The 57,671-nt window shown below is 45.2% G+C and carries 39 protein-coding genes (1 of these 39 running past the window's edge); 27 read left to right on the top strand and 12 right to left on the bottom strand.

Features of this window, described 5'->3' with window-relative positions; all coding sequences use genetic code 11:
• Positions 1-404, bottom strand: the 5' end (the start) of a protein-coding gene (locus tag QUA36_RS09315; protein ID WP_333159348.1) for an exopolyphosphatase. The gene continues 532 nt to the left of window position 1, outside the view; only the first 404 of its 936 coding nucleotides appear in the window; its start codon is at positions 402-404; the stop codon falls past the left edge of the window.
• 66 nt (positions 405-470) lie between these two features.
• Here QUA36_RS09315 and bioF point away from each other — a divergent pair, with 66 nt between their 5' ends.
• From bioF to QUA36_RS09280, 7 genes are all read left to right on the top strand, one after another.
• On the top strand, positions 471-1,643 hold the full coding sequence (bioF, locus tag QUA36_RS09310) for an 8-amino-7-oxononanoate synthase (protein WP_333457003.1): 1,173 nt from the start codon (positions 471-473) through the stop codon (positions 1,641-1,643).
• Between the two features lie 270 nt (positions 1,644-1,913).
• A complete protein-coding gene (pirA, locus tag QUA36_RS09305; protein WP_172185012.1) occupies positions 1,914-2,063 on the top strand; it encodes an arginine synthesis PII-interacting regulator PirA in 150 nt (49 codons plus the stop codon).
• Between the two features lie 398 nt (positions 2,064-2,461).
• Entirely contained in the window at positions 2,462-2,731 is a 270-nt protein-coding gene (locus QUA36_RS31315) for a hypothetical protein (RefSeq protein WP_445251284.1), read from the top strand.
• 429 nt (positions 2,732-3,160) lie between these two features.
• Positions 3,161-6,085 carry an ATP-binding protein gene (locus QUA36_RS09295; RefSeq protein ID WP_333457001.1) on the top strand — a complete coding sequence of 975 codons (2,925 nt, stop codon included), beginning with the start codon at positions 3,161-3,163 and terminating at the stop codon, positions 6,083-6,085.
• Positions 6,086-6,097: 12 nt separating this feature from the next.
• The gene (locus tag QUA36_RS09290) at positions 6,098-6,469 is read left to right on the top strand and encodes a response regulator (RefSeq protein WP_333456999.1); all 372 of its coding nucleotides are present in this window, start codon (positions 6,098-6,100) and stop codon (positions 6,467-6,469) included.
• Positions 6,470-6,610: 141 nt separating this feature from the next.
• A complete protein-coding gene (locus QUA36_RS09285) occupies positions 6,611-7,948 on the top strand; it encodes an ATP-binding protein (protein ID WP_333456997.1) in 1,338 nt (445 codons plus the stop codon).
• Positions 7,949-8,105: 157 nt separating this feature from the next.
• Positions 8,106-9,497 carry an ATP-binding protein gene (locus tag QUA36_RS09280; RefSeq protein ID WP_333456996.1) on the top strand — a complete coding sequence of 464 codons (1,392 nt, stop codon included), beginning with the start codon at positions 8,106-8,108 and terminating at the stop codon, positions 9,495-9,497.
• A 255-nt stretch (positions 9,498-9,752) separates the two neighbouring features.
• On the opposite strand, the gene QUA36_RS09275 is transcribed toward QUA36_RS09280, so the two are convergent.
• The gene (locus QUA36_RS09275; RefSeq protein ID WP_333106075.1) at positions 9,753-11,120 is read right to left on the bottom strand and encodes a TldD/PmbA family protein; all 1,368 of its coding nucleotides are present in this window, start codon (positions 11,118-11,120) and stop codon (positions 9,753-9,755) included.
• A 353-nt stretch (positions 11,121-11,473) separates the two neighbouring features.
• Here QUA36_RS09275 and QUA36_RS09270 point away from each other — a divergent pair, with 353 nt between their 5' ends.
• The 4 genes from QUA36_RS09270 (at position 11,474) to QUA36_RS09255 (ending at position 21,363) form a co-directional block, all read left to right on the top strand.
• Positions 11,474-15,751: a PAS domain S-box protein gene (locus QUA36_RS09270; RefSeq protein ID WP_333456994.1), complete on the top strand. Its 4,278-nt coding sequence runs from the start codon at positions 11,474-11,476 to the stop codon at positions 15,749-15,751.
• A gap of 415 nt (positions 15,752-16,166) precedes the next feature.
• A complete protein-coding gene (locus QUA36_RS09265) occupies positions 16,167-17,006 on the top strand; it encodes a DUF1361 domain-containing protein (protein ID WP_333456992.1) in 840 nt (279 codons plus the stop codon).
• Between the two features lie 300 nt (positions 17,007-17,306).
• Positions 17,307-19,271: an ABC transporter ATP-binding protein/permease gene (locus QUA36_RS09260; RefSeq protein WP_333456990.1), complete on the top strand. Its 1,965-nt coding sequence runs from the start codon at positions 17,307-17,309 to the stop codon at positions 19,269-19,271.
• Between the two features lie 448 nt (positions 19,272-19,719).
• Positions 19,720-21,363 (top strand): NB-ARC domain-containing protein, encoded by a 1,644-nt coding sequence (locus tag QUA36_RS09255; protein WP_333454660.1) that lies wholly within the window; start codon positions 19,720-19,722, stop codon positions 21,361-21,363.
• A gap of 67 nt (positions 21,364-21,430) precedes the next feature.
• Here QUA36_RS09255 and QUA36_RS09250 read toward each other — a convergent pair whose 3' ends face one another.
• On the bottom strand, positions 21,431-23,161 hold the full coding sequence (locus QUA36_RS09250) for an NAD(P)H-quinone oxidoreductase subunit 4 (protein ID WP_333159328.1): 1,731 nt from the start codon (positions 23,159-23,161) through the stop codon (positions 21,431-21,433).
• Between the two features lie 247 nt (positions 23,162-23,408).
• Positions 23,409-24,338 carry an ADP-ribosylglycohydrolase family protein gene (locus tag QUA36_RS09245; RefSeq protein ID WP_333456988.1) on the bottom strand — a complete coding sequence of 310 codons (930 nt, stop codon included), beginning with the start codon at positions 24,336-24,338 and terminating at the stop codon, positions 23,409-23,411.
• A gap of 426 nt (positions 24,339-24,764) precedes the next feature.
• Here QUA36_RS09245 and minC point away from each other — a divergent pair, with 426 nt between their 5' ends.
• From minC to QUA36_RS09205, 8 genes are all read left to right on the top strand, one after another.
• Positions 24,765-25,568, top strand: coding sequence for a septum site-determining protein MinC (gene minC / locus QUA36_RS09240; RefSeq protein WP_333456986.1), 804 nt, complete (start codon positions 24,765-24,767; stop codon positions 25,566-25,568).
• 164 nt (positions 25,569-25,732) lie between these two features.
• On the top strand, positions 25,733-26,539 hold the full coding sequence (minD, locus tag QUA36_RS09235; RefSeq protein ID WP_333178052.1) for a septum site-determining protein MinD: 807 nt from the start codon (positions 25,733-25,735) through the stop codon (positions 26,537-26,539).
• Positions 26,540-26,755: 216 nt separating this feature from the next.
• Entirely contained in the window at positions 26,756-27,127 is a 372-nt protein-coding gene (gene minE, locus QUA36_RS09230) for a cell division topological specificity factor MinE (protein WP_333215120.1), read from the top strand.
• 117 nt (positions 27,128-27,244) lie between these two features.
• Positions 27,245-27,454: a hypothetical protein gene (locus QUA36_RS09225; RefSeq protein WP_333215122.1), complete on the top strand. Its 210-nt coding sequence runs from the start codon at positions 27,245-27,247 to the stop codon at positions 27,452-27,454.
• Between the two features lie 290 nt (positions 27,455-27,744).
• A complete protein-coding gene (locus tag QUA36_RS09220) occupies positions 27,745-28,320 on the top strand; it encodes a TerD family protein (protein WP_333456984.1) in 576 nt (191 codons plus the stop codon).
• 12 nt (positions 28,321-28,332) lie between these two features.
• Positions 28,333-28,935 carry a TerD family protein gene (locus QUA36_RS09215; protein ID WP_333373269.1) on the top strand — a complete coding sequence of 201 codons (603 nt, stop codon included), beginning with the start codon at positions 28,333-28,335 and terminating at the stop codon, positions 28,933-28,935.
• Positions 28,936-29,058: 123 nt separating this feature from the next.
• Positions 29,059-30,417 (top strand): VWA domain-containing protein, encoded by a 1,359-nt coding sequence (locus tag QUA36_RS09210; protein WP_333456982.1) that lies wholly within the window; start codon positions 29,059-29,061, stop codon positions 30,415-30,417.
• Between the two features lie 116 nt (positions 30,418-30,533).
• Complete coding sequence (locus QUA36_RS09205) at positions 30,534-31,256, top strand: zinc-dependent metalloprotease family protein (protein ID WP_333456980.1); 723 nt, start codon at positions 30,534-30,536, stop codon at positions 31,254-31,256.
• A 6-nt stretch (positions 31,257-31,262) separates the two neighbouring features.
• Here the strand turns inward: QUA36_RS09205 and QUA36_RS09200 are convergent, their stop codons facing one another.
• Together QUA36_RS09200 and QUA36_RS09195 are read right to left on the bottom strand one after the other, a co-directional pair.
• Positions 31,263-31,718, bottom strand: a complete 456-nt coding sequence (locus tag QUA36_RS09200) for a TerB family tellurite resistance protein (protein ID WP_333372061.1) — start codon at positions 31,716-31,718, stop codon at positions 31,263-31,265.
• Between the two features lie 218 nt (positions 31,719-31,936).
• The gene (locus tag QUA36_RS09195; protein WP_333456978.1) at positions 31,937-33,106 is read right to left on the bottom strand and encodes a DUF58 domain-containing protein; all 1,170 of its coding nucleotides are present in this window, start codon (positions 33,104-33,106) and stop codon (positions 31,937-31,939) included.
• Positions 33,107-33,388: 282 nt separating this feature from the next.
• On the opposite strand from QUA36_RS09195, the gene QUA36_RS09190 reads away from it, so the two are divergent.
• The 3 genes from QUA36_RS09190 (at position 33,389) to QUA36_RS09180 (ending at position 38,637) form a co-directional block, all read left to right on the top strand.
• On the top strand, positions 33,389-34,669 hold the full coding sequence (locus tag QUA36_RS09190; protein ID WP_333456976.1) for a PilT/PilU family type 4a pilus ATPase: 1,281 nt from the start codon (positions 33,389-33,391) through the stop codon (positions 34,667-34,669).
• A 568-nt stretch (positions 34,670-35,237) separates the two neighbouring features.
• Entirely contained in the window at positions 35,238-36,869 is a 1,632-nt protein-coding gene (locus tag QUA36_RS09185; RefSeq protein WP_333166370.1) for a polysaccharide biosynthesis protein, read from the top strand.
• 562 nt (positions 36,870-37,431) lie between these two features.
• Positions 37,432-38,637, top strand: coding sequence for a glycosyltransferase family 2 protein (locus QUA36_RS09180; protein ID WP_333456974.1), 1,206 nt, complete (start codon positions 37,432-37,434; stop codon positions 38,635-38,637).
• A 128-nt stretch (positions 38,638-38,765) separates the two neighbouring features.
• On the opposite strand, the gene QUA36_RS09175 is transcribed toward QUA36_RS09180, so the two are convergent.
• Positions 38,766-44,678: an AAA family ATPase gene (locus tag QUA36_RS09175; protein ID WP_333456972.1), complete on the bottom strand. Its 5,913-nt coding sequence runs from the start codon at positions 44,676-44,678 to the stop codon at positions 38,766-38,768.
• 494 nt (positions 44,679-45,172) lie between these two features.
• On the opposite strand from QUA36_RS09175, the gene QUA36_RS09170 reads away from it, so the two are divergent.
• Together QUA36_RS09170 and QUA36_RS09165 are read left to right on the top strand one after the other, a co-directional pair.
• Positions 45,173-45,628: a hypothetical protein gene (locus QUA36_RS09170; RefSeq protein WP_333456971.1), complete on the top strand. Its 456-nt coding sequence runs from the start codon at positions 45,173-45,175 to the stop codon at positions 45,626-45,628.
• Between the two features lie 59 nt (positions 45,629-45,687).
• Positions 45,688-45,957: a hypothetical protein gene (locus QUA36_RS09165; protein ID WP_333456969.1), complete on the top strand. Its 270-nt coding sequence runs from the start codon at positions 45,688-45,690 to the stop codon at positions 45,955-45,957.
• A gap of 573 nt (positions 45,958-46,530) precedes the next feature.
• On the opposite strand, the gene QUA36_RS09160 is transcribed toward QUA36_RS09165, so the two are convergent.
• From QUA36_RS09160 to QUA36_RS09140, 5 genes are all read right to left on the bottom strand, one after another.
• The gene (locus QUA36_RS09160; protein ID WP_333456967.1) at positions 46,531-47,085 is read right to left on the bottom strand and encodes an NYN domain-containing protein; all 555 of its coding nucleotides are present in this window, start codon (positions 47,083-47,085) and stop codon (positions 46,531-46,533) included.
• Between the two features lie 180 nt (positions 47,086-47,265).
• Positions 47,266-48,126 carry a glutamate racemase gene (gene murI / locus QUA36_RS09155; RefSeq protein WP_333456965.1) on the bottom strand — a complete coding sequence of 287 codons (861 nt, stop codon included), beginning with the start codon at positions 48,124-48,126 and terminating at the stop codon, positions 47,266-47,268.
• Between the two features lie 184 nt (positions 48,127-48,310).
• Positions 48,311-50,101, bottom strand: coding sequence for an N-acetylmuramoyl-L-alanine amidase (locus tag QUA36_RS09150; RefSeq protein WP_333456963.1), 1,791 nt, complete (start codon positions 50,099-50,101; stop codon positions 48,311-48,313).
• Positions 50,102-50,721: 620 nt separating this feature from the next.
• Positions 50,722-51,051, bottom strand: a complete 330-nt coding sequence (locus QUA36_RS09145) for a hypothetical protein (protein WP_333456961.1) — start codon at positions 51,049-51,051, stop codon at positions 50,722-50,724.
• 627 nt (positions 51,052-51,678) lie between these two features.
• The gene (locus QUA36_RS09140) at positions 51,679-52,701 is read right to left on the bottom strand and encodes an alpha/beta fold hydrolase (RefSeq protein ID WP_333166344.1); all 1,023 of its coding nucleotides are present in this window, start codon (positions 52,699-52,701) and stop codon (positions 51,679-51,681) included.
• A gap of 417 nt (positions 52,702-53,118) precedes the next feature.
• Between QUA36_RS09140 and infC the strand changes: the two genes are divergently transcribed.
• From infC to QUA36_RS09125, 3 genes are all read left to right on the top strand, one after another.
• Positions 53,119-53,655 (top strand): translation initiation factor IF-3, encoded by a 537-nt coding sequence (gene infC, locus QUA36_RS09135; RefSeq protein ID WP_006635262.1) that lies wholly within the window; start codon positions 53,119-53,121, stop codon positions 53,653-53,655.
• A gap of 107 nt (positions 53,656-53,762) precedes the next feature.
• The gene (locus QUA36_RS09130) at positions 53,763-56,807 is read left to right on the top strand and encodes a HEAT repeat domain-containing protein (RefSeq protein WP_333456960.1); all 3,045 of its coding nucleotides are present in this window, start codon (positions 53,763-53,765) and stop codon (positions 56,805-56,807) included.
• A 164-nt stretch (positions 56,808-56,971) separates the two neighbouring features.
• Complete coding sequence (locus QUA36_RS09125; protein WP_190660410.1) at positions 56,972-57,448, top strand: Crp/Fnr family transcriptional regulator; 477 nt, start codon at positions 56,972-56,974, stop codon at positions 57,446-57,448.
• Positions 57,449-57,671 lie beyond the last annotated feature (223 nt).

Here is a 57,671-nt window from a genome sequence, read left to right as displayed (position 1 = left end):
TGCGGATGCAGAACCTCTTCTTGGGAAAATTGAGCGGAATCTGATTTGTCAACTGCCGCCATCATCGACTCAGAAATATCAGGAAACTTTGATTGGCCTCCATAATATTTGTACAGTACCCTAGCAGCAGAAGCTGCATAGGGGTCGATGATGTGGTTAATTTTGATTTTCTCGTGTCTAAGAGTTTCGCTGAAATGGTGATCGAAAGCTAAATGAACTCCCTCAACATAGGGTAAATTGGTGCTAATATCGTTATTTGTTATTTCGATTTTCCCATCCTGCATATCTTTAGGATGCACGAATTTAATCTCGTCGATCATATCGAGTTCTTTGAGCAAAACGGCACAGACTAGACCGTCAAAATCGCTGCGGGTGACTAATCTGTATTTTTTAGTGAGTGGCATATGCTTCTGTGATAGGGAGGAACTGATCACCAGCTAATATAACGTATTACCCGATCGCTTTCCAATATGAACGCAGACCCTTACGCTTGGATAGAGAAGGCCCTGGACACAGTTCGCCGTGCCGATTGGTATCGATCGCCACAATCGATCGAAAGTTCCCCTGGGCCGATGGTAAAATTAGCAGGCCGTCGGCTGATTAACTTTGCCAGCAACGATTATCTGGGACTTGCTGCCGATGACAGGTTAATTCAAGCTGCTATGGCTGCAACTAAGGAATTTGGTACGGGTGCGACGGGTTCGAGGTTGGTCAGCGGACACCGCGATTTGCACCGACAGCTAGAACAAGCTATTGCTAATTTAAAACAAACTGAAGATGCTTTAGTATTCAGTTCGGGATATTTGGCGAATCTAGGGGCGATCGCATCCGTTGTCGGCAAGCGCGATTTGATATTATCTGACAAGTACAACCATTCGAGCCTGAAAAACGGAGCCACACTCAGCGGTGCAACTGCCCTAGAGTACAGTCACTGCAATCTTGAGGATTTAACGGTCAAGTTAGAGCAAAATCGCGCGAGATACCGCAAGTGTTTAATTATTACCGATAGCGTCTTTAGCATGGATGGGGACTTGTGTCCGCTGCCACAGTTGTTGGCTGTGGCCGAAACCTTTAACTGCATGGTATTAGTAGATGAAGCTCACGCTACAGGAGTTTTCGGTGCTAGCGGTGCCGGTTGTGCAGAACATTTCGGGTGTACGGGAACACCGCTGATTCAAGTGGGGACACTCAGCAAAGCTTTGGGAAGTTTAGGTGGTTACGTTGCGGGCTCTGCTGCTTTAATTGATTTTCTGCGTAATCGAGCTGCGAGTTGGATTTATACTACAGCATTGACACCTGCTGATGCGGCGGCTGCTTTGGAAGCTGTGAGGATTGTACAGCAAGAACCAGAACGCCGAGTTCGGTTGCGAGAAAATATCGAAACTTTCAAATATTGCGCGATTACCAATCACCAATTACCAATTAGCAATTCCCTCTCCCCCATTTTCAGTCTTCCGTTAAAAGATGCAGCCTCCGCTTTAATAGTCGGCAGCAAACTCAAGGAGATGGGTATTTTTGCTCCGGCGATTCGGCCTCCGACTGTAAGCGTGAGTCGAATTCGGATTTCGCTGATGGCAACTCACGAGCTCGCACACCTTCAGCAGTTGGTAGAGGCGCTGAAGCAAGTTTTGAGTTTGGAGTAAATGTTGGGTACGTACCGCGCACCGCTTGACTAAATGTAAATGTTGGGCATCGGGCATCGGGCATCGGGCATCGGGCATCAGCCTAATGACTACTGACTAATGACTTCTGATTGTCAAGATATCGCTATTGACTTATGACCAATCTTATACAGGAGTTTTGTCGATCGGTCAACAACTGTAAATTTTTTGTAAATTTAGATACTTTTTGGAATTTAGCGCTATATTAGAGAAGTAGCAGGTACACCAAATTTAATATAAGGAACGTCCACCATGAACACAAATCGTCAAAACGTAAAAAAAGTAGCAGAAACCCACCGCGCTAACATTCACAAGCAACTGATGCACCGCATAGAAGTAGCCAGATCCAGTGGTAATCAAGATTTGGTTCGGGTGCTTGAAGAGGAAATGAGACAGCTTTAAAGAAGCTGCAACTAGAATTTGCCGTAGTTTGGTTTAGAGGGTTGTGCGAGAAATGCAGAATTCCGGCAACCGCTACCTGTGAAGTTTTGACTCCTCTCTTAGTTGGTAGGAAAAACCCCGGTTTATTCAAGAAACCGGGGTTTTTTATTGAGAAGGAAGAAGAAAGAAGGAAGACTCATGCACGCAAAAACTCTATCTGTAGGGTGCGTATCGGGGCACAGAAACTCTACCAATAGCGGATTGAACCATTTTTTGCGTAAGTTATGAAGTCAGAACGAAGAGGGAAGAAGGAAGAACAGGACTTACGCTGCATTCGTTGTATTTTTAACACTATCTATAGTAGTAAATTGCGCCGAGGCGCACCCTACTAATAACTATAGGACTTACGAAACTGGCACATGGTGAGGCGTGTTCACGCCCTCACCCATCACCTAAAGCAGTCCTGGGTACTGACAAATGGACAGTCGCGACTAACAACCAAACTCAATCCAGCACGAATAACGTACACTCATGTGTGTGCTATTCCTTGGAAAATTGAGCAATTTCCTAGGGAAATCAAGCAACTAACGGGAGAGAATATTGCCAGTGCCGTCAAGCTAGAATTCCCAGAAATCATATTGCTTGCCATGAAGTTGCGTGGGGTAGGCGCTCAAAAGTTTAGCCGATAAAACTCGTCAAACAATATATCAAATTAAACACGGCTGCTATCAAATTATTTAAGTGAGCAACTAAAACTTGCCAAGGTTCCGATATTTATTGTCTAATATTTTGGTGCTGGTACACAAAGGTGTGACTGTTGCTTAAATCCTGCCCAATTTCTCTGTAATGCCTGAAGTCCCTAAATACCGAACGGGTTAGGCGAAGCCATCAACGGCATGGCTAAAAGAACGCCAAATTAGCAAAAGTCACAAGTTAGAAATAAAAGGTAATAAGATAATATTGAAGATGGATTGAGATAGCTCGTCATGGTTCACTGGGAAAGGCAGCTTGGCCAAAATTTAAGACTAGGAACAATTATTAACAGAAAAAAGTTTAGATATATAACGCTGAACATGGGGTAGCGACTGCAATATCCAAAAAATATATAGGTAAAATTGATGGCGACAGACATCCGACACCAGCAGGAAAACGGCTACCACTCAGAACCAACTCAGCCTTACCCAAGAGACAATCTCAATAGGCGATCGCCCATGCGCCTCCAGAGAAGCCTGAGTTCTATTGAAACCTGGGGCTTTGGCCTGAGCGGTCATATCGCATGGGTAACAATTGCACCACCAATGTACGCCGCTCTGGGCCCAAATGCAATTTTCGTCTGGCTGCCCGCGGTGCTGTTGGGGGTAATGCTGAACCTGCAAGTGAAACGCTTAGGGGAACATTGGCCAGAGATGTCAGGGGGAACACCCAACTATATCACCAGGCTACTGAGGAACTATCCCTCTCTGGGTCGCTATGCGGCGTTCGCTTACTTCCTGAGTTGGGTAGTATATCCATCAGTGAATGCGATCGTCATCACAGACCTCATCCAAGCTAACCTGGAACCCTTGGGCATTCCGTGTCCCAGAACAATTCTCATAGTTGGATTCACGCTGATCGCTTATATTGTGGCATTTAGCGGCACTCGCGCCCTAGGAATACTGCACGCATTTTTCGTGTTCCCAGCAATTGGATTTCTACTGGTGTTTGGCATTCAAGGGATGGGATGGTTAGCTTTATCTCCAGAGAGTCCCGGACTTTTCCCCAGCAGTTGGCCAAGCTTAACCTTTGTGGACTGGGCTAAGTGGTCCTGCTTCGCCATCTACGCTACTTGCGCCTGCGAAACCGCTTCTTCTTTTGTCGCCGACAGCCGTCGTCCGAGTGAAACTTTGCGGTTTCTAAACTTAGCTGCAGCGCTAATTGTGCCCATATTTCTAGCCAACTCTTGGGTACTAATGCGCTTAGCCACCGCTGAAGGACTGGGGGAAGACTCGTTTAAGAATTTATCAGCAGCAGCCGTCCCATTTTGGGGCCCGTCAGCTTCCTTAATCGTGACACTGTTGCTGGCTTCAAGCTGTTTTCTAGCTTGCGCCACTGCGGTTTCTAACTCTCCCCGAATTTTGTACCAACTCGCTCTAGATGGATATGTTGCACCCGTTTTTGCGATCGTTTCCCGACGAGGAGTTCTGCAACCAGGCTTGATATTTTGCGTTTTAATTAATTTGATCGGTTTACTTTGGATAGATATAACTCGGCTATTGGTGATTGGTTGTGTTGCCTTCATCGTAATGTTGATGTCACTCTATCTTGGACTCTGGTTGCGGCGAGGATCTCCAGAAGTGCGATGGCCTTGGTGGGCATTAGGCTTCTTGATTTTTGATGGTGTGGTGTTGCTGGTTGGAGGCTTAGCTTGGAGTCGGGAAGATGTGGTGATTGGGTTGCTGTTTCCTGTGGTTATTTTCGTAGTGGATGCGGCTATCCGTCGCATTCCCTTTGCACCGTTTCATCCAGAATGGTGGATTCAGCGTTATCGGCAAGATCGCAAGAGCTTGATACCAGATTTTGTGGCGTTTCAGGTTGTAGTCGCCATTTTACTGATTTGTAGCGCCGTTACGATCGGCTGGTTGTTTGGTATTCCCTTAGAGGCTAACTCAAGTCTTGCCTCTAATCTTTTGGTAGTGCTAGTCTTGAGTATCACCTTTGTTGGGGTAGCCGTTGCCTGTTGGACGAGCATATCCCAGGTTGTCTTAATGGACGAGGCACGAGAGGGAGCAGAACAGCTTTTTACCATAGCCCTAGATGCTATTGTAGTGCTGGATGAAAAAGGTGTAATTCGTCAGACTAATCCTGCTGCTGAAAGCATCTTCGGAATAGATATTACCAGGCTAATTGGGTCTTACCTGAACAAATTACTACCCGGATTAGCGGCTCAGCCAGAGCATTGGCTCAGTCGCAGCGAACAAACCCTCAACTTACCAGATGGAAACTCGCGCATCCTCGAAGTTGCCATCTCAAACCGATTCTCTCAACAAGCTTCTCTTTCCAATCAGGATCTCCAAGAATATGTGGCGATCGTGCGCGATATCACCGATCGCAAGCAAGCCCAAGAAGCACTGCAAAAAGCTAATGAGGAACTAGAAATCAAAGTCGAGGAGCGTACATCTGAACTCACCCATACGGTGCAGCAATTGCAGAATGAGATTGAAGAGCGCCAGCGGATAGAAGCAAATCTCAGAGCGATGCAAAATCAGATTGTTGTCCAAGAAAAACTAGCTTCTCTGGGCAGTTTAACAGCCGGGATTGCCCACGAAATCAGAAACCCCTTAAACTTTGTCAACAATTTCTCCGAACTTTCTGCTGAATTAACAGAAGAACTGTTTGAAAAAATTGAAAATCAAGCAGAACGTTTAGATCCTGAAACCAGTGAGGATATTGCCGAGCTATTAACCGACCTCACAGCTAATCTTAAAAAAATTAATCAACACGGTCAAAGAGCAGACAAAATCGTTGGCAATATGCTTTTGCATTCGAGGGGACAAAGCGGTCAGTGGGAAGCTACAGATATAAATAGTTTATTGGCCGAATATATCAATTTAGCCTATCACGGGATGCGAGCCAAGGAACCTGCTTTTAACATTACCATAGAAACCGACTATGACAATGACATTGGCGAAGTAGAGGTCGTGCCACAAGACATCGGCAGGGTTTTTCTTAACATTATTAGCAATGCTTGTTATGCAGCCTATAAAAAGAAACAAGAAATCGGAGAATTATTTTCACCGCTGCTTGACGTGAGAACTCGAAATATTGGTTCGGCGATTGAAATCCGCATTCGCGATAATGGCTCAGGTATAAAACCAGAGGTACTCGATAAAATTTTCAATCCCTTTTTTACTACAAAGCCACCAGCGGAAGGTACTGGTCTAGGTCTTTCTATTAGTCAAGATGTTATCGTCCAGCAACATCGAGGAGAACTAAAAGTCGAAACAGAAGTAGGAAATTACACAGAGTTTATAATCATATTGCCCAAAAAAAGTAGCCGAAATTAAGGAGTCAACAAAATGAAAGTAATGGTTGTAGACGACGAGGAAGATATTCAGTCACTGTTCAAGCAAAAATTTAGGAAAGAAATCAAAGCAGGGCAAATTCAATTTCATTTTTGCCTATCTGCAGAGGCAGCTTTGAACTACTTAGAAAACCAGGACAAGGCATCTATTGTCTTGATTTTATCCGATATTAATATGCCCGGAATGAATGGGCTAGAACTGCTCAGGATTCTTAAAGAAAAGTTTCCTGACCTAAAAGTTTTTATGATTACCGCTTATGGAGATGAGAGAAATTACCAAACCGCGATAGCTTATGGAGCGGATGACTATATTACTAAGCCTGTTAATTTTGATACACTCAAAAACAAAATAATCAATTTGAAATAAACTCACAAGGAAACCTATTGGGTAATTGCTAATTGCTAATTAAAAGCAGTTCCTCACTTGAGTGAAAATTTCTAGATTGCATTTTCCTTCTGCCCTTCTAGATCGGTAGATTCTTATATTTTTTCGTTCATAAAAATTAATATGTCAGCAAAAATACTATTTGTGGATGATGAAACAGATTTAGAATCTCTGCTTTCCCAGAAATTTAGAAAAAAAATCCGCGCGGAAGAATGGCAACTTTTTTTTGCCCATAATGGCGTACAAGCACTGGAAAAATTGAAAGAATGCCCCGATATAGATATAGTAGTGACCGATCTTAATATGCCGGAAATGGATGGCATGACTTTACTCTCTAAACTTAATCAGATAAACCTCCCTTTCAAAACAATAGTTATATCCGCCTATGGCGACATGAAAAATATAAGAAATGCGATGAACTTCGGTGCTTTTGACTTTCTAATCAAGCCGATAGATTTTCATGATCTAGAAATTACCCTCAACAAAACGCTGCGCGAGGTGCAACAGTTAAAAGAAAACCAGCATTTGCGGCAATCAGAAGCTTTGGCTAGAGAACAAGCTCAGCATTTACATTATAGTCTGCAAGACCTAAAAAAGACCCAAGCTCAACTAATTCAGACCGCAAAAATGTCTTCTTTGGGTCAAGTGGTGGCGGGGATTGCCCATGAAATCAATAACCCCGTCAACTTTATCTATGGCAATATCAGCCACGTCAGTGATTATATCCAAGACCTACTCCACCTGCTCCAGCTCTATCAGCAGCAGTACACTCCTCCCACTTCGGAGATTCAAACTGAAATCGAAGCCATAGATTTGGAATTTCTGATAGCAGATTTACCCCACATTATGGCTTCGATGAAAGGGGGTGTTGACCGCATTCAGAAGATTGTTTTGTCTTTGCGTAACTTCTCAAGGTTGGATGAAGCTCACATAAAGCCTGTTGACATTCACCAGGGGATAAAAAGCAGCCTGATGATTTTGCAGAATCGACTTCACACAAGGGCAGCGCGTCCAGACATTCAAGTGATAGAGGAGTACAGCGCTCTGCCTTTAGTCGAATGCTATGCTGCCGAACTAAACCAGGTGTTTATCAACATCCTTTCTAATGCGATTGATGCTTTGAAGGAATACAACAAACAACGGTCACTAGAGGACATCCGCGGTTGCCCGCTCGCCATTACTATTCGCACTTTTCTGCTAGAGGAAAACTCCCGTGTCGTCATTCAAATTCTGGACAATGGGCCGGGAATGACCGCCGACGTGAAAGACCGTATTTTTGAACCCTTTTTTACTACTAAACCTGTAGGTGAGGGTACTGGTTTGGGTCTCTATATCAGCTACCAAATTGTACTGGAGAAGCATGGGGGCGCATTGAAGTGTTTTTCAGAGGTGGGGCAGGGAGCGGAGTTCTGGATTGAAATTCCAATCAGACAAACTAGGGGGGCACTCGACCTTAGCTAATCAATCGACTTCTACCAAACTCAGAGCCTATTTCAGCCATCCGGTTTGCCATTGTAGAAATCAGCCTTTTCATTACTCCTGAAATAATTTATAATATAAATAAAAGTATATCAAAATTGCTCATCGGATAAATTAATCACTCCCAGGAGTTCAAAAAATGTCGCCTACCACCGAAAGGGCTGGCAATATGCCCGCTAAAATATTATTTGTGGATGACGAGCCAGATTTAGAATGTTTAATTTCCCAGAAATTTAGAACCAAGATCCGCACAGGAGAATACCAAGTTTTTTTTGCACATAATGGCGTAGAAGCGCTTTCAAAGTTGCTAGAACAGCCGGATATAGATATTGTACTGACAGACATTAATATGCCAGTCATGGATGGTATGGCTTTGCTCGCGAAACTTAACGAGCTAGTTACTCTGGTTCAAACAGTAGTTATATCTGCCTATGGCGACTTGGGAAATATCAGAAAGGCGATGAACGGTGGGGCCTTTGATTTTTTGACAAAGCCTATAGATTTTCAGGATTTAGAAATTACAATTAACAAAACATTGTCCCATGTGCAACAACTAAAGGAAAACGAGCGCTCCCGCCAAGAAAGGGAGGAGAAATTGCGGCAATCGGAAGCGCGAGAGCGAGAAAAAGCCATCCAACTAGAACTGGCACTGCAAAATTTACAGCGCACCCAATCTCAGCTTATTCAGACTGAGAAAATGTCTAGCTTAGGACAACTAATTTCCGGTATTGCCCACGAAATTAATAATCCCGTTAACTTCATCTATGGCAACTTAAATTATGTCAATGATTACACTCATCAGCTATTGAGTTTAATCACGCTTTACCAGGATCACGATGCCCATAAATACCCTGAGATCGACGCTTTAATTGAGAAAATCGAGCTGGAATTTATCAAAGAGGATATGCCTAAAATGCTGTCTTCGATGAAATTGGGGGCAGAACGTATCCGTCAGATTGTGCTGACGTTGCGGAACTTCTCGCGCCTAGACGAAGCTGAGATGAAACCCGTTAATATTCACGAGGGAATCGACAGCTCTCTAGTAATTTTGCATAGTCAGCTCAAGGCTAAGCCGAATTCTTCGGCTATTCAAGTTATTCAAGAATACGGAGATTTGCCACAAATAGAATGTTATGCCTGTCAGTTGAATCAGGTATTTATGAACTTCCTGAGCAATGCCATTTATGCCTTGAATCACTATGACAAAAAAAGCAGCCCGGAGCAAGTTAAAAACGAGCCTAGGACGATTACAATTGGTACTTCTATGCTCAATAGCGAGTGGGTAAGAATCAGTTTTAAAGATAATGGGCCGGGGATGACTGGCGATGTAATAAATCGACTGTTTAATCCTTTCTTCACAACTAAACCAGTGGGTGATGGCACTGGCTTGGGATTATCGATCAGCTATCAGATTGTGGTGGAGAAGCACGGCGGAAATTTGAAGTGTTTTTCGCAGCCAGATGAAGGTGCAGAATTTGTGATTGAGATTCCGATTAGGCAACGCGCTCGGTTACAGATGAAAGCGAGTTAAGGGAAATTAAACAAAAAATTAGGGTAAAGCCTTGTAGAATCTATATCGCGATCGCACTTCCCCAATTTCTCTGTAATTTCTGAAGTCTCCAAACACCGAACGACCTCAGTGAAGCCCTCAATAATAGATTTTCAGTGGTTTGTCAACTTGTCAGTATCCCGCACTGGTTAAGGTGAGGCGTGAGGGCGCGAGGACGCCTTCACCATGTGCCAGTTGCGTAAGTTTTGAACTAATTTAATGACTAATGACTAATGATTATCTTCCTCCGACGACGACATTTTTAATCCGCAGATGGGGGCCGCCGACACTTACGGGCAAACCGCTTTGGCCGCCTTTACCGCAACCGCCGTAAGCATAAACCGAGTCGTTTCCTATCGACTCAATATCCTTTAAAGTCTGAAATACATTGCCGCTTAAAGTGACATCGCTCACGGGTTCGGCTAATTTGCCGTCGCGAATCATAAACCCTTGAGCCGCCGCAAAGGTAAACATTTCGCCGTTGGTTTGTCCTCCCAACATCCGCACTGCATACACTCCTTCGTCAATGTCAGCAACCATTTCGTCAAAAGAATGTTCTCCAGACTCGATCGCAGTATTAGTCATCCGCACCAAAGGCATAAAAGTAGCACTAAGAGCCCGGGCATTTCCCGTCGGACTTTCGCCCATTTTGCCCGCTGTTTCGCGATTGTGCATCCGAGCCGCTAAAACTCCATTTTTAATTAAATGCTTGCACTGAGCCGGCACGCCTTCGTCGTCATATTTCAAAGTTCCCGGCAATCCCGGCACAGTTGCATCGTCAATTACATTCAATTGTTCGATCGCCACAGGCTTACCCAAAGTCAGTAATTCCTGCATTTTCGGGTTTTCGTAAATGCCGTCTGCTTCCGACAAATGCCCGAAAGCTTCGTGAATAAAAACCCCCGACAAATAAGGGTCTAAAATCACCGGATACTGACCGCCTTTTACCGATTTTGCCTCTAGTTGGCCCACTGCTCGAACGGCAGCACTCTTAACACGATCTTCAATATTTGTCAAGACATCGTAATCCGATCGCGAGTGAATCGACTCAAACCCTTGGCGGACGACACCGCCCTCCCCACGGGCGATCGCTCCGAAACGCCCGGTCACGTCCAAGCGCTCTTGAGCGATGCAAGTACCTTGAGAATTCACAAAATAAGTAATCCCAAATCTGTCGCTGTAACCTGCCATTGTCGTCTGAATTCGCGGGTCATAATCTAACAGCAACTGGTTGTAAGATTCGAGCAATTTCCGCTTTTCGGCTAGAGTAATAGAGCGCGGATCGCGACCCAATTCCACCGCTACATAATCTTGAATAGGGGTGACATCTGCTAGTAGAGTTTTTTCGCTGCCAACCAAACGAGACTGCACTACAGCTTCTTCAATGCGGTCTTTTAATTCATCTAAACCGTTAAAAGTTACAAAACTCCAGCCACCTTTGTGACAGGCGCGGATGCCACCGGCGAGACTAAAACTGCGGTTGACAGCATCTAACTGAGGGCCGCGAAAACTAATCGCAGTTGACTCGCTTTGTTCGAGGCGAACTTCTAGATAATCTACGCGATCGCGGTAAGGTGCGATCGCTTCCATCAACTGTTCTTGCATCAAATTGCCCCTATGAATGATTAGCCGTAGCGCTGAAAAAAATTATTGCTAACCTTATTTTAGCTAATAACTCCCGTCTTTCGGGTGCGCGTTCCCGCACCGAGTAGGGTGCTGGCGCGGCGCACCCTACTCGGTAAATCCCGAGTCAGTCGATTTGAGATTTAAAACTTGATCCACAGAACTGATCATTAGAAGCTTGCCGATCGCCCGCGTTCGGCGGGTATCCTAGAACCCACAAAACTCGCGCCCGCTTGCGAAAAGCCCGGTATTCCGAAAATTTTGGATTTGCCTAGAGAAATCAAACTAAACTAAATCTATCTAAAGACGTAAAAAAATACCTTAACCCCCTGCAGATGGAATACTTTAAGGTTAAAAAATTCCAAATTTCACCGTATTTAGCAGCTATTTCGGCATCAATAGCAATTTTGGTCGGAGTTGCCATTTTAGATCGATCGGAACAGCGACGGTTTTTGCAGTACAACCGCGCTAGCACCCTCGATCGGCTCAGCACAGTCCGTTCTAAGCTGGAAGGATCTTTGAATTCCCGCCTGTTTTTGATGCGGGGTTTGGGGGCTTACCTTTCCAACAACCCAAACATCACCGAAGCCGAGTTTGCAGCGACGGCGAGAATTTTGGTGGCACAGCAACCGGGCATCCGCGCCATAACTTTAGTTAAAGGCACGACGGTCGCTTACATTTACCCACGGGAGGGCAATGAAGCGGTGATCGGGGTTGACTTGACGGCGCTACCCGAACAGCGGCAAATGGTCAAAGAGGTCATCCGAACCAGAAAAACTTTGCTTGCCGGGCCAGTGAAATTATTGGAGGGGGACGAAACTTTGATCAGCCGATCGCCCATTTTTCTCACACCCTCCGGCGCCGAGCCTGAAACAGGAGTTTACTGGGGCTTGACAGGTTTGATCATCGACAAAAATTCCCTGATTGAGGAAGCAGGACTCAACGACTCCTCAGCGAAGCTGCAATACGCTCTGCGGGGCAAAGACGGGACTGGAGCCTCCGGTCCAGTGTTTTTCGGTGACGAGTCAATTTTTCAACACCATCCCGTGCTGCTGGAAGTGACTTTGCCCAACGGTTCCTGGCAGTTGGCAGCAATTCCGGCGGGAGGATGGCCTGCGAATTCGCCGTTTCGGGGCTGGCTGCTTTTTGGAGGTGGCTTGCTGGCACTTTTGAGCGGGGCGGCGGTTTTTAACTGGGTGTACGGCCGTGCGAAACTGCGATCGAGCGAAGTTAAGTACCGGCAATTAGTTGAGAATGCTAACAGCATGATTGTGCAGTTAGACAGTGAAGGCAAGATTACTTTTTTTAACGAGTTTGCTGAAACTTTTTTCGGGTATTCAGAAGCAGAAATCATCGGCAAAAGTGCGATCGGCACAATTATACCGAAAACAGAGTTATTTGAAAGTGACCTCGCGACAAAGATTCGAGACTGTTTGGCACAGTCGCAAAAATACTTCCAAAACGAAAATGAAAACATCCGCAGCAATGGAGAAAGGGTGTGGATAGCGTGGACAAATAAACCTTTACTAGATGCGAAGGGAAATGTGGCAGGACTGCTTTGTATCGGGACCGATATTAGCGATCGCAAACAAGCTGAAATCGCCCTGCAAGCTTCTGAATCGGAACTTCGAGCTTTGTTCGCTGCCATGAACGACGTAATTTTGGTGATTGATATTGAGGGACGCTACCTGAAAATTGCCCCGACAAATCCCGGACTTTTATACAAACCGTCGGCAGAACTTGTCGGCAAAAAAGTCAGCGAATTATTCGAGCCAGAAATTGCAGATTTTTGTCATGAGCAAATTCGCACCGCCCTTGCTACAAATCAAACCTGTACTTTTGAATATAACCTCGAACTTGCCAGCGTACAAACGTGGTTTGCCGCGACCATTTCGCCAATGAAAGAAAACGCGGTTCTGTGGGTGGCCCGCGACATTACGGAGCGCAAGCAAGCTGAAAATTGGTTAACCGGTCAGAAACAAATTTTAGAAATGATTGCTAAGGGCGCAACTCTTGGGGATACTTTAAATACTTTAGTTAAAATTATCGAACAGCAATCTAGAGATGTCATCGGTTCGATATTGCTTCTAGCTCCAGATGGCGAACATTTACTGCACGGAGCCGCGCCCAGTTTGCCCGACAGTTACAATGCTGCTATTGATGGCATAGCCATCGGCCCGGATGTCGGTTCCTGCGGCACTGCTGCCTTTAGTCGCCAACAGGTGATCGTTACAGATATTGCCAGCGATCCTTTGTGGAAAAATTTTCGAGATTTAGCCTTGAGTTTTGGACTGAGAGCTTGCTTGTCTACTCCTATTTTCTCATCTCAGAGTCAAGTTTTGGGAACTTTTGGAATGTATTATTCCCAACCGCGTCACCCCCATTTTTTTGAGCTGGAATTGATAGAGGCGATCATAAACTTAGCAGGAATTGCGATCGAACGCAACCAGGCAGAAGAAAGCCTCAAACAGCTCAATCAAGAACTAGAAAGTAGAGTCAAACAGAGAACTGCTCAATTGATGCAAACTGAAGAACGCTGGCAGTTAGCGCTCAAAGGCAACAATGACGGCATTTGGGACTGGAACTTGCAAACAGGGAAATTTTTTGTGTCCGAGCGCTTTAAGGAAATCACTGGTTACGAAGATAGTGACATTAGCGATTACAATAACAAATGGAATACGAGTTTACATCCAGATGATTTAGCGATTTATCAGCAACTTCTTCAAGAACACTTGGAGAGAAAAACGCCGCATTACATCACCGAATACCGCTTGTGGTGCTACAACAGCGCCTACAAATGGATATTGAGTCGGGGACAAGCTTTGTGGGACGCATCTGGAAAAGCCGTCCGCATGGTTGGTTCAATTACTGACATTACGGAGCGCAAACAAGCAGAGGAAGCACTGCGGGAAAGCGAGGCAAGATTCCAAAAGCTGTCGGGTAATGTGCCGGGAGTAATTTATCAATTTGTATTGCGTACAGATAGCTCTTTCAGTTTCCCTTACATTAGTCCGGCTTGCCGAGAAATGTTTGAGCGAGAAGCAGAAGCTGTTCTGCAAAATGCGGCTTTAATAACAGATTTAATTCATTCCGATGACCGCCAAAATCATGACGAATCCGTTGCTATTTCAGCCCAAACTTTGCAACCTTGGCACTGGGAAGGACGGTTCGTGCTACCTTCCGGCAAAATTCGATGGTTTCAGATAATTTCGCGTCCTGAAGCTAAAGAAAACGGCGATATTATTTGGGACGGAATCGCGGTTGATGTTACCGATCGCAAACAAGCTGAGTTAGCGTTGCAAGAAAGCCAGCAGTTCATTAAAAAAGTAGCTGATGCTACTCCCGGTATTTTGTATCTCTACGACTTGGAAGAACAGCGAAATATCTACACTAATACTTCAATTTTCGCGCTTTTGGGCTATACCAGCGAGGAAATTACAGCGATGGATTCGTCACTCATGCCTGAGTTAATACACCCCGAAGATTTGCCTAAAATTGTGAGACATCACGCGAGCTTTGCAGAAATTGAAGATGGTGAAACTAGGGAAATTGAGTACCGGGTACGGGGAGCCTACGGTCAATTGTTGTGGCTGCAAAGTCGGGATACTATTTTTAGTAGGAATGCTGACGGTCAGGCTCAGGTAATAATAGGAGTTTCCCAGGATATTACGACTCGCAAGCAAGCAGAGGAAGCACTGCGGCAAAGCGAGGGACGAGAAAGAGAAAAAGCTCGAGATTTAGAGTCAGCGCTGCTGGAATTGCAAGCTACTCAAACTCAGCTCATTCAAACAGAAAAAATGTCTTCTTTGGGGCAATTAGTTGCAGGCATCGCTCACGAAATTAATAATCCGGTTAACTTCATTCACGCTAACATTGATTATCTCAACCAGTATACAACACAGTTGCTCGATCTGGTTACTCTTTACGAACATGAGTATCCCGAACCTAATTCAAAAATTGTCGATCGCATTCAAGAGATTGATTTAGATTTCATGGCTGAGGATTTAATAAAACTTGTGGGTTCAATGCAGGTAGGAACCGAGCGCATAAGGCAAATTGTGTTGTCGCTCAGAAATTTCTCGCGGCTGGATGAATCCGCGATGAAGCCGGTCGATATTCACGCGGGGATTGAAAGCACTTTGTTAATTTTGCAGCACCGCTTGAAGAGTCGGGACAACCACCCGGAAATTGAAGTAATTAAGGACTTTGGAAAACTGCCACTTGTGGAGTGCTATGCTAGCCAACTGAATCAGGTGTTTATGAATATTATTGCTAATGCAATTGATGCTATTGAAGAACGATATCACCAGTTATCGGTTCCACAATCAGAGACAAAGAGTGGACGGATTGCTATTTCCACGGGTGTAACCCCCCAAAACACTGTTAGGGTAGAAATTTCGGACAATGGTACGGGCATTTCCGAGGGGATAGTCGATCGAATTTTTAACCCGTTTTTTACTACGAAAGCTGTGGGGAAAGGTACGGGCTTGGGAATGTCTATCGCGCACTCGATTGTGGTGGAAAAGCACAAGGGCAAGATTGACTGTATTTCGTCCATAGGATGCGGAACAACTTTTAAGATTGAGATTCCGATCGACAAAGTGTATAAATAGTAGGGGCGTCAGTCGATTTTAGATTTTAGATTTTAGATGTTAGATTTTAGATTTTAGATGTTAGATTTTAGATGTTAGATGTTAGATTTTAGATTTTAGATTTTAGATGTTAGATGTTAGATGTTAGATTTTAGATTTTAGATGTTAGATGTTAGATTTTAGATTTTAGATTTTAGATTTTAGATTGACTCCGCAGTGGTAGGGTGCGTCAGTCGATTTTAGATTTTAGATTTTAGATTTTAGATTTTAGATTTTAGATTGACTCTACAGTGGTAGGGTGCATCAGCATATCCTGATTTTCAGGCGCTGCGCCCGGAGTCATAACCTGACTCACCCTACAAGTTAACGACTAAAATAGACTGAAGCTGCTAACGAAGCGGTGCTGCATCAAACCTTTAATTGTATAAAAATTGACATGATGGGATTAATCCTGGAAGCCCTGCAAGCAATGGGACACAATGTCCGCTGGATGTCTTGGAATTTGTTTTTGGGTTTAGTACCGCTAGGCCTGAGTTTTTGGCTGTTCCGCAAACCTCGATCGCGCTGGCTGCTGTGGGGTACGGCGTTTCTCCTGGGCGCTACTTTTTTGCCCAGTACGCGCTCTGTTTTAGGCTATCTGAGGCATATTGTGCAAGATGTCGGCAAAACTTACATTTTGGGGGCGATCGTGATTACGCTGGCATTGATGGCTGTAGACATCTGGGTACTGCGGCAGCGCGGAGTTCGCTCTCTCCGGTGGTGGGGCGGCTTTTTCTGGTTTATCGGATTTTTGCCCAATGCGCCCTATGTTTTAACTGATATCATTCACCTGATCGAGCAGATTAAAGAGGGGAACTCGGTGTGGACTGTGACTCTAGCTTTGATCCCGCAGTATCTGGCGTTTATGCTGATCGGGTTTGGGGCTTACGTACTGTCGGTAATGAATCTGGGTTACTATTTGAAGCAACAGGGTTGGAGTAAATTTATCCTGGGAACAGAGATAACTATACACGCACTTTCGGCGATCGGAATTTATTTAGGGCGATTTATCCGCTTCAACACTTGGGACATTCTTACTAACCCCGATGCGCTAGTTAACAGCGTAATGAACGATTTGATAGGCAAGCGTCCGGTTTTAGTAATGGCTGTCACTTTTGTAGTAATTGCTGTTTTGTATTGGCTAATGAAACAAGTAATTTTAGGGATTAGCCAGCGATTTTATAGCAGTAAATTGCAGTCGGACTTGGCCGGCGATAGCGCAACTTCTTCCAGTTAGAGCGATTTGAGATTTGACATTTTCTCCACAGCTAACGTCTTAACTTTTTTGCTCTCCCGGCCTAATTGCTCTGCAAATGTAGCAAGGGGCCTGACGATGAGAATGTTTTTAATTGCTGAAACTCTTGCTTTTATTGTCTTGGGCGTAAGTGCGTTCAGATGCGACTGCCGAAAGACTAATGCTATATCAGTCTTTCGGTCATACCAATTTTTTACCTAAACTCTTGAATAAATTACTGCCGCAATGTGTAATAAAACTTGATATGTTAGAAAAGTCGAAGTTGTTCTGTAAAAAGCAAAGATGAATCGATTTGACCGTCAGTTGTGGCAGAGATTTATTGCGATCGCTCAGCCTTACTTTTATCCTTTAGAGCCTGGGGGTGGCAGAATATTTTTAGGATTAGTAGCGCTGTTGTTGATATTTCTCTTCGCTGCGATGTTTGTGTTCGTCAGCGCTGTATGTTTGGGTACTCAAGTCTTATTTCCCGAATTTGTCAATAGTATTGCTGCCGGCTTAGTTACTTTGTTGAAAGGAATTATTAATTCGCCCGCAATTGCGATCGTGGCTTTCATGCTAATTATTCCTTTCAGTGCTTTTGTCTGGTTCAAAGACAGATTGACTGCACACAGGCAGCCCTGGGCTTTATTGACTTTGCTGCTGTTTTTGTCGCTGTCAGTCAGCGGTCTGAATGTAATAATTAGTTACGTCGGTAACTTTTTTAGCACAGCACTAGCTCAGAAAGACCAGCTCAATTACTGGAAGTATCTGTTTGTGTATGCAGGGGTTTTTGCAGTCGGCACTCCCATTGTGGTAATTTACCGCTATATCCGAGATAAATTGAGTCTCTACTGGCGAGATTGGATGACAAATAAGTTCCTGGATAAGTATTTTCAGAATCGGGCTTATTACGACATAAATTCACAAAAGGAAATAGACAATCCAGACCAGCGAATTTCTGAAGATGTCAAATCATTTACCCAGACAAGTTTGACTTTCTTGCTGATTATACTGGGTTCAATAGTTAATGTTATATCTTTCACAGGGATCCTGTGGTCTATCTCCAAACCACTTTCGCTCTTCCTGATTATCTACGCTATTTTGGGGACTGTCGCCACTCTAATTTTTGGTCAAAAATTAGTACCTCTTAATTTTAACCAGCTCAAAAAAGAAGCTAACTTCCGCTACGGACTGGTTCACATTCGCGACAACGCTGAATCTATTGCTTTTTATAGAGGGGAGGAGCAGGAATCTACGCAAATAAAGCAGCGGTTCGTTGAAGTATTCCGCAATTTTAATTTGCTAATTGGCTGGCAGCGAAATGTGGATTATTTTACCACGGGATACGGATATGCTGTTGTGATTATTCCGGCTTTGTTTCTAGCTCCTGCTTACTTTGCCGGCAAAATCCAGTTTGGAGATATTACTCAAGCAGGTTTTGCTTTTAGTCAGGTTTTAAGCGCTTTTTCAGTGATTGTAAATCAGATTGAGCCGCTGAGTTCTTTTGCAGCTAGTATCAATCGTTTGACTGTATTTACAGATACTTTGGAAGCCGAAAGGGCGGTATCTCGTGCAGGAGGAACTGCGATAGATGTAGTAGTTGATTCTCAGTTGACACTGGAACACGTTACTTTAGATACTCCGAAACATCAAAAGACTTTGATTAGGGATTTGTCGGTAGCAGTGCAGCCGGGTGAAGGACTGTTAATTGTCGGTCAAAGCGGTGCTGGGAAGAGTTCTTTGCTGCGGGCAATTGCGGGTTTGTGGGAATCGGGAACGGGGCGTTTGGCGCGGCCGGAATTGGGGGAAATGCTGTTTTTGCCACAGCGTCCTTATATGATTTTGGGTAGTTTGCGATCGCAACTTCTCTATCCCAACAGCAGCAGCGAGGTTGATGAGGAAAAATTGCGCTGCGTTTTGGCATCAGTAAATTTAGCAGATTTGCCGGACAGATTGGGCGGTTTTGATGCGGATTTAGATTGGGGTGAGATTTTGTCGCTGGGAGAACAGCAACGTTTAGCTTTTGCTAGATTGTTATTGACGGAACCGAGATACGCTATTTTGGATGAGGCGACAAGTGCTTTGGATTTAAAGAACGAGCAACATTTATACGAGCAGTTGCAAGCCACTAAAACTACGTTTGTAAGTGTCGGCCACAGAATGAGTTTGTTGCAATATCACCAGCAGGTTTTGGAACTTGTGGGCGATGGAAGTTGGCGGCTGCTTTCGTCCCAAGAATACCGCGCTAGTGCGACAATTTTTGGCTGATACAGCGCTGCTTTCAAAAATTGTGAATTTACCCGATTGTTGGTTGACGGTGGGTTGTGGTGCGGTGGGAGATTTATGGTTTGGTGCTATAAATTAAGCGCCGTGTCTCCACCCATCCTACAATAGGTTATACGGGTAGGGAGACAGCAACAATTTATGGCGATAAACTCCCCGTTCCTCATACCATCTTAGATTAAATAATTAAAGAATTGAATAATTGAATAATTGAATAATTGGGAATGACTGATTGTGTATGGGTTTGGATCACGGGCCTAGAGTTGCATTTTTTTTAACGGGTATCACAATCGATAATTGGGTATAAATATCTAAAACTGCCCAAACAGCAAAAAGCAAGCTGAACGTTTGCAGATTCGATTCAATTGCTCTCCCGCGAGAACTCACACAATATAATAGGAGATAGATTTTTAGTATAGGCGAGATTCCTACCTTGACTACTCCGATTCCTCAAAACTTTGTGCAAACGATCGCCAAACAGCGCGGTGTCACAGATGCAGAGTTAGAAACTGTGTTTATGGCTCTAGACGGTCAATCTACAGCGACGATCGCCACAAAGCTTGGCATTAGCGACATCGCCGTTCGCAAAAGACTCGGCGAAGTTTACAAAAAGTTTCAGATCGGGGGGAACGGCCCTGGAAAGCTTTCGGAATTGAGGCATCAATTGCTGTTTTCATACCACACCGATCAGGGAACGAGCGATTTTAGTGGAGGTAAAGGCTCTCTATTGAAGGTGGCGATTGGACACCGACAGGAAGATTGGGGCCAAGCACCGGATGTTTCGGTTTTTTACGGACGGACTGAAGAATTAACTACTTTAAAGCAGTGGATTGTATCAGATAATTGTCGGCTGGTAGCGCTGCTGGGTTTGGCTGGTAGTGGCAAAACAACTCTGTCGGTGCAGTTGGCAAAACAGGTACAGAATGAGTTTGATGTTGTGATTTGGCGATCGCTGCGATCGACACCCGCACCATCCGACTTCCTAGGAAGCTTAATTCAACTTTTTTCTAACCAACAAAAACCCGATGTGCCGTTAGCGGAGCCATCGAAGAGGATCGACCTCAACAGCAAAATTTCGCGCTTGGTCGAGTATCTGCGGAAACACCGCTGTCTGGTAATTTTAGATGATTTTGAAGCGGTTCTCAGACCCGAAGAATTAGCGGGGCACTACCGGGAAGACTACGAAGGATATCGAGATTTAATCGTGCGACTGTGTGAGGTCAATCACAATAGCTGTTTACTGCTAGTTAGTTCGGAAGAGCCTACGGAACTGGCTTTGCTGGCGGGAGAAAAAGTGCGGTCTTTAAAACCTGCTATTTCCTCGGAAATAGCGCGGGAAATTTTCCAAGAAAAAGGTTTGTCGCCTCAAGATCGAGAGTTGGAAATCTTGTTATCCCGGTACGGAGGCAATCTGTTAGCATTAAAGATTGTAGCGACAACAATTAACGAGTTTTTTGAGGGGAATGTTTTAAAGCTTTTGGAAGCTACGGCTTTATTTATTGAAGAACATATCAGCAATTTGCTCGCGCAGCAGTTCGATCGAATGTCGAGTTCAGAACAAGAGATTGCCTACTGGATTGCTATTGCTCAAATCCCGATTTCCCTGGCGACTTTGCGAGAGCAGATGTTGGTCAATTCATCGCTTTCGGATTTGCTGAAAAATCTCGATTCTCTGGGTCGTCGCTCGCTGATTGACAAAGTCAGTGAGGGCGGGGAAACTGTTTTTATGCTTCAGCCTTTGATCGTGCAATATGTGAGCGACAGATTAGTCGATCAGATTCGAGTGGAGGTTTTGGAGACGATTAAGACCCAAGGAATAGAAAGAATGCGGCTGTTGAAAACTCACAAATTGAGCATCAACATTGCTAAACGGAAAGGGGACAAAGGCGAGCCTATTAGCTCTATTTTAGCATTAGTAAAAAATCGGCTGCAAGTTTTGTTTGCGAAAACTACAGGCTTTGAAGAACCGCTAAATATCCTGACCAAAGTTGCCTCTCATCTGGAGGAGAAATCGATTCTTGAGGTGGGATATGCTAAAGAGAATCTGGCGCAGATTATTTCAGAACTTCAGTGCTAACAAAAAAGCGATCGCCCTTTGACAAAAGCGATCGCCCAATTTTCAACAAAAACAAAATTCGATAAAACTATTTGAGAATGCCAAAAACAGATGCAGATTCAGACCGTGTAATTTTGTCCAAAGCAGGCGATTTTTGAGCTTGGGCAATTTTGGGAACCAAAAGTTGGTTCGCATAAATCCGAGGATTTTGTTGAGCAATTTGGATGTAAGATTGGCGGACTTCTGCGTTGACTGCGACAGTCTTGGCATCGTAAACTTGCATCGCCATGTTGGGATAAAAACCAATGCCGACAATCGGTATCAAAAAGCAAAATGCGATCGCCACTTCCCGAGGTTTAGCATCAATAAACGGTGCATCACCAGGCAAAACGCAACTATTACCAAAACAAACCGCTTCATCCAGATTGTTTCTCTGATTTTGCAGATTTAGATCCTCAAGGTCGCAAGCCGCTAGTGTCCCACAGTTGTAAAATAACTGTCGCAGCATCGAGAGCAAATAAATCGGCGTCAAAATCAGTCCCACTGCCGCCAGGAACACTGTCACCGCGCGGAAAGAACCGCTGTACATATCGCTAGTTGCGACGCCCACAAACACGGACAATTCGCTAGCAAAACCGCTCATTCCGGGGAGTGCCAAAGATGCCATCGCACCTACGGTAAACAAGGCAAACACTTTCGGCATGACTTTTCCAATCTCGCCCATCTCGTCCATGATCATTGTATGGGTGCGATCGTAAGTAACGCCAGCCAGGAAAAACAATACTGAGGCGATTAAACCGTGGGAAATCATTTGCAACAGCGCCCCGTTGATTCCCAAATCCGTGAAGGAAGCAATACCCAACAACACGAATCCCATATGAGAAATCGACGAATTCGCTAAGCGGCGCTTCATGTTCGATTGGCCGAAGGAATTCAGCGCGCCGTAGATAATGTTGACCACGCCGAGCACCGCCATAATCGGTGCAAAGTAAACGTGTGCTTGGGGAAGAAGTTCCAAATTCAGCCGAATCAGTCCGTATCCGCCCATTTTCAGCAATACGCCGGCCAGAATCATCGACACGGGAGAAGATGCTTCGCCGTGGGCATCCGGTAGCCAAGTGTGGAAGGGGAAAATCGCCAGTTTCACACCGAAGGCAATCAGCAATCCCGCATAAAGCAGTAATTCTAAACCCAGTGGGTAGTCCTTCAAGCCTAGTTCTACCATGTCGAAGGTGGGGGTGCCTCCGCCGTAGAATGCCATTGCTAAGGCCGCTATCAAAATAAAGATGGAAGCGCCTGCGGTGTAAATCAAGAATTTGGTAGCTGCGTAGCGGCGGTTTTGTCCGCCCCAAATCGAGATTAGGAGGTACACCGGAATTAGTTCGAGTTCCCAGACAATGAACAGCAGCATGATGTCTTGGGCGACGAACACTCCTATTTGTGCGGAGTACATCACCAGCATCAGGAAGTAGAAGAGTCGCGGCTTGCGATCAACTTCCCAGGCTGCAAAGATTGATAGCGTCGTCACCAATCCCGCCAACAGTACCAACGGAACTGACAGTCCATCAACGGAAACAGACCAGTTGAGGCCTAAAGAAGGTATCCAGGAATATTGCTCGACGATTTGGAAAGTAGAGATGCTTGGATCGTAATGAGTCCAAAACACCCAGCACATTAATACAAAATCTGCAATGCCTACGCCTAGAGCATACCAGCGCACAGTTTTGCCGTCTGTATCGGGCAGAAAAGGGATGGCGAGGGAAGCTACGAGGGGTAGGATGACAATTGCGGTCAGCCAAGGAAATTGATCCGCTATCATGATAGTGAGAAAAAATACTTAGTTGGAAGTTACCAAGATTATAATACTAAATTTAATAAAAACTTAAGATTTGTAAATATTTTTTTTATTATTATAAATACGAGGTAAATCATATAAGCACAGTTTGCTGCAAAAGTCAAGAATTCTTCCAGTTATTAGTCAGGAGTCATTAGTCGCACTTTAGTGGTTGACAATTACCGATGACCGATTACCCTTTTGTCCTGCAGTGGAAAACTTGGGTAAATATTCAGATCGATCGAGATAAAGTCAAGAGTTGTTCGCCAAAAGATGCAATTAAAGTGCGATCGGCTAATTGCGAACTCCATTTTTCCGGTATACCAGATTCTCCGTAAAAAGCCCCCGCCAACTGTCCGTAAACCGCACCAGTTGTATCCGCGTCGTCGCCCAAATTCACAGCCAACAAACAGCCTTCGGCAAAAGAAGAACTGTTGTAAAACGCCCAAAGTGCCGCCTCCAAAGACTTGACAACATAACCCGTACCTTTAATTTCAGGAGGTTGTCGCCGTTTAAAAGAACCCGCCGCAATCTCATCAATCTCTGCTACCAGTGGATTTGCTGCCCAATATCCAGAAATCGGACAATATCTTTCCGAAAGCAACACATCTTTAGCAACTCCATTCACCGCCCCCGCAATTAAAGCACCGAAATAACGGCAAGCATCCACACAAGTAGCAGCACCGTGAGTAGTTCTCGAACTTTGTCCAGATTTTTCTATGACTTCCAAAGGATTTGTAGCATAAAACAAAGGCACGGGAGCCAAGCGCATAATCGAACCATTTCCAGCAGCCCAAACATCCGTAGAACCGCAATAAGGTTTTCTTGTATCTTCAAAATTCCAAAGAGCTTGCTGCACCGTATTTCCAATATCAAAACATTCACCAGTGCTGCTCAAATGTCCGTCTGTACTCCACCGCACATAAGTTTCTAACTGATGGACAGGATCGAAACCTTGTTTCTCAATCAAACTTTCAGCCAAACAAAGCGCCATCGAAGTATCGTCCGTCCACTCGCCCGGTTGCAGTCGAAACGGGCCGCCGCCCACCATATCGTTAATAGGCGCAAACGTTCCTGGGCGACAGAACTCTAAAGTTGTTCCAAGAGCATCGCCAACTGCCAAACCGAGAAGACTGCCGCGATAATGTTCTATTTGCTGCATAACGTAATTGAAAATTAATAATTAGTAAGCGCTAGTGAATTCAAAACCATTTCTCTCTGCATCTTACCTGCCTGTATAACAATCGATGCCAAAATTGTCAAATTCTCTCATTCTCTCTTCTCTTAATTCTCTTTCTCTGTGTTCTCTGCGCCCTCTGCGGTTCATTAAAAAAAAATCTCGTCCACAAGCGATACCAAATTTGTGAACTTCTCTCATAATCTCTTCCGATCTCTTAATTCTCTTTCTCTGTGCCCTCTGCGCCCTCTGGGGTTCATCAAAACAAAATCTTGTTCACAAACGAAAGAGAATTGCCCTAGCTGCCGTTAAAAATAAAAAAACAAGACTTTTCCCTCCAAATGCTGAGGCAAAAGACGACTCAGGCTAATATTGATGTTAACCTGTCCCTACCCGAGATCAAACTGTCCCATGACACCCGATGCCTCCCCCGGAGCCGCTGCTGCCGCCCCTCAATCAACACCCGAAGTCAGCTTAGAGTTGCAAGTCCGACTCAAGACAGAAGACGGACAGCTACTGTTGCTACTCCCCCCCGAAACCAACAGCGAACCCGGAACAGCCTCCGCCTCGACTTGGACTGAACTTTGGCAGCAGCTAAAAGTCAGGCTGAATGCAGGAGAACGCTTTTGGCAGCCAAACGCAGAAGTACAATTGATGGGGAACGATCGACTTTTAGATATCCGCCAACTGCAAGAAATCGCTGATGCCCTCTCCGAAGTGGAACTGCAACTCAAACGAGTCCACACCAGTCGCCGTCAAACCGCCGTTGCCGCAGCTACAGCAGGCTATTGTGTAGAACAGCAGCCTCCGGTTTCTTCCCTCAATAAAGCCACTGGCGAAAAACCGCAATCGCTGGCGGAACCTTTATATTTGCAGATGACAGTGCGATCGGGCGTAGAAATTCGCCATCCGGGCACCGTCGTACTTTTGGGAGACGTAAATCCCGGCGGATCAGTCATCGCCGGAGGCGATATCCTAGTTTGGGGCCGTTTGCGGGGAGTCGTGCACGCCGGTGCCGGTGGCAATACCAAAAGCGTGATTATGACCTTGCAGATGGAACCAATGGTGATTAGGATTGCTAAGTATGTTGCCAGAGGCCCAGAAACCTCACCCGCTCAGTTTTTCCCGGAAGTCGCCTATGTGACGCCTCAAGGGATTCGGATCGGTAGAGCCTCTGATTTTGACAAATCGCAGTTAGTCGGGGGTAATGGTTAGTTGACAGTTGACAGTTGACAGTTGACAGTTGGCAGTTGACAGTTGTTAGTTGGCATTTGTTAGTTGTTACCAATTACCAATTACCAATTACCAATTACCAATTACCAATTACCAATTACCAATTACCAATTACCAATTACCAATAACTAATCTAAAAATCGCTTATGGCTCGCATTATTGTTGTTACATCAGGGAAAGGCGGGGTAGGAAAAACCACCTCCACAGCCAATCTCGGCATGGCTTTAGCTAAGCGGGGACGCAACGTTGCCGTAATTGATGCCGATTTCGGTCTCAGAAATTTGGACTTGCTGCTGGGCTTAGAAAATCGGATTGTTTACACGGCATTAGAAGTTCTCGCTGGAGAGTGCCGGTTAGAGCAAGCTTTGGTGAAAGACAAGCGGCAGCCGCGCTTGGTGCTGTTGCCGGCTGCCCAAACTCGCATGAAAGATGCCATCAGCGCCGAGCAAATGAAGCAGCTTGTGGGGATGTTGGGAGCAAAATACGACTATATTTTGATCGACTCTCCTGCTGGAATTGAACAAGGTTTTCAAAATGCGATCGCCCCGGCTCAAGAAGGGATCATTGTCACCACTCCCGAAATCGCTGCTGTCCGCGATGCCGATCGAGTCATCGGCCTGCTGGAAGCCAACAACGTCAAGAAAATCAACCTGATCGTCAACCGGATCAGACCCGCAATGGTGCTGGCAAATGATATGATGTCGGTGCAAGACGTGCGGGAAATCCTCGCCATTTCGCTGTTAGGCGTCGTTCCCGACGACGAGCGCGTCATCGTTTCCACCAACCGAGGAGAACCATTAGTATTGTCGGAAACGGCCTCTTTAGCTGGAACTGCCTTCGACAATATTGCCCGCCGCTTAGAAGGCGAAAAAGTTGATTTTCTAGATCTCAATCCCCGTCCCGAAAACTTCTTTACTCGCCTCCGCAAGTTCTTAAATACTAAAATTATGTGATGTGCTGATTGGCTATCAATCTTTAACAGCAGCGACCGCATCACAAAAACTAGCCCAAAATTTCCCCCAGTTACACCAGTTCCCAAAAAGAGTAAAACTGTAGCCCAGCCCCAAACCTGACGGGAATCAGTGATTCCCCAATCGAAAATCGAAAATCGAAAATCGAAAATGGTATGACCTTTTCTATGCCTAACCCTTGACAAACCCGCCCGACCCATGATACATACACTTCTCGAACGACTTTTCCCGCGCACCCCTGACAACAGCCGCGACGAGGTAAAACGGCGCCTCAAACTGGTTCTAGCCCACGATCGCTCAGAACTCAGCCCAGAAATGGTTGAGTCGATGCGCCGAGAAATTCTAGAGGTGGTATCTCGCTACGTGGAAATCGATACCACCGGGTCTGAGTTCTCGCTGGAGAGCGACCAGCGGGCGACAGCACTAATTGCAAATCTCCCGATCCGGCGAGTCAGGATCGAGCATCCACCGGAGAATTTGCCCCAGAATTTGCCCCAGAATCGGCCCGAAAATCGACCCGAATATGTACCGGAGTATGTAGTTGAAATTCTCCCCGACACTACAGAGTGATAGGGATTGAGATTTTATTGTCAGGCAAAGAGTTCGATTCGAGCCGATCGGCATTTAAATTAAACTATAGCAACCGCTTTCGTCGGTTAGAAAATAGACTACAATTAGTGGCCAGTTTTGCAGAGCGATCGCGCAGACTTTGGGGCACAAACTGTAAATTTATACCTCCTTCATCAGGTCATCCGAGCGATCGAGTTAAATGGCATGAAGAAAATCGAAGTTGCTCAAGCTTTGGGAATCCGTCGCAACACCATCGACGCCACAAGTCGATGGTATTGCAACGCAGGAGACTTCCCAGCGGAGCGCCTTGTGGAAACGGCCTGCTAATGGTCACGGGCATCACAAAACAGAGCCAAGTTCCGAGACTTCAAAATAAATACACAAGCACAATAATCCAAGCTGAGATTACACAACTGTGGGAGGCAGGGCATGATTGCTTGGTACTCATACAAAAAAAATAATTAAGAGTTGTAACCCCTATTGACATCGGCACAGTTAGCTAATATTCTTATTGTTTAAGATTTAAAATTCTCCAACTATTTCCAGCAAAAACTTAAACAAAGTTTTCAAGTGCGGCTCCCTCCATAACCACTTCTAATAAAGAGGAAGATTGAATCATGGCAGTATCTCTCACCAAAGGACAACGGGTATCACTTGAGAAAGTTTCACCCGGTCTCTCAGAAGTATTCATAGGACTGAGATGGGACGTTAAAGCTACAGACACGGGTTCTGACTTTGACCTAGACTCATCATTGTTCCTCTTAGGTGCTAATGAAAAATTAATTTCTGACAATCACTTCATTTTTTATAACAATCTCACAAGTCCAGATCCAGACAAATCCGTGCAGCACATGGGAGATAATCTCACGGGGGCCGGCGAGGGGGATGATGAAGTTATCAAAATCAACCTCAAAAAAGTGCCTAATGATGTCCAAAAAATTCTTGTAACTGTAACCATCCATGAAGCACAGCAACGCCGTCAAAATTTTGGTCAGGTGCAAAATGCCTTCGTGCGGATCGTTAATGCCCAAACACAACAGGAAGCTGTTCGCTATGACCTTGTAGAAGATTATTCCATAGAGACAGCACTGATCATGGCTGAACTTTACCGGAAAGACGGTGAGTGGCGTCTCAATGCAGTGGGAGCCGGCTATCAAGGTGGTTTACAAGCATTACTCGATCGCTATAGCTAAAAGGTAAAACACATGGGAATTAACCTACAAAAAGGACAGCGCATCTCGCTTTCCAAAGAAGCGCCAGGGCTAACAAAACTGATCTGCGGATTAGGCTGGGATGTGGCGAAACGCTCCGGTGGAGGTTTGTTTGGGGCTTTTAGCAGTGCTCCAGATTATGACTTGGATGCCTCAGTGATTTGTTTAGATCGAAATGACAAAGTGAATGATATGACCAATATCGTTTATTTTGGCAATCTTTCCCACCGTTCAGGAGCTATTACGCATCTAGGTGATAATCTGACTGGAGCGGGAGAGGGAGATGACGAGCAAATTCTCGTCGATTTATCTCGAATTCCCGCGCAAATTGTCAAACTGGTTTTTACAGTTAACATTTACGATTGCATTGCACGCAAGCAAGACTTCGGACAAGTTCAAAATGCGTTTGTGCGTTTGGTTAATACGTCTAATAATCAAGAACTCGCAAAATACAACCTATCAGGTTCTGAATACAAAGGCATGACGGGGATGCTCATGGCAGAAATCTACAAGCATAATGATGAGTGGAAAATGGCGGCGATCGGTAACGGTGTGAAGGTTAATGGGTTGCAGGAACTTGTGAAAACCTATGCTTAACAACTCCTTCGGTACATAGATGCTCCTTACTTCCTGGAATCAGAAGTGGGCTACAACGATCGAAACCTTTTTTTGTTGACAATAGCTAATCAGCCGAATTTACATTGAAGGAAAACCAATAGAATGGGAATCCAATTAACCAAAGGTGAAAGGTTAAATCTTTCTAAAGCTGCTCCCGATTTAAAACACGTGGCGATTGGCTTAGGTTGGGAGGTGAGCCAGGTTGGTCAGAGCTATGATATTGATGCTTCTGTGTTTATGTTAGGCGCTGCCGGCAAAATAATTCATGAAAAATACTTTGTATTCTATAATAATCTGAAATCACTGGATGGTTCTTTAAGACATTCAGGAGATAACAGAACTGGGCAAGGCGAAGATGATGATGAGACGATCTACGTAGATTTGACAAAAGTCAAGATTGCTATTGAGCAAATAGTTTTTGTTGTCACTATTCACGAAGGGCTGGAAAAAAATCAAAATTTTAGCCAAGTTAAAAATGCGTTTATCAGGCTTTACAACCAGGAAACAGGAGTCGAGTTAGCTAGGTACGATTTAAAAGAAGCTTTTTCTCAAGAGACAGCGTTGGAGTTTGGCAGATTGTATAGAAAAGACTTAGAATGGAGATTTCGAGCAGTAGGAGAAGGTTATAAAGCCGGCTTGCAAAGTTTTGTCGATAGGTATTTTGTCGAGACTAAACAGGAAGAGAAGAAAGTAGATAGTTCTGTACTAACTCATCAAAAAGAAACCCAACAGCAACCTATTGATATTACAAAAAAAGCAGACATCAGCCTTTTAAAAGCCAAAGTAGATATTTGTCTTAAAAAGAAAGGAATTGATGATATCCTAGCAAGAGTTGCTTTGGTTTTGGATATTTCTGGCTCTATGAGCCATCAATATAGTTCTGGTGCAGTGCAAGCGTTCCTTGAAAGAATAGTTCCAGTAGCTAGCAGACTAGATGATGATGCTACATTAGATGTTTGGTTTTTTGGCTCAACATTCAAAAGAACAAGATCGGTGACGGAGACAAATGTTGATGGCTATATCACAAAAGAAGCCGGCGCAATGAAGAGAGCTTTACTTGTTTTTAAAATGCCTTCTCTGATGCTGGAATTAGGCGGGGGAAACAATGAAAGTTTGGTAATACAAGATGTCATAAAGAAGTACACTCAGGAAAAGGCTAGTAAACTGCCTACATTTATTGTTTTCCTCAGTGATGGAGGCGTTACTAATGAGCCAGAAATTAAAAAAGCTATAGTTGAAGCTGCAAAATATCCGATTTTTTGGCAATTTGTGGGATTGGCTGGTTTTAACTATGGAATTCTGGAAAGACTAGACAGTATGGGTGGCCGGCTGGTTGATAACGCTAACTTTTTTCATTTAGACGATTTGGGAAAAATCACTGATGAACAATTGTATGAAAGACTGCTGAATGAATTTCCCGCTTGGATTAAGCAGGCAAGATTGAAAGGAATATTAAAATAGGGAAATCGGAGCATTTTGTTGCAGACTGTGGCAACTATCAACTCAACCCATAGCCTTAGCTAAAATTAGCTCAAATTAACAAGAATACTACGATAAAAAATTCCTACAATCAGTCAATGTCTCTGTACGATCGCCTAGACCTAACCAAACACAATCGCAAGCTAAAACTCCCCCTTTCTCAACGGCTAAACCTGACTAAACCCCCCAAACTCCGCTGTCAGATCTGTCGTTCCCGTATCCAGCCTCAGTGGGAGTTTTGCCCTTCCTGTGGAAGAGTTCTAATTGATAATGATAGCGATTTTCGGCGTTGCATTTGGGTAGATGTATCAGGAATGGATGTCGCACCCGAAAATAGAGAAGCGATCTTTTCCCTGCTGATGGACGCCTTCTCCAAACTCTACGGCGCATTTAGAAGCATCAAGGTATTTTTGACCTCCGATCCCCCCGATCGCAAAGAGTGGGGCGAAGATTTTACCCATGTTTATATCTTCGTGGATAGCCAGCCGGTTGACTATCTCGGCGTGGCTAGCTTCAAATCGGGAATGGTTACAGATCGGGCGATTATTCGGATTGATCAAGTATTCTATGCTTCTTACAATGCCAGCCTTAGTCTCAATCAACTATCTAACTTAATTGCAAATACCATTGCCCATGAAATAGGACATACACTAGGACTCGATCATTCTGCACTTCCGACCGATGTCATGCACAATGGACTCCTTCATACTGTTCATAGCTTAATGCCTCCCTCATTTCACGCAGAGCAAATAAACTCAATGAACAATGCTATTCGCAGATATAAAGCCTTGAATAATGGATTGGCTAGAACCATAAAATAGCTGAATTTAGAGATCGAATTCCCCAGGATTAATGCCTACAGCATGGCAAGCTTCTTTGACAACCTTCTTTTCATCTTTGTCAAAATTACCATCCGCACCACCGATAATAATGCCAATTTGGATGACTGCACGACCTTGGTCTAGTTTTTTATTAAGTTTCCCTATCGCTTGGATAGCCTCAATTTTACCAAAATCGAAGTCTTGTGATAGCTTCTCACAATAAAAATCAAATTTTTGCTTCAACTCCGACGCCGGAAAAATTTGGAGTGTTTTATTGGAAATTATTAGAGCAGCCGTTTTTTGTCTTTCCTCGGTATTGATAGTGCCATCAGCAGCAGCAATCAATGCACATATTGCCATTGAGGCATCAGCAAAATCATTATTCTTAAACTTGGAAATATTGGTTTGCAGAGAATCGTTCATTTGTGATACGTTCTGCTTTAATTTCTCCCAGAAAGTCATTTTTTCTCCTGTTTGGTGAATGAGATATGATGTTTATGACCGGAGTCACAGTCATCTAAGCTGCTCTTAACTTGCCAAGCAATTGCCAAGCCCTGTAAGACCCTTAAGTTGATGAATTACACTCCTGTAGTGTATCATGGTTCTTGAGTTTTTAGATTAATCAAGTCAATCTTCATAACTAATCGCTCTTTCACAGGTTTGTTCGTGGTCTATCTTACTTAATAATTAAGCGCTCTTTCCAGAGTATCTTGTAACTGAAGTTCTAAGGGTCGATCGGAGCGAATTTCTAAGCCTGGTAAATCGTGTTTCACTAACAATTTTTCGCCTGTTTCCGCAGTGATGTTCGGCCAGAGTACCCAACGACTGCCTTGGGAAAGAGTGCTTAAACTTGCCGAGTTTTGAGTCAGCCAAATTATCGGGAGTTTCGACCGATTATCGATCGCATCTTCCCCAGCATTAACCGCCGCTAAAGTTTCCAAAACTACCCGGTTGCCCGAAACGAGTCCAGTCGCGGCCGTCCAAAGTTTGACGTTTAACAGGCGCTTGCTAGCATAGAAGTAAAGAGACGCAGCAACTGTCACGGCTCGTTCAAATTCTTCTGGCTGCCACGCCGCAGCGCTGTCGAGAGCAATAATAATTTCTTGACCGCCGGCTGCAACTTCTAACTCTCTTACCCGCAGTTCTCCGTAGCGGGCGCTGGTGCGCCAGTGAATCAGGCGGGTCGGGTCTCCGTGGCGGTAAGGTCTCAGGTTGCGGGTGAGGCCTTCGGTAGCAGTTTGCGATCGACTGCGATTGTAAAATTGCGGGCTGTCTTCTTGACCGATGCGATCAATCAAAGGGCAAGTGCTCAACGGCAAAACTTGTGGATACACAACCGCCACCGCTTTGACTGGGCGGCTGCGTCGGCACCAAAACAACCCTAAAGGTGCCGCCGTCCTCAAGTGTACCTCTTGCCACCGATAGACCCCGCGCTGCCGGACTTCTAAATAGTATGTCTCCCTGTATATACTGTTAGGCTCTATGACTTCGATCGGACGGACGACGGGTTCTCCCAATACAAACGGCAAGATGTCTACCACTTGCAACAAAGTCTTAGGTTGGCGGGCGCGATTTTCGATTTCTAGTTCGACGGTGATTTGATCGCCCGCACTCACCGGTTCGATGGGGCGGCGACGGACTTCCAAGGAACGGAGCGATTTTCCAGGCAAAACCGCCGCTACTGCCAACAGGGCCAAACCCCCACCGCTGAGGACGTACAGCCACCCAGACATTGTATTAGTTGCCGACCCAAAAAAGAAAACCGTCATCCCCGACAGCAGCCAACCCGCGTAGGCGGGGGTAACAGCGCGATTTTCGAGCCAGTCGGCGATTTTGTGACCGATGTTCATAGGAGTTGAAATTGTTAATTACTCGATCGCCCCATCAAGCCTAATTGTAAAATATTCTCAGCATTTAACACCGAATTAGCTGCGAGCGATTAGATTAGAAATCGGGCATTTTTTCGCAATAAATCTACATTGACCCCGCCCAAAAACGGACACAAGCCCCCGACACTCAGTCAGGGTCGAGCCCCAAATTTTAGACTCTAGTTCCTGCTCCCAGATTAATCTGTGGAGTAAATCTAAAATCTAAAATCTAAAATCTAAAATAAACTGACTGGAGACAAAACAATGAACCCATTAAACAATCCTACACCTCTTCGACCAGAGGCTCAAGCCCGCCGAACACCGCCCCCGCCCCCGCCCTTGGCTGCAACACCCGCGCCTCCTCCACCCGCGCCGAGTGCGCCCCCCGCAGCCCAGCAGCAGCGGTCTGTCGAGACACCCGTCAGCACGATCGAACAAATGGTCAGAGATGCCCATAGTGCCTCGGCTTCCGACATTCACATTCGAGTAGGCCAAGTACCTCGATTTCGGATTCGGGGCGTGATGCAAGTAGCAACTAACCACCCCAAAGTAACGCCAGAAATTTTTGAACAGTACCTAGCCGAAATTCTCACCCCCGAACAGCGAAAACAGTTTGCAACTACCAAGGAATTAGATTCAGCAATTTTTTACCCTGGCTTCGTGCGGTGTCGGCTAAACTGTTTTGAGTCCCTCAGCGGCGGTGCCATAGTATTGCGGTTGATTAGTTTGGAAATACCTACTATCGATTCCTTGAGGTTGCCAGAAGTTTTCAAAAGTATCATTTTGCGATCGCAGGGATTAATATTAGTTACAGGGCCTACCGGTTCGGGGAAATCGACAACCGTAGCTGCGATGATCGACCACCTCAACCAGATGGAGCAAAAGCACGTAGTTACAATTGAAGACCCGATCGAATTCATTCACCCTTCTAAAAAATGCTTGGTCAGCCAGCGGGAAGTCGGCTTGCATACCCACGAGTTTCAGCAGGCTTTGCGCGCTGTTTTGCGGGAAGATCCCGATGTAATTCTGATCGGGGAAATGCGCGATCGCGTTACCATCAATACAGCGTTGCAAGCAGCTCAAACTGGTCACTTAGTATTGGGAACTCTCCACACTCGCAGCGCCATTAACGCTCTTAATCGGTTGTTGAACCTCTACCCGCCCGAGGAACAACAGGCGATGCGTATTCAAATTTGCGATTCTTTAGTAGCGGTAATTGCTCAACTTTTGCTACCAACAGTTGACAACCGTCGGGTAGCAGTTCACGATATTTTGGTGAATACACCTGCCATGCACGATTACTTGATGAAAGGTGCTGATGATGAAGCTTTCCGATTAATGGAGCATGATACCTACGAAGGAATGCAGATTATCAACCAGGGTCTTTACAAACTCGTGCTTGAAGGCAGAGTCACGATCGAAGAAGCGGCCAAAACTTCTCCCGAACCCAGCGATTTAGACCGTCGCTTGCGAACAGGAGGCTACGATGTTGGGGATGCTCGTGGCTTTGAAGGCAGCAAAAAAGAACGCATTGTTCGCGCCTAGTAGCAGCACACATACAGGGGTAGGCACTGCAGGACTACCCCACCCATCAAGTAACAAAATTTTCAGCAGAGGGAAATATTTGATTCGAGCTTTTGTGCGTATCTTTACTTAAAATTCAACTTTATTTAGTAACAAAAAGTACATTTTACTTAAAAAGTACAATGCTATAATCAATGTCGAGTGTATTGTTAAGTTTTTTTAAACGTAGACCCTACTTTACATAAACTTTAAAATTGCGTGAAAACTCGCAGGTGATTGCAAAGAAATAGTAAAGATATGTTCCGAGTATTGCCAACACTCAGCAATTTAAGTATATAGTTGTAGTGACCAATTTTGGACAGAGAACATTCCGACTTTGCTTATATTTGCCGATCGCAAAAGTAAGCAGGTTACACAAGCGCTTAATAAAACTACAAGCAGAGCCGATGGCGTATCTTTCCGATTAAGTAGCTTTCCGTCTAAAAAATCCTAAAACCAAGCAGACTTTTAAAGATTCTGTCCCTCGAAAATTTGTTTAACAACTCGCTTATCAGCAACTGTATTTCTAGAATTTAAAGGAGCAAAAAAAGTGAAGAGTGCATTTAACCAAAGAGAAGTGTTTGAAGGTGCCAGCAAAGCGGAAATAATTGAGCGCATCCAGCAGCTAGTTCCGCCCGGTTCCCCAGAACCCCAAGATCCTGAAATCCTCGCGACCTTACAAACTCTGACCGCACAGCTAATCGCAGCCTATCAAGCCGATGGACAATTAGAAAGCGAACCTTTTAGCGACGTGCGCGGTCGCACTATTCACCTATACGCATCCGCAGTCAGCAGCCAAATCAAAGGAAAAACCATCCTCATCACCGGTGGAGAAGGATGTGTCGGTCGTTTCTTAATCGCAAAACTCATCGAGTTAGGCGCAACTAAAATCATTTCCGCAGACAACGCCCGATGTCAAAACCCCGAAGAAAATCTCCCGCTTTTTAACCGAGAAGGTGCTGTAACTTTCTATGCCGCCGACATTCGCAACTTGGAGGCGCTCAAACACATATTTGAGGTAGAAAAACCAGCAATTGTTTTTCACCTAGCAGCCCAACGCCAACCCGGACTAGCTGAAATCAAAATCCGAGAAACAGTTACAACCAGCCTGTTAGGATGTAAACACATCATCCAACTCTGCGAAGAATACGGCGTAGAACACTGCATCTTCTCTTCTACAGGCAAAACATCTCGATATTTTACAACCGAAGTTTACGCCGCCTCGAAGAAGTTTGCCGAATGGCAATTTGCCAAAGCAGCTCAAGAAGGAGATGTGACTTACGGGATGGTTCGCTTTACTCATATGTTGGAAAATAGCTTGTTCTGCGAGCAAATGTCCAAAAAAGTAGAGCAAGGTAAAACAGTCAACGTTCACGCTCCTCACCGCTACGTAACGGCTCAAAATCTTTTTGAAGCCGTACATTTATTGCTTAATTCTCTGGTTGTGTCCGTTCCCGGAAAACTGAAATTTGTTGCCGTAAGTAATCTCGGGTGGCCGACAGAAACCTTGGAAGTAGCTCTTTATAAAATTCTTGAATCCGGCAAAAATCTGCCGATTTATTTTCAAGGACTTTTGCCGGGATATGAAGAACCGTTTTTCCTTGGACAATTTGACTGGAAAAAACCTACCGACATTCACCTCTTAATTAATGTTTTGGAAGATCCTTTTAGAAGCATTAACGATACTGGCGACATGGTGAGTGTAGAATTAGCTCCTTTTTCTTTGCGCGTGTTAGATAAACAAGTGTCGAAGCTCGAAAGCCTAATCATCGATCCAGATTTCCCCGAAGTGCAAATCAAGCACGCTCTTGTCGCAGCGGAAAAAGAAGTGATTGCTTCCTCTTTTGCGTGGAGTGCCCCTGAAGACTTGTTGAAGATTTTGCAATGGGGAATCAATCCGAAGAAATTGCAAGGTTACGGAACGGAAATCGCTGACTATAGCGAGATTATCGAACTCCTCCTGCAAGGAATCTGCGGGCGACTTAACCAAGAAGTCTTGCACAGTGCTGGAGTTACGACAGATGAGTTTGATGACTTAGTTGAGAGTCTTTCTACCCTGGATTTGATTCAAGCAGAAGTGGGATATTTGCGATCAGTGTCGAGATATCTCAGAGAATTTGCACCCCCCGCACAGTTCACCACAAAAAAATCTGAATCTGTTGCTATCCGCGATGCTGCATAGCTTGAACATAGTTTTGAGTTTGGAGATTGCTTGATGACTGCCCACCCACAGGAGATGAATGAGTTATATCGATTCCGGTTGCACGAGCGAAATGCTTTTTAACAGTTGACTCGGGGTCGAAAAACTGAATGATTGAGTGTTAACTGTTGATTCGATTTTATTATTCCGATGAAACTGGATTTGATGTTAAACATCGCCTAAGTGTTTAGTGGATTAAAAACAGAACATCCCGAAACCTGGTTTCTAAAAGAAACCAGGTTTCTCCCGTGTGGGCTTGTTTTAAATTTAATTAAATTGATTGACTTAACCTTGTCAGAATCCACATGATATAATATTATTTCTGATTGAACAACCGCAATCAAATTAATTTGTAGTGAGGACGCTCGTCCTAGTAGTTTTAGGAGGACTTAAGTCCTCACAACAAAGGTGATAACGGTGATTTTTTGCAGGCATGATAGGATGATACTTTAGATAGAGTGGCGCAGGGACTTAACAAAGGGGCATTTAAATTAAATAAGATCCATGAACGCCACGAATTAAATTAAATTAAGGTACTAGAATTGTGGAAATTAATCAGCTACTGTTCCTATTGATTGATGTTGCGCTATGGGCGATCGCCCTGATCCTTCTAATTCCCGTTGCAGTTCTATTTCTAGAATGCAGTGCAGCTTTCTTGTCCGGCCAGGGCGAGACAGCGGAAACTAAAGCGCCCCGCCCCAAAGTAGCAGTTTTAATTCCCGCTTACAACGAAGCAGCAGGAATTGCCGCCACCATCTCCACCATCTTGCCACAGCTAACACCTCAAGACCGCTTGTTAGTGATTGCTGACAACTGCACGGACGCCACGGCAGAAATCGCCCGTAACTGCGGTGCAAGTGCGATCGAACGCCAAGACACACAACGCAAGGGCAAAGGATACGCACTGGATTTTGGCTTGCGGTCGATCGAATCAGACCCCCCAGAAGTAGTCATCATGGTTGATGCAGACTGCATCTGTCAGCCAGACTCTATAGAAAAATTAGCCCGGGTTGCAGTTGCTGAACAAAGACCAGTGCAAGCAACATATCTCATGGAACAGCCACCCAATCCTACTCCGAAAGATTCCATTTCTGCTTTAGCATTTCTTGTGAAAAACTTAGTCCGTCCCAGCGGATTAAAACAGTTAGGATTCCCATCATTACTAACAGGAACCGGCATGGCTTTTCCCTGGTCGATAATTCGATCGGTTTCCCTAGCTAGCAGCAATATTGTTGAAGATATGCAGATGAGTTTGGATTTGGCGATCGCCGGACACCCAACAGTATTCTGCCCCGAAGCCAACGTTACCGGGTGTTTGCCACAGCAGCAGCAAGCAGCTAAAAGTCAAAGAACCAGATGGGAACACGGTCACATACAGACATTGTTAACTCAAACTCCCCGGCTGACAGCAGCTTCAGTCGAGCAAAAACGTTTTGACTTATTGGCGATCGCCCTCGACTTATCCGTCCCTCCCCTATCGCTTTTAGTCGCTATCTGGCTAGCTGCTTTTGCCGCCTCTTTACTAGCAGCAATTTTGGGAACATCCCCAATTCCAGCCGTCTTGTTAGCAGTACAAGGATTGCTGATTTTAGTTTCAATTGTCGGCGCTTGGGCCAAATTCGGGAGGTCCGATATTTCCGGTTCCACTTTGTTATCTGTACCTTTTTACATCCTGTGGAAAATACCTTTGTATCTGGGTTTTCTCCTGAAGCGCCAAACCAAATGGGTGCGGACAGAACGCGATGTTTAATATTTAGATTGATAATTGGGAACCGCAGATATCAGCAGATAAACACAGATTAACGCAGATAGAATTGTATCTGCGTTCATCGGCGTTCATCTGCGGTTAAAAAAATCTTATAAAAACTAAAAAAAACTTCACTGCTTCACGGGAATTTCAATCACAAACTCAGCCCCTTCACCGGGCGCAGAAAAGCACATTAGCTTCCCGCCGTGTTTCTCTACTACAATCTGATAACTGATACTCAGCCCTAAACCGGTACCTTGGCCCACCGCTTTTGTAGTAAAGAAAGGGTCAAATATTCGCGATCGTACTTCCTCCGTCATTCCCCGACCATTATCAGCAATGTAAATTCTCACCCAGTTTTTGTCGCATACCTCAGTCCGAATCTCAATCTTTCGCTCAAAGATTGGAGATAAAGGATTTTCTAGTTTGGCAGTTGTCTCCGGCCGCCCAACTCCTAACTCCATTGCATCAATTGCATTGCTCAAAATATTCATAAACACCTGATTTAACCCAGAAGCATAACAATTTACCTCCGGCAGTTGACCGTACTCTTTAACTACCTCAATGCCATGTCCGACTGCATCCTTTTTCAACCTGTGCTGCAAAATTAGCAGAGTCGAATCAATCCCGGAGTGAACATCCACTGGTTTCATCTCGGCTTCATCCAGGCGTGAGAAATTCCGCAGGGACAGCACAATATTGCGAACGCGATCGACCCCAACCTGCATTGATTTTAGAATTTTGGGCAAATCTTCTTGAATAAAAGCGAGGTCAATATCTTCTGTTTTAGCAACAATCTCAGGATTAGCATTCGGGTAAGACTCCTGGTAAAGATCAATCAATCCCAGCAAATCCGAGCTATAATCGTTAGCATGGAGAACATTGCCATAAATGAAATTAATCGGATTATTAATTTCGTGAGCAACCCCCGCCACCAACTGCCCCAAAGAAGACATTTTTTCAGTTTGAATTAGTTGAGTCTGCGTCGAGCGTAATTCGGACAAAGTAACTTCTAATTGTGTCGCTTTTTCTCTCAATTGCCCCTCCGACTGTCGCAAAGCATCCTCCGCTAACTTGCGATCCGTAATGTCCTGTATCGTCCCAAATAACTTAATCACCTTACCGCCATCAAAAATAGCTTGCGCCTTAACATAAATATATCTGACAGCTTCATCATGGCGCAAAATTCTCAATTCAAACTCACAAGGCTTTCCTAACTGAATAATCTTCTCTAATCGCTCTAACCACAACTGTAGGTCATCGGGATGAACTTGCTTCCTATGTTCTAAAATAGTCGGTTCTGGTAGTTGAGGGTCAAGACCAAAAATTCGGAATACTTCCTCAGACCAAGTTAATTTATCCCCCTCCAAATCAAATTCCCAGTTGCCGAGGTGCGCCAGTTTTTGAGCTTCTTGCAGCTTAGCTTCTTTAGTTTTTAATTCCTGCGTGCGCTCTTCTACTCTCACCTCCAGCGTCCGCGAATAATCCTCCAACTGTTCCTTAGCCGCCGACAAATTAGCAACAAGTACGGCATTCTCCAGAGAGATAGCCGCTTGGGAAGAAAGCATTTTTAACACCTCCAATCTGGTTGGATAAAACGCTTCAAAAGTTAAATTATTTTCCAGATAAAGAATGCCTACGAGTTTGCTTTGATTCAGAATGGGAGTACAAAGCGCCGATTTCACTTGCCGTCTTTTAATATAGGGGTCATCTGTAAATAGACCTTCCCTAGCCGCCTGACTTAAAACCACATCAGAGTGCGTCCTTTCAACATAATTAATCACCGTTATTGGCAAAACTTCCGCTGGAGCAACTGTCGGACATTGCTCAACTGCAACATCCGAAGACTCCACCGATGCCGCTGCTTCAATCCGCAATTTTCCGTCCTTGGGCATCAGGAGAAAACCTTTTTGCGCCCCAGCATTCTCAATCACCATTTTCATTAACTTTTCTAACAACTTGTCCAACACAATTTCACTAGCTAGCGCTTGAGATGCTTTAACAACAGTTGTCAAATCCAATAAACTACTGTGACTGCTGCTAGTGCTATAATTAGTGCTAGTAATAGTTCGATCGGCGCTGGCTTTTCCCACCGATGCAGGCGGTAAAGAACTCGGATACTGTGACTCCAAATGTTTTACCTTGGCGGTTGCTCCCCAGTGAATATAGCCATAGTAAGCATCTATCAGATAAGTCTGAGCTACTTTATTTCGACCGTTATCTAGATAAAATTCTGCAGCTAGTTCATTGGCTAGGGCTTCTTCGTGGATGTATTCATGGTTCGATGCTCCTTTCACCGCTAGATCGTAATACTGAGCAGCTTTTTCAGACTGTCCCAATACTCGCGCTTTCTCGGCCTCTACTAAGTCATATTTATGCTGATAATTTCCCGGAGAGTTCAAAGCCCAATGCTTCATTTTTTTCTGAAGCGAAGCAACTTTTTTTAAATGTTTTTTCTGTTCAATTTTTGAAGCTGTGGGATACAAAGCTAAGAGCGCTAGGGAATAGTAAAAATTGTGGATGGGAACATACATCGAAGACATCGCACCCTCAGAATAATTTGATGCTGTCGCGGCATTTTCCGCAGATTTAGCATAATCTTTAAATAAATAATTTAGCCATGATTTATATAAATATACTACAAATAATACCAGATTATTTTGACTCTCCCTTAAAGCTGGCAGCATAGTTTCTTCATTAAATTCTTCTCCCGTCAATAGGCAATTATTTGCTGTTTTACCTTGCAAGTTTAAGACAGCTTGCGCCCCAACTTTGGCTTGATAAATCATAATTTCATTTTGATAATTCAGCAACATTTGAATATATTGATTCTGCTTAGTTTCCACGGAGTCCAGAGGTTCGCCGCTCAAAAATATATAATTGCTATAAAAACTAGCACAATAACAAGCATTGCTGACATCTCCAGTTTCTAGTCCGCTCTGAATACCCTCAATTAAACCTGTAAAACTTGCTCGGCCACCCTCAGACCAGTGACGGATTAAACCATTAAAAATTAGTGAAATTTGAGAGTTGTGCAAGTTGGTGTGGAATCGTTCTAAAAGTGCCTGAGCCATTTGACCGTATCGGTATCCAGCATCCATATCGCCTAACACCCCACACTGGAGCAAACCATAGTTTGCATATCCGAAACTAGATAGCGGCGCATTTCCGTATTTAAGAGAAAGTGTAACCATTTTAAAGACTATCAATGGGAACATATCGGGTGCTGCTACAAAAGTAGCCGGACTCATGTTCATTAAAATCCGTAGAACCGCAATTTTATTAGGGTCAGCCATTGGTGGCAGTTCCAATAAATCCTCAATCTGCTTATTTCTTAAAGCTAGTTTTGTCAGAAATATCTCCTTGAGTATCTTCAATTTTTGTGGGGTTCTTGGGATGTACACTCCCAGCATTTTTAAAGCTTCTATAGCTATATCTATCGAAGCTTGGGGTTGATTTTGATTAAAGTAAAAACTAACTTTTAGCTCGTAAACTTTGACTTTTTCTAGCAAATTTTTGGCGTGTAATATAATAATTTCTGATAGCTGGAACGCTCGCTCAAAATCGGTATTTATATAAGACAATTCCAGCGCTTCGGTATGGAGTTCCACGATTAAATCGTAGTGACTCTGCCAAGCTCGTTCGAGTAGAAGTTCTAGACCTGCATTAAAATATTTTAGTCCTGCTTCATAAGCCGCAGAACTCTTAGCTTTCTTGCCAGCTATCAGATTAAAGTTAGCTAGTTCATATCGCTGTTCCTCATTTGTGATGAATCCCACCCCGATATTGAGTTGGTTGACAATATCAAAAATATTTTCTGCTATCTCCGATGGCGGGGTTGAATTCAGCAGCAGGGAGCCGATTTTTAAGTGGGTTTGTTTTTTCTGGGAGTCAGGGATGAGAGAATAGGCGGCTTGCTGTACGCGATCGTGCAAAAACCTGTAATCAATTGAGCGTTGCATAATCGCGGGATGATTTTGATTGTTTTGTGGGATGGGCGTCCCGCCCCTCCGGTATGTTTTCACAATTTCCTCATCAAGCATCGGAATTTTGTAAGCATCGCTCATTGGCAGAATTAAACCAGCTTGAAGCGCATTCCATAAATCAGCCGCCGTTTCCGAGCCAGATTTTTCCCTAACAATTGCCAAATTTTCTAAACAAAAACGGTTGCCCATACAAGCAGCTAACTTTAATACTTGCTGCGTCTCCTCCGGCAGTTGTTGAAGATTCCGAGCAACTAATTCAACTACACTGCAATCTGCAAGGCCAGCGGCTTCAATTTCCCCGATGTCCCACTGCCACGCACCAACAGTGAAATCAAAAATTAACAGTTTTTCGGAGTGAATAGTTGAGATTAGTTGAGTTATAAAAAATGGATTTCCGCCAGTCTTATTAAAAATTAACTCTGTCAAATGATTTAAGTTTTCGGTTTCATTACCCAAAGTATCCCGCACTAGCTCAGTGACGCTACTCAACTCTAAACACGGGATGATAATGTTATGCACAGCAGCACCAGTCTGTTGAATTTTTTCGACAGTTTGAACTAAAGGATGAGTCGAATAGACTTCGTTATCTCGATAGGCTCCTATCAGTAAAAAATATCTGCTCTCCAAGTCTGTTGCTAGTTCCTGAATCAATTTTAAGGAAGCTAAATCTGCCCACTGCAAATCATCCAGAAATAGAACTAAGGGGTGTTCTGCTTGGGCAAACACCTTCAAGAATTCTTTGAACAATCGATTAAAGCGATTTTGAGATTCTGTCGGCCCCAATTGTGGAACAGCAGGCTGGGAACCAATTATTAGTTCGACAGAAGGGACAACATCAATAATAATTTGACCGTTTTGACCTAGCCTCGACAAGAGCTTTTCTTTCCAAATTGCCAACTCGTCTGAGCTTTTTGTTAATAACTGCTGCATCAATGACTCAAAGGATTGAGTCAGTGCAGCATAAGGAATATCTCGTTTAAATTGGTCAAACTTGCCAGCTATAAAATAACCCCGCTGCCTGACAATTGGTTTGTGAATTTCACTGACAACTGAAGTTTTGCCGATGCCTGAGTAACCGCTTACCAACACCATCTCTGTTTTCCCAAAGCTGACTCGCTCGAATGATGCCATCAAATCAGCGACTTCTTGTGTGCGGCCGTAGAGTTTTTGGGGAATCAAAAATTGACCGGATTTGTCAAGTGTCCCTGGAATGAAAATTTCTATTTTGCCAGTAGTTTGTAGCTGAGTTAGACAATTTTCCAGGTCGGCTTTTACTCCAAAGGCACTTTGATATCTGTCTTCGGCATTTTTAGCTAATAGTTTCATGACAATGGATGAAACCATCTGCGGGACTTCATTGTTTCGTTGATAAGGAGGAACTGGCGTTACCGCAATGTGGCTGTGAATTAATTCTAATGGGTCGGTTGAGTTAAAAGGCAAATCTCCTGTCAGCATTTCATAAAAGGTGATGCCTAGAGAGTACAAGTCTGTTCGGTAGTCGAGGTCTCGGTTCATCCGACCGGTTTGCTCTGGGGATATATAGGCGAGAGTGCCTTCTAGCACGGTGGCATTGCTATTTTGGTGGACTTCTCTAGATAGGCGCGTTGCCATGCTAAAATCGGTGATTTTTACTTGTTGAAAATCTGGGGTAATGATAATATTTGAGGGTTTTATATCTTTATGAATTATCTGGTTTTGATGCACTTCTCCGAGAGTTTGAGCCACTTGAATAGCCAGCGGCAAAAACTTCTGAATTTTAATACTTTTACCCGCGAGATGGTGTTTGAGAGATTGACCGCCACAATCTTCTAATATGAAGGCGAAACTGTTTTTATATTTTTCTAAGCTATAGGGTTGGACAATCCCTTCGACTTTGAGATTTGAGCTAATTTTGTATTCATGTCTCAAGCGGGTTATTTCTTCTATTGTGGGATATTCGGTATTGAGTGTTTTAACGATGACTGATGCTCGATCTGATTCCCTGACTGCGCGATAAATGATGGATTTCACACCAAGTTGAACAACTTCTGTGATTTTGTAACCGGGAAGTGTATTCATGAGTTTTATTCTCTGACGAAGTTTTGGGTTAACATTGCGCTTGATATCGGGCGGACGGTACTTAAGCATTTTATATACTGAGTAGTTTATAATACTTAAAATATTTTAAAACATAAGTAATTACTCAGAGTCTTTTTAGAGAGAGAGATGCCTAAACTTTGAGATGGCATGGAGGGGCGGACAGCAGAAGATCGGGTTTTAACTTCGACTTAATCATGTACCGTCTGACACCTCACTCAGTTGATTACAATATTGTAACAAATTCTGTGATATCGATCGCACGCATGAAAGACAAATCCTTATGAATTCAAGGTTTAGCTAACTTTTTGACCCTTGTTACCAAGAAAAAATTAGACGCCCGGGGGCTGGAAAACATTGGTTTAGGCGATCGAGAACACAATTTAATATGACGTGGGTCATAAACAAGTATGATTCAGATAACAAATTAATAGTGATCAGATTGCTAGCATATTTTGATAATCAGGTGTATCAGAATGGAAAAAGTCCTAGCATTAATTGAAAAGAAGAAGCAAGAATTTGCTTCTTCGGGGCTATTCGAGTTTATGCGAGACCAAAGTATAGACCCAAGACAACGCCTAGCTTTCGCTCCCTGCATTGCTCCTTTCGTGATGAGTTTTGGTGAATTTAACAAGTATGTGTTCCGAGAAGAGCCAACCAATGATCCTCTTCAGGCAATAGTTAACAATCATACTTATGAAGACGATCATCACTGGTTGTGGTTTTTGGAAGATTTGGAAACACTGGGTATTAACAAAGCGGTCAAGTTCAGTGATGCTTTAAATTTTCTCTGGAATGAAGAAACTAAAGCTTCGCGGTGGGTATCACATCAAATTTTTCGCTCCGCTTTTGGGGCAAGTCCGATCGCTAAGTTAGCAATCATGGAAGTGATAGAAGCAACTGGTAATGTGTTCTTGTCGTTGAGTTTGTAGCTGTTTACGATCGCGGTCAAATTAGCAGGGTAAAGTGTTACGTTAAGAACGGTCAGCGGTTGCCTGTTACAGGATTCTACGGTTTGCTGATTGATATTTTGAGCCGCACTGAGTACATCGAACAAATTTACCGGCAGTTGGTGCTAGTGTTTAAGGAACGTTTTTCTGTGCAACACGCACGAGTAGCACTTCATCAAGCCCTTGGCTGTTTGGAAGTGATGGTGAGTTCTGGTATTGTCAAGGCAATATTAAACCCCGACTTGTCTAAATTGAATATTTCCATACCTATGGAAGGCGAGTTAATTCACACTCACAGGGATGCGAATTAAGGCGCTACCAGAAAGCTTGACCCCAAACCATCTCAAATCTTAAAAAACAAAAAGTCTGAAGCTGGAAAATTCCAACTTCAGACTTTTACTAACTCCCCGGGTAGGATTTGAACCTACGACCAATCGGTTACACTTATCCCAACGTTTCCGAAGGGCGCGGACTATTTCATCATCCCTACAAATCATGTTTGTGATCTGTCGTCGGATGTCGGGCGCTATGAGATTTATTGGTTAGGCTCCTCATCTCTAGTCTCTGCACCTTTCCGGCTACTTGCGATCGTAACCGCTGCCTTTCGCCAGACTTGGCTCAAGATTGCCGCCACCCGAAGTGCTGCGGTTTCCTTGAATTCACCCGATTTTTCAGTATCCGTTACCGGATAGAGCTGCTATGTCACTAGGGCTTTTGGTTTATGCCAAAGGCTTGCATTCATTACAGCCGACCGCTCTGCCACTGAGCTACCGAGGATTGGGGGTTTTTGTTACCCACATTTACTAACAATAGCTGAACTTACTCGATTTGGCAAGGCCTTTGAGAAACTTTTTTTTTATCAGACAGCGAGCGGGTTTCAGCAGTTAATGCAGCCCCATTCTCAACTTGGCGAGGCGCTGCTGGGATTCTGGATCGAGGGAACTGGCGAGAAAGCGACTGGAATTTTGTTTACGGGATTTTTGCCGGCGCTCGCTGCGGCGGGCGGTGGATTCTACGTCAGCCGCTAGTTGCTCGGCGGACATCCATTCGGCACCGTAGCCGACTACGGTCAATTGCTGCGCTCGGTCTGATGTGGCGACAATCATGCGGCCTTTGCCTTTGACCGATCGCAACTCGTAGCGCAAACTAGCACAAGATTTTTCAATATAAGTATCTGCTGTCTGACCGAAGTCAGTGTAGTGCACCGATAAATTTTTAGTAATAATTTCTTTAACGCCGGGAGTATCTCGATAGTGCGCGTCAAACACCAGTCGAGCCTCAAAATCTTGAACGGCGCTGTAGTTAACTAAAATCTCTATTAACTCGCGGCGAGCTGTTTCGAGTTCGTCGCGATCACGCTTCTCTCGGAGTCGAGGCCAAAGTCCAATTATGTTATAGCCGTCTACAAGTAAAACTGCTCGCGATACATAGGTTGACATGGTTCAAGGCTGAATAGCTCCAGCACATATAGGACGTTATTTGCATTGTTAATCAAAGCTTTTCTTCAATATTATTACCTATTGATGTGTAATTGCTAGGTTACATGGCAATAATTAAACCCCCCAAAGCCAGCTTTACCTGAGTTTTGGGGGGTTAGATTAACCGATAAATTTTCCGGCTTATTCGGCAGATTCCAGGGATACGGGCGATGGCTTACGCCCCGCTTCGCTACGTACAACTGTCGGCAGGGATATTTTCTCAACAGCAGGAGTACAACCGAGCCACTGCACCGACAATTCCGCAAACTGCTGCGGGGGGCCGCTCACGCAAAAACGAGTCGGTAGCGCAGTACCAGGATTTCGCAGCCCCAAAAGCTCCAATTCTCTGGCAGCAGCAGCCACCACCCGTACCGCAGGATCGATCAATGTCACCCCAGCAGGCAAAAGCGAGCGAAGCACAGGAGCCAACAGCGGATAATGAGTGCAGCCGTAAATCAGCGTATCGATGCGCTGCTGAATCAAAGGAGCCAAATATTCCCGAGCCACTTCACAAGTATAAGGGTCGTGAATCCGGTTTTGCTCAACCAGCGGCACAAAAGCCGGACAGCTAACCTGCCACACCAGGCAAGAATCGTCCATCTCCAAAATCGCATTTCGATAAGCATTGCTAGCAGCCGTAGCAGGAGTTGCGATGACCCCGATCCGCTTGCCTTGCTGCACCGCAGCCTGCGCCCCCGGCAGAATAACTCCCAGCACCGGGATATCAAATTCAGCCTGCACCATCTCCATAGCCAAAGCAGAACTGGTGTTGCAGGCCATAATGACCATTTTGACATCCTGTTCCACCAACCAGGCCATAATTTCGCGGACAAACTCCACAATTTCCGACGGCGTGCGAGTGCCATAAGGCAGCCTCGCCGTATCTCCAAAATAAAGTATCGATTCGTTGGGCAATTGTTGGTACAACTGGGTCAAAACAGTCAAACCGCCCACGCCGCTGTCAAAAATACCGATTCTTTGTTGTCCAGAGTCTGTTGTCATTTGTTAATAGTTAGTTATCTGTTGGCAGTTGGCAGTTGGCAGTTGTCAAGTGTCTGTTGACTGTTGACTGTTGTCCAGAGTCTGTTGTCATTTGTTAATCGTTTACTGTGGCTAATAAAAAATAACCAATAACATTAATCAACAGTCAACAGTCAACAGTCAACAGTCAACTGCCCACTGCCCATTATCTTTGTTGAAGATAAAGCAAAATGCCGCGAGCGATCGAAGCCGCCATTTGACTGCGGTAAGCTGGATCTGAAAGTCTAGCGGCATCCTCAGCACCCGTGACAAAACCCACCTCCAGCAAAACAGAAGGCATAGAAGTCTTTCTTAAAACATAAAATCTCGCCTGCCGCACCCGGCGGTCACTCGCCCCCGTTCCCTCCAAAATACTGGCGTGAATCACCCTCGCCAAATCTTGGCCGTTATTGAAATAATAAGTCTCAATCCCACTGATATCAGGCCGGCTCATATTAATCGCATTAGCGTGAATGCTGACAAACAAAGTAGCATTCACCCGTTCCGCCAAAGAAACTCTGGGTTCCAGGTCGATTTCGCTGTCATCAGTCCGAGTCATCACCGCCTGCACTCCCTGCTGTTCCAGCAGCCTCGCCACCTGAAACGAGATATCCAAAACAATCTCCTTCTCCTGAATGCTCTGAATCCCGACTGCCCCAGGATCGCGGCCACCGTGACCAGGATCGATCGCTACTACGGCGCGGCGGTTAGAAACTTGGGGCAAATCGTCGCTTCCGAGAGTCCTTCTCGGCGGCGACAAATTGGGAGTGCGAGTCAAAGGTTGCTGCGCGGTAGCATTAGAGCGCAACTGCAAAGACAGCAACTGCGGGTTTGGTCTCGTCACCCTACCTACCTCTACCCCAGATCGCGGCTGCACCCAAATCACCACAGTCTCCGCATCTTCTTGGCTGGCAGTAAACGATACAGGACTGTTGCCATCAAGCTGAGGAATTTCCCCGGTTAGGACACTAGAGGCGATCCTGATCCAGTAAGCTCTCGACCCTTGATCCCACCCGCTGGTATATGAGACTTGGCGGTCAGTTCTCACCACCAGTTGCGTGCCGTTACTGGCTAAATCAATTGACTGAACTCTCGCTAAATTTCCTTGAGCTTGTCTAGCCGGAGGATCTACAGTCAGGCTGCGGGAAACCGAGGGCTGTCTTACTACACTTCCAGGCAATAGCACAACCCCGCCCAAATTGCTCACAGACGCCCGCCACTGAGTATTAGGACTCTTCATCCGCAAAGTCACGCGGGTAACGGGCGGGTCTGTTGGCAGTTGCCGGACTTCAATCTTGTCAACCCCGTGCTGACCGTTAGTTTGAGGCTGTTGGCTGCTTAGGCTTGGAGCTAAACTCGCTCCTTCAATATCGAGGGTGGCGATGTCCCCTGCCCGACTTTGTTGAAAATTAATTTGGGGGCGACCGCCCGCAGTGCGGACTAAAAAACCGTCCGCCGTTACCTGAACGTTTTGAACTACAGTCGCCTCGGCAGACTGGGCTTGGGATGCTGAAGGTTCAACTGATAACCTTTCTCCCCCTGGCTCTGAAATCGGATTTTGAGTTTCTGCCCGCACCGGCGTTGGCAAATCCACTGTCCACTCGCTCGGAGAAATACCCCGGAATTTTACTTGCTGAGGGTCTATAGTAAACCCGTCTCTGATCTCGACCACAATTCTGGTCGTATCGTTGTCAAACTGACCTACCCGCACCGATTCGATCGCCCCTGAGAGCGGTTTGCTGACCGAGGGACGACCCAGACTTGTCCCCGGCAAGTCGATTACCAACCGCATCGGGTTGAAAATCAGTTGAGCCTTGGGTTGTACTCCCCCATCTGTTGTAATGTAAAGCCGGTTCTCTGAAGCATCAAACCGCCAAGATTGCAGTCTAGCTGCTTCGGCGGCTCCGGCGAGCAAAAATACACTTAAGAAACTCGGTAGTAGCCAGTGGAATTTCACGACAGTTTTTTCCTCGTTTGCGTTACTGCCAAAAGCTGGAAGGGCGCTGCTTGCCCGATCGGCTTTCAGCAGTTAGCCGCCAGCAGACCGGGGGCACGGGGGCCGTCAGTTGTTGGCTAAATTGACTTTTTTATGAGTTAACAGGCTCCAAAATGCCAGATCCCGGCATTTTTGAACTTTCCCGTATACTTGGGGGCGATCGGTTATAAGCAGACTGAAAGATTGTTGGCACAAGGGAAGGTATTTATTTTTAGGAGCAAGAAACAAGGTGTTTCTTGAAGCTAGAAGGTACAAGTTAGAAGGTACAAGTTAGAAGGTAGAATTTTACCGTTCTTCCAGGGAGGGGTTTCATAGCTCTTTAATGTTGGCGAAGCTCGTTACGGCAAGGGTTATAATCCGCTTTACACTTGCGTTTTGTTCTAACTTTTCCTAAACTACCTCAATAACTTAACAACTTACCTCGCGAGCAATCCGGATTTTCAAGATTTAGGTAACTTTTCAAGGCCGCCAAATGTTAGTCCCAGATAAACTGACATATTCTTTAGGTAAAGCTTTTTTGCTAACAGATTGACAGTTAAATACAACTACATATCGCCCTTGCTCTCTTTTTTTCTGAATTTTTAAATCAGGGATTTTCGGTGCTGCTTGAAACTTAGTGGGGCGATCGTGATCGCGCCCGCCAATTTAACATTATGATAGCTAGTCCATGTTTTCAGCAGTAATCGGAGAGTTTTGTGTGTTACTTCGGTCGGCAATGCTTTGTACTTTAGACTCTTTTTGAGTGAACGATCTACACCCAGAACATTGGTTTGTTGACCTGAGAAAAAGTTTTGACCGTAGATATAGTAGTTATCGCAGTTGTAAAGTTTGTTGGACAGCAAAGACAATCGATCGGCTTCTGGGTAAAACCTGTGATTTGGTTTAATGACTTGCCTTTCGACTAACTGCATAACTTGGATGTGTACTACCAGTTAGAGAAGATACACTATATTGGTGATTGTGTCAATCTCTGACCTTCTAAAAACAGGGTCAATCAATAACAGTAGATACATGACATCACAGAAAGACGGAGACTTACTTTCCAGCAGGAGTCGTCCACAGCCAAAAAGTGGTTTAGGTTAGTTCAAGCCTCTAGATAGCGGCTGGGGAGTCAATCGATTTGAGATTTTAGATTTTAGATTTTAGATTTTAGAGGCGACCCCACGGATAAATGCTCTTTCTTGAGGATTTTCGATTTTCGATTTTGGATTGATTCCACGGATAAATCACGTGGCGGGTACCACCTTTGAAATTCGTGGTCAATCTGGAACCTCAAATCGACTGACTCTCAAGATAGGGAAGTTTTGTACTATAGCAACCGCCCTGACGGTGAGGACGTTCTTAATTTTTGAAACCTAAGCGGTCGATTGCACCTTCTTGCAGGACTTCTTTTTACCCGCTCCGCTTCGCCGCTACAGCCTTCAACATCTGCTATACCATACCACCGGTGCGATCGAGTTCTAGCAAATTTATTTCTGAGCGGGACCGATACCTGCAAGTTATTTTTTTCCCTTAGTAATCCACGGCCTCATGTCTAATCAACAGTGCTGCAATTCGCTCTCGCCCATAGGTGCAAAATTCCGGCTCATCCAGTTCAAAATTGCTTGATTTACTTGTTGCGGGCATTCATCCTGGGGACAGTGGCCCGCATTGTCTAATTCAACTAGCTCTACATAATTGGGATTGCATTCGACAAATTGGTGGGGTCGGGCGAAGCGAGGGGGAATCATCCGGTCTTGTTTGCCCCAAATTAACAGCATGGGAATCGTTAAATTTCGCATCACAATCTTGACACTGGGGCAAAATTTTGAACTGCCTACAGCTTTAAATAAAGCGCAGAAGGCGCGGGCTGCTCCCCGATCGCCCGCAGGTCCTGCTAGAATTTCCACTAATTCGTCGGTAACAGCTTCGGGGTTGGAGTAGGCAAAGCCAACCCAGCGACGGACAAAAGAAGGCTTGCGGGCAAAATAAAACAAAGGCCTGAGTACGATCGGAGAAACAAACAAACTTTCAACCGCTTCGATCGCCGGAAGCAGCCATCCGGGCACCGCCTCGGCTCGCACAGAGGGGTCTGGGAGGCTAATCATCACCGTGCCGGCCACCATGTCCGGGTGAGCTGCGGCTACGGCCAGACAAATTAGCGAGCCGATCGAGTTTCCTGCCAATATTACTGGCTCTCTGATAAAAGTTAGCCAAAAATCATAAACTTGATCAACCCACAAAGAGACAGAGTAGTCGATCGGAGCTTTTTGGGAAGCGCCAAACCCTAACAAATCCAAGGCATAAACGGTTTGGTTTTCGGCGAGTTGGGCGAGATTTTGTCGCCAGTGACCGATCGAAGCTCCAAACCCGTGCAGTAAAATAATCGGCGTTCCCGATGCGCGCGGGGCAATTCCCTGGGCCGTAGAATCTTGAGATTCGAGCGCGTCTTGATTTCGTACCCCATCGGGCCGCAAATAAGTGTAGCGAGTTTGCCAACCCCGCCACATCCAGTCTCGTTGAGTTCCCACCCGTTGGTGCCACAGCAGAGAATTTGTCAATTTTGCCTCAGAGCGCAACATAAATTTACACTTGCTTATACCTATTCTACAAGGCAAATCAGGCGACTTGGGGGACTTGCCAGACCGGGCGAGATGGGCTATGAAAAGCGGTTTTACCTCATCCTTAAGCTTTTACCCTGAATTTTTGACGGTTTTCTCATCAATCGGGCAAGGGGGCGGGCGATCGTGTGTGAAGTTAAAATAAAACTAGGCAGAAACTCAGCCAGACTGAGTAGAATAGCAAGTATTGTAAGAATTCATTTACGATCGTCCAAATATTCCCCAAGGCTTTAGCGGAGGGGACACAGGGCGCGGTAGTACGTCCGGTAAGGGTAATACCTTACAAAACAGTTTGATCGTCAATCGTGAAATATTGACCGCTCTAATCTGTAACTATCAAGAAGCTTCGCTATTAAACTACTGCTTGTAAAACCATTCATGCCTGTGATTGAAAGAAGACAAAATCGCAACCTACCCCAGATCAACGAAAATATTCGATACCCCAAAATCCGGGTGATCGATACCGACGGCGCGCAACTAGGGATATTGACGCCTGCAGAAGCGCTGCGCCTGGCAGAAGAAAAAGAACTCGATCTCGTACTTGTCAGCGACAAAGCTGACCCGCCCGTATGCCGGGTAATGGACTATGGGAAGTACAAATTCGAGCAGGAAAAGAAAGCGCGAGAAGCAAAGCGGAAGCAGCACACTGCCGACGTGAAGGAAGTGAAGATGCGCTACAAAATTGAAGAACACGACTACCAAGTGCGCCTCAAACTAGCAGACCGCTTTATCAAATCTGGGGACAAAGTAAAAGCCACGATCATGTTCAGAGGTCGGGAAATCCAACACAGCAACCTAGCAGAGGACTTGCTTAAGCGCATGGCCACAGATTTGCAGGAAATCGCAGAAGTGCAGCAAGCCCCCAAAAAAGAAGGACGCAGTATGATGATGCTGCTGTCGCCCAAGAAAGTATAAATAGATAGTCATCAGCTATCAGTCATCAGTCATAAACTGGTGACTGATAGCTGATGACTTCCGAATTTAGTCAGGAATAAGCTACCACACAGGGAAATCAACGCTGCATGGAAAATTTTCAAATCAGCGGTTCGGCGGGAGTAAGACAAGGAGTGCTGCGATCGCTCAACCTGCGATCGGAAGAAGTAGAGCGAACCGTACTGATGTTCGTCGTCTACACTCTAACCTCCGTCGGGCTGATCTGGCTGGAGCTCAGCACAGTAGGTCTTTTTCTAGATGAATTTGGTGCAGATAAAATGCCCTGGATTTACATAGCCAGCGCGTTTATCGGTTCTGGCTTGGGATTTGTCTACTCGTGGCTGCAAAAAATCCTGCCGCTAAGGCGCACCGTAGTCGTTGTTCTGGCAATGATGTCGATACCGCTATTTTTGTTTCGATTCGGCATCGGCTATGAAAATACTAAGATAGCTGGCGTCAGCATCGCTTTTATTACTATTTTTTTGATGTGGCTGTGGGTAGAAGCTTGCTATGTCCTCAACGACCTTAATACTTCTATCACTTCCAACCAACTTTTTAATATTAGAGAAATCAAGCGCACCTATCCGCTAGTCAGTAGCGGCTATCTAGTAGCTGGAGTAGTCAGCGGATTTTCTCTGCCTGTTTTGCTGTACGTAGTCGGACTCAAAAACGTTACCCTCATATCGGGGTTGATGGTGGCGACAGGCTCGGTGTTGCTCTACTACCTCACGGAAAAATACAGCCAAGCATTCCCGGAAACGGCTCACTGGACTGATGACGACGAAGACGACGACCAAGAAGAATTTACCGCCCGCAAAGTTACAGGCCCGCTCCAAAAATACGCCGTACCTCTAGTCAGTTTCTTCATCCTCGCAGAAGTCGTCTACGTGCTGGTAGATTTCCAATTCTACAGCCAGCTAGAATACCAAAACCCGGGGGACGGAGCTAGCTGGATCGCTAGCTTCCTGGGCATTTATGAAGGCATACAAGGCCTGTTTCAAGTGGCGACTCAGTGGTTCGCTTCGAGCCGGTTGGTGGAAAGAATCGGTGTATTCGTGACGGCGATGATTTTGCCGGCGGGCATCGCTATACTCGGGGTGCTGACCATAGGAGCATCTCTAGGCCAGCTAGTATCTGTGTTCATCGGGCTGATTTTGCTGAGATTTTTAGACGAACTGCTGCACTACACGCTTTTGGAAACCGTTAGCCCGGTTTTATTTCAACCGATTCCCGACAATATTCGATCGGGAATTCAAACTTTGGTCAACGGTGTAGGCGAACCTTTGTCCTGCGGAGCTACAGGAGTAGGCATCCTGATTATGCTGTGGGTGACAGGCAAGATACTCCCCCAGCAAGACGAAAATGTATTTCACGACCAGCAAAGCTTGATATTTATTGGCGTTATCGTCATATTGGCACTGTTGTGGGTGTTTGTCGTATGGTTGATCCGCTCTCAATACGTGGGTTTGTTGGTCAAAAGTGCAGAACGGGGGCGCTTGGGTGTCACAGACGTTGACCTCAAAGCTCTCAAGCGCGCAGTGGTGGAAACTCTACAAAAGCCGGGGGGCGAAGATGAAAAGCGCTCTTGCATAGAACTCCTGACGCAAATTGACCCCAAAAATGTCGGAGAAGTTCTTGCTCCCATCCTCGATTCGCTGTCGCCAGGTTTGCAGCGCCAGAGCTTGGAAACGATGCTGCAACACCCGAACCCCGCATATTTAGAAGCTGTCCGCGCACTTTCGCAGCAATCCTTGCCGCCGGAGGTTCTGGCCTTGGCTTTGCGCTACATCTGGCTGACGGAAGCTGAACCGAATATTGAGAGCTTGCGGCCTTACTTGCAGCCGACGGTCGATCCGGTGGTGCGGGGTACGGCGGCTGCTTTAATTATGAGAAGGGGCGATCGCCAGCAAAAAGCAGAGGCTACTAATACGCTGCGGCAAATGCTGACTCACAAGCAAGAGCGGGAACGTGTTATGGGGACGCGGGCTCTGGGAGAAGCTGATTATTTGCAAGGGCTGCGGCTGTACATCCCCAATCTGTTGCAAGATGAATCTCTGCGAGTGCGCTGCGCTCTGTTAGACGTGATTTCGTCTACTCATTCGGAAGAATATTATCCTTCGCTGTTGCGCGGACTTGGTTACAAATCGACTAGGGAAGCGGCTTTGCAGGCTATAGTCAAACTTCACAACGACGCCATTCCTTTGCTCGTATATTTGGCTGAGGACATCCACAAGTCGGATTTGGTCAGGTTGCAAGCTTGGACGGCTCTGGGTCAAATTGGCACTCCGGAGGCGATCGACATTTTGGTGAGCAATTTGATGACGGCTTGGGGAACGACGAGGCGCAATATCCTCCGCATCCTGTTGAAAATGCCTTCGGAAGCGGGGATAGAAGGGGTTCTAGACCGCATCGGCCGTAGCGGCTTGGAAACTCTTATCGAACAGGAGTTAATGTTTATCGGTCAAATTTATGCAGGTCTGGTAGATTTGTCTGGGGTAACAAGCTACGGCAATTTCTCAAAGCGAGAGGCCAACAGCACCGAGGCACCTGGGAACGATACGGCTCAATTGTTGCAGCGGGCTCTGGCGGGGTTGGAAGCTGATGCTAGGGAGCGGTGTTTTTTGCTGATGAAGTTTCTTTATCCGCTGGACACGGTACAAGCCGCTGCTTTCAACATCGCTTCTGGCCAACCTTCTTTGGTTGCTAGGGGATTGGAAATTCTCGATAATACTGTGGATATAGCTAGGAAGCGATCGCTCATCAATTTGTTAGATCAACACTCGGAAAGAGAAAAATTGAGCAATCTCTCCGAATTGATGGTTTACAAACCTCTACCCCCTAGCGATCGTTTGCGCCGCTTGCTAGAATTGCGCCACTTCCTGTCGGATTGGGCTTTGGCCTGCTGCTTTCACTTGGCGAGGGAAGCGCGCTGGAGTCTTACGGCTCAACAAACTCTTGTCTGTCTGCAACACCCGACGGGTTTTGTCCGCGAAGCAGTGTTAGCCTATTTGAAAATAGCCTCGCCGCGGGCTTTAGTCGAATTGTTGCCCAGGCTGCAAAATGACCCCGATAATTTGGTATCCGCTCAAGTTGAAGAGATGATGGCAGAGTTGGGTGCTGGGGGAAAAAGGTAAAGAAGGAAGAAGGAAGAAGGAAGAAGGAAGAGGGAAGAGGGAAGAGGGAACACAAAGAAACTATGCCCAATGCCCAATGCCCAATGCCCAATGCCCAATGCCCAATGCCCAATGCCCAATGCCTCTTCCTTTGTTTAAGTTTAAATTAATCACTGCATCTCATTATGTTAACCAGCGTCGAACGCCTATTGTTTGTGAGGGAGGTTCCGATTTTTAAGGAACTGCGGGATGATTTTCTTGTGCGTCTAGCATCGGTAATGGATGAACTTTCGTTTCCTTCCAAGCACAGGATTTTTACGGAAGGACAAGAAGGTCGCTCTCTCTATATTTTGGTATCGGGAACGGTGCGCGTGCATATAGGCGATCGGGATTTGGCACAGTTGAAAGCGGGGGCTTGTTTCGGGGAAATGTCGCTGTTTGATGCAGAACCTCGATCGGCTTCTATTTCTACTCTCGAACAATCAGAGTGTTTGATGCTGACTCAAATGCAGCTATACGATGCGATTGATGAAACGCCGGGAATTGCGGTGAATATTATTCGCTTGCTTTCGCGCCGGATTCGGGAGTTGAATCAAAAGTTGAATGCTAAAGAAGCCATGATGCCTCCTACAGAGACTGTGAGAGTTCCTGAAATGCGATGAAATTGGGGAATTGGGAATTGTGTTTTTAGTCGATCGGTAATTCTGCACAATTTATATTCTGTAAGCTGCCAATAGCGAGTACGAATACGTACAATCTCTCTGGTAGATTACACAATGCCACGGTAATCGCATCTTAATAGAGATATTTACAGCACTTTGCGTGACTAAGAGGTACAGTAACAGCAGTGAGCAAAATAATTTTCGATTTGCTTACTTGAACATA

Source organism: Microcoleus sp. Pol10D4 (assembly GCF_036701555.1).
Lineage (GTDB): Bacteria > Cyanobacteriota > Cyanobacteriia > Cyanobacteriales > Microcoleaceae > Microcoleus.
The sequence above is the reverse complement of the archived record's forward strand: the minus strand, read 5'-3'. Positions and strand labels throughout refer to the sequence as shown.

Bases quoted from the DNA above. Each gene is read 5' to 3' on its own strand.
- QUA36_RS09220 (WP_333456984.1), top strand. From the start codon at position 27,745: ATGGCAGTATCTCTCACCAAAGGACAACGGGTATCACTTGAGAAAGTT.
- pirA (WP_172185012.1), top strand. From the start codon at position 1,914: ATGAACACAAATCGTCAAAACGTAAAAAAAGTAGCAGAAACCCACCGC.
- infC (WP_006635262.1), top strand. From the start codon at position 53,119: ATGCCTGTGATTGAAAGAAGACAAAATCGCAACCTACCCCAGATCAAC.
- QUA36_RS09140 (WP_333166344.1), bottom strand. From the start codon at position 52,701: ATGTTGCGCTCTGAGGCAAAATTGACAAATTCTCTGCTGTGGCACCAA.
- QUA36_RS09130 (WP_333456960.1), top strand. From the start codon at position 53,763: ATGGAAAATTTTCAAATCAGCGGTTCGGCGGGAGTAAGACAAGGAGTG.
- QUA36_RS09215 (WP_333373269.1), top strand. From the start codon at position 28,333: ATGGGAATTAACCTACAAAAAGGACAGCGCATCTCGCTTTCCAAAGAA.
- QUA36_RS09275 (WP_333106075.1), bottom strand. From the start codon at position 11,120: ATGCAAGAACAGTTGATGGAAGCGATCGCACCTTACCGCGATCGCGTA.
- QUA36_RS09160 (WP_333456967.1), bottom strand. From the start codon at position 47,085: ATGTCAACCTATGTATCGCGAGCAGTTTTACTTGTAGACGGCTATAAC.
- QUA36_RS09145 (WP_333456961.1), bottom strand. From the start codon at position 51,051: ATGCAGTTAGTCGAAAGGCAAGTCATTAAACCAAATCACAGGTTTTAC.
- QUA36_RS09195 (WP_333456978.1), bottom strand. From the start codon at position 33,106: ATGAACATCGGTCACAAAATCGCCGACTGGCTCGAAAATCGCGCTGTT.
- QUA36_RS09250 (WP_333159328.1), bottom strand. From the start codon at position 23,161: ATGATAGCGGATCAATTTCCTTGGCTGACCGCAATTGTCATCCTACCC.
- QUA36_RS09190 (WP_333456976.1), top strand. From the start codon at position 33,389: ATGAACCCATTAAACAATCCTACACCTCTTCGACCAGAGGCTCAAGCC.
- QUA36_RS09280 (WP_333456996.1), top strand. From the start codon at position 8,106: ATGTCGCCTACCACCGAAAGGGCTGGCAATATGCCCGCTAAAATATTA.
- QUA36_RS09170 (WP_333456971.1), top strand. From the start codon at position 45,173: ATGGAAAAAGTCCTAGCATTAATTGAAAAGAAGAAGCAAGAATTTGCT.
- minE (WP_333215120.1), top strand. From the start codon at position 26,756: ATGATACATACACTTCTCGAACGACTTTTCCCGCGCACCCCTGACAAC.
- QUA36_RS09175 (WP_333456972.1), bottom strand. From the start codon at position 44,678: ATGAATACACTTCCCGGTTACAAAATCACAGAAGTTGTTCAACTTGGT.
- QUA36_RS09125 (WP_190660410.1), top strand. From the start codon at position 56,972: ATGTTAACCAGCGTCGAACGCCTATTGTTTGTGAGGGAGGTTCCGATT.
- QUA36_RS09270 (WP_333456994.1), top strand. From the start codon at position 11,474: ATGGAATACTTTAAGGTTAAAAAATTCCAAATTTCACCGTATTTAGCA.
- QUA36_RS09285 (WP_333456997.1), top strand. From the start codon at position 6,611: ATGTCAGCAAAAATACTATTTGTGGATGATGAAACAGATTTAGAATCT.
- minC (WP_333456986.1), top strand. From the start codon at position 24,765: ATGACACCCGATGCCTCCCCCGGAGCCGCTGCTGCCGCCCCTCAATCA.
- QUA36_RS09200 (WP_333372061.1), bottom strand. From the start codon at position 31,718: ATGACTTTCTGGGAGAAATTAAAGCAGAACGTATCACAAATGAACGAT.
- minD (WP_333178052.1), top strand. From the start codon at position 25,733: ATGGCTCGCATTATTGTTGTTACATCAGGGAAAGGCGGGGTAGGAAAA.
- murI (WP_333456965.1), bottom strand. From the start codon at position 48,126: ATGACAACAGACTCTGGACAACAAAGAATCGGTATTTTTGACAGCGGC.
- QUA36_RS09265 (WP_333456992.1), top strand. From the start codon at position 16,167: ATGATGGGATTAATCCTGGAAGCCCTGCAAGCAATGGGACACAATGTC.
- QUA36_RS09245 (WP_333456988.1), bottom strand. From the start codon at position 24,338: ATGCAGCAAATAGAACATTATCGCGGCAGTCTTCTCGGTTTGGCAGTT.
- QUA36_RS09295 (WP_333457001.1), top strand. From the start codon at position 3,161: ATGGCGACAGACATCCGACACCAGCAGGAAAACGGCTACCACTCAGAA.
- QUA36_RS09290 (WP_333456999.1), top strand. From the start codon at position 6,098: ATGAAAGTAATGGTTGTAGACGACGAGGAAGATATTCAGTCACTGTTC.
- bioF (WP_333457003.1), top strand. From the start codon at position 471: ATGAACGCAGACCCTTACGCTTGGATAGAGAAGGCCCTGGACACAGTT.
- QUA36_RS09205 (WP_333456980.1), top strand. From the start codon at position 30,534: ATGTCTCTGTACGATCGCCTAGACCTAACCAAACACAATCGCAAGCTA.
- QUA36_RS31315 (WP_445251284.1), top strand. From the start codon at position 2,462: ATGGTGAGGCGTGTTCACGCCCTCACCCATCACCTAAAGCAGTCCTGG.
- QUA36_RS09260 (WP_333456990.1), top strand. From the start codon at position 17,307: ATGAATCGATTTGACCGTCAGTTGTGGCAGAGATTTATTGCGATCGCT.
- QUA36_RS09210 (WP_333456982.1), top strand. From the start codon at position 29,059: ATGGGAATCCAATTAACCAAAGGTGAAAGGTTAAATCTTTCTAAAGCT.